Source organism: Burkholderia sp. Ac-20353 (genome assembly GCF_017104785.1).
Lineage (GTDB): Bacteria > Pseudomonadota > Gammaproteobacteria > Burkholderiales > Burkholderiaceae > Burkholderia.
On sequence record NZ_JAAGPL010000051.1, the window covers coordinates 1 to 50,517 of the forward strand.

The 50,517-nt window shown below is 63.6% G+C and carries 38 protein-coding genes and 2 pseudogenes; 11 read left to right on the forward strand and 29 right to left on the reverse strand.

The features are described from left to right. A partial coding sequence (locus G3N94_RS16835; RefSeq protein ID WP_205793758.1) for a hypothetical protein occupies nucleotides 1–138 on the reverse strand: 138 nt, incomplete at its 3' end. Nucleotides 139–428: 290 nt separating this feature from the next. On the opposite strand from G3N94_RS16835, the gene G3N94_RS16840 reads away from it, so the two are divergent. From G3N94_RS16840 to G3N94_RS16860, 5 genes are all read left to right on the forward strand, one after another. Beyond that, nucleotides 429–1,673, forward strand: coding sequence for a TetR family transcriptional regulator (locus G3N94_RS16840; protein ID WP_205793689.1), 1,245 nt, complete (start codon nucleotides 429–431; stop codon nucleotides 1,671–1,673). A 273-nt stretch (nucleotides 1,674–1,946) separates the two neighbouring features. Further along, the gene (locus tag G3N94_RS16845; RefSeq protein WP_205793691.1) at nucleotides 1,947–2,879 is read left to right on the forward strand and encodes an SDR family NAD(P)-dependent oxidoreductase; all 933 of its coding nucleotides are present in this window, start codon (nucleotides 1,947–1,949) and stop codon (nucleotides 2,877–2,879) included. Continuing rightward, nucleotides 2,872–3,408 carry a MaoC family dehydratase gene (locus G3N94_RS16850; protein WP_205793693.1) on the forward strand — a complete coding sequence of 179 codons (537 nt, stop codon included), beginning with the start codon at nucleotides 2,872–2,874 and terminating at the stop codon, nucleotides 3,406–3,408. Before G3N94_RS16845 ends, G3N94_RS16850 begins: the two co-directional genes overlap by 8 nt. Nucleotides 3,409–3,518: 110 nt before the next feature. Next, entirely contained in the window at nucleotides 3,519–5,342 is a 1,824-nt protein-coding gene (locus G3N94_RS16855; RefSeq protein WP_205793695.1) for an acyl-CoA dehydrogenase, read from the forward strand. Between the two features lie 55 nt (nucleotides 5,343–5,397). Then, the gene (locus G3N94_RS16860; RefSeq protein ID WP_205793697.1) at nucleotides 5,398–6,582 is read left to right on the forward strand and encodes an acetyl-CoA C-acyltransferase; all 1,185 of its coding nucleotides are present in this window, start codon (nucleotides 5,398–5,400) and stop codon (nucleotides 6,580–6,582) included. Between the two features lie 15 nt (nucleotides 6,583–6,597). Here G3N94_RS16860 and G3N94_RS16865 read toward each other — a convergent pair whose 3' ends face one another. The 9 genes from G3N94_RS16865 to G3N94_RS16905 form a co-directional block, all read right to left on the reverse strand. Beyond that, nucleotides 6,598–7,029 (reverse strand): biopolymer transporter ExbD, encoded by a 432-nt coding sequence (locus tag G3N94_RS16865; RefSeq protein WP_205793699.1) that lies wholly within the window; start codon nucleotides 7,027–7,029, stop codon nucleotides 6,598–6,600. 16 nt (nucleotides 7,030–7,045) lie between these two features. Beyond that, the gene (locus G3N94_RS16870; protein ID WP_205793701.1) at nucleotides 7,046–7,471 is read right to left on the reverse strand and encodes a biopolymer transporter ExbD; all 426 of its coding nucleotides are present in this window, start codon (nucleotides 7,469–7,471) and stop codon (nucleotides 7,046–7,048) included. A gap of 12 nt (nucleotides 7,472–7,483) precedes the next feature. Continuing rightward, on the reverse strand, nucleotides 7,484–8,401 hold the full coding sequence (locus tag G3N94_RS16875; protein ID WP_205793703.1) for a MotA/TolQ/ExbB proton channel family protein: 918 nt from the start codon (nucleotides 8,399–8,401) through the stop codon (nucleotides 7,484–7,486). 68 nt (nucleotides 8,402–8,469) lie between these two features. After that, nucleotides 8,470–9,117 carry an energy transducer TonB gene (locus G3N94_RS16880; RefSeq protein ID WP_241021902.1) on the reverse strand — a complete coding sequence of 216 codons (648 nt, stop codon included), beginning with the start codon at nucleotides 9,115–9,117 and terminating at the stop codon, nucleotides 8,470–8,472. Nucleotides 9,118–9,175: 58 nt separating this feature from the next. Then, nucleotides 9,176–11,425, reverse strand: a complete 2,250-nt coding sequence (locus G3N94_RS16885) for a TonB-dependent receptor (protein WP_241021903.1) — start codon at nucleotides 11,423–11,425, stop codon at nucleotides 9,176–9,178. A 449-nt stretch (nucleotides 11,426–11,874) separates the two neighbouring features. Continuing rightward, nucleotides 11,875–13,224, reverse strand: coding sequence for an MFS transporter (locus tag G3N94_RS16890; RefSeq protein WP_205793709.1), 1,350 nt, complete (start codon nucleotides 13,222–13,224; stop codon nucleotides 11,875–11,877). 92 nt (nucleotides 13,225–13,316) lie between these two features. After that, a complete protein-coding gene (locus G3N94_RS16895; RefSeq protein ID WP_205793711.1) occupies nucleotides 13,317–14,792 on the reverse strand; it encodes a M81 family metallopeptidase in 1,476 nt (491 codons plus the stop codon). 44 nt (nucleotides 14,793–14,836) lie between these two features. Continuing rightward, nucleotides 14,837–16,084 carry an amidohydrolase family protein gene (locus tag G3N94_RS16900; protein WP_205793713.1) on the reverse strand — a complete coding sequence of 416 codons (1,248 nt, stop codon included), beginning with the start codon at nucleotides 16,082–16,084 and terminating at the stop codon, nucleotides 14,837–14,839. 108 nt (nucleotides 16,085–16,192) lie between these two features. After that, entirely contained in the window at nucleotides 16,193–17,641 is a 1,449-nt protein-coding gene (locus tag G3N94_RS16905; RefSeq protein ID WP_205793714.1) for a serine hydrolase domain-containing protein, read from the reverse strand. 329 nt (nucleotides 17,642–17,970) lie between these two features. On the opposite strand from G3N94_RS16905, the gene G3N94_RS16910 reads away from it, so the two are divergent. Then, the gene (locus G3N94_RS16910; protein WP_205793716.1) at nucleotides 17,971–19,149 is read left to right on the forward strand and encodes an alpha/beta hydrolase; all 1,179 of its coding nucleotides are present in this window, start codon (nucleotides 17,971–17,973) and stop codon (nucleotides 19,147–19,149) included. Between the two features lie 10 nt (nucleotides 19,150–19,159). Here G3N94_RS16910 and G3N94_RS16915 read toward each other — a convergent pair whose 3' ends face one another. Beyond that, nucleotides 19,160–20,224, reverse strand: a complete 1,065-nt coding sequence (locus tag G3N94_RS16915; RefSeq protein WP_205793718.1) for an AraC family transcriptional regulator — start codon at nucleotides 20,222–20,224, stop codon at nucleotides 19,160–19,162. 268 nt (nucleotides 20,225–20,492) lie between these two features. Between G3N94_RS16915 and G3N94_RS16920 the strand changes: the two are divergent. After that, a pseudogene (locus tag G3N94_RS16920) lies at nucleotides 20,493–20,657 on the forward strand (IS21 family transposase); the annotation flags it as partial. A gap of 457 nt (nucleotides 20,658–21,114) precedes the next feature. Here the strand turns inward: G3N94_RS16920 and G3N94_RS16925 are convergent. After that, a complete protein-coding gene (locus tag G3N94_RS16925) occupies nucleotides 21,115–22,209 on the reverse strand; it encodes a potassium channel family protein (protein ID WP_205793720.1) in 1,095 nt (364 codons plus the stop codon). Between the two features lie 75 nt (nucleotides 22,210–22,284). Next, nucleotides 22,285–23,613, reverse strand: a complete 1,329-nt coding sequence (locus G3N94_RS16930) for an FAD-binding oxidoreductase (RefSeq protein WP_205793722.1) — start codon at nucleotides 23,611–23,613, stop codon at nucleotides 22,285–22,287. A 232-nt stretch (nucleotides 23,614–23,845) separates the two neighbouring features. Here G3N94_RS16930 and G3N94_RS16935 point away from each other — a divergent pair, with 232 nt between their 5' ends. Both G3N94_RS16935 and G3N94_RS16940 read left to right on the forward strand, forming a co-directional pair. Then, entirely contained in the window at nucleotides 23,846–24,700 is an 855-nt protein-coding gene (locus G3N94_RS16935; RefSeq protein WP_205793723.1) for a helix-turn-helix domain-containing protein, read from the forward strand. 176 nt (nucleotides 24,701–24,876) lie between these two features. Continuing rightward, complete coding sequence (locus G3N94_RS16940; protein WP_205793725.1) at nucleotides 24,877–26,544, forward strand: ATP-binding domain-containing protein; 1,668 nt, start codon at nucleotides 24,877–24,879, stop codon at nucleotides 26,542–26,544. A 124-nt stretch (nucleotides 26,545–26,668) separates the two neighbouring features. On the opposite strand, the gene G3N94_RS16945 is transcribed toward G3N94_RS16940, so the two are convergent. The 5 genes from G3N94_RS16945 to G3N94_RS16965 form a co-directional block, all read right to left on the reverse strand. Further along, nucleotides 26,669–28,228 (reverse strand): methyl-accepting chemotaxis protein, encoded by a 1,560-nt coding sequence (locus tag G3N94_RS16945; protein WP_205793727.1) that lies wholly within the window; start codon nucleotides 28,226–28,228, stop codon nucleotides 26,669–26,671. 165 nt (nucleotides 28,229–28,393) lie between these two features. After that, nucleotides 28,394–29,368, reverse strand: coding sequence for a nitronate monooxygenase family protein (locus tag G3N94_RS16950; RefSeq protein WP_205793729.1), 975 nt, complete (start codon nucleotides 29,366–29,368; stop codon nucleotides 28,394–28,396). Nucleotides 29,369–29,480: 112 nt separating this feature from the next. Beyond that, entirely contained in the window at nucleotides 29,481–30,269 is a 789-nt protein-coding gene (locus G3N94_RS16955; RefSeq protein ID WP_205793731.1) for an enoyl-CoA hydratase-related protein, read from the reverse strand. Nucleotides 30,270–30,280: 11 nt separating this feature from the next. Beyond that, entirely contained in the window at nucleotides 30,281–31,048 is a 768-nt protein-coding gene (locus tag G3N94_RS16960) for a 3-hydroxyacyl-CoA dehydrogenase (protein WP_205793760.1), read from the reverse strand. A 17-nt stretch (nucleotides 31,049–31,065) separates the two neighbouring features. Continuing rightward, the gene (locus tag G3N94_RS16965; protein WP_205793733.1) at nucleotides 31,066–32,286 is read right to left on the reverse strand and encodes an acyl-CoA dehydrogenase family protein; all 1,221 of its coding nucleotides are present in this window, start codon (nucleotides 32,284–32,286) and stop codon (nucleotides 31,066–31,068) included. A 225-nt stretch (nucleotides 32,287–32,511) separates the two neighbouring features. On the opposite strand from G3N94_RS16965, the gene G3N94_RS16970 reads away from it, so the two are divergent. Beyond that, complete coding sequence (locus G3N94_RS16970; protein ID WP_205793735.1) at nucleotides 32,512–34,083, forward strand: AMP-binding protein; 1,572 nt, start codon at nucleotides 32,512–32,514, stop codon at nucleotides 34,081–34,083. Between the two features lie 63 nt (nucleotides 34,084–34,146). On the opposite strand, the gene G3N94_RS16975 is transcribed toward G3N94_RS16970, so the two are convergent. From G3N94_RS16975 to G3N94_RS43210, 10 genes and pseudogenes are all read right to left on the reverse strand, one after another. Further along, nucleotides 34,147–35,625 (reverse strand): aldehyde dehydrogenase family protein, encoded by a 1,479-nt coding sequence (locus G3N94_RS16975; protein ID WP_205793736.1) that lies wholly within the window; start codon nucleotides 35,623–35,625, stop codon nucleotides 34,147–34,149. Nucleotides 35,626–35,671: 46 nt separating this feature from the next. Continuing rightward, nucleotides 35,672–36,340: an OmpW family outer membrane protein gene (locus G3N94_RS16980; RefSeq protein ID WP_205793738.1), complete on the reverse strand. Its 669-nt coding sequence runs from the start codon at nucleotides 36,338–36,340 to the stop codon at nucleotides 35,672–35,674. Between the two features lie 162 nt (nucleotides 36,341–36,502). Beyond that, nucleotides 36,503–36,853 (reverse strand): hypothetical protein, encoded by a 351-nt coding sequence (locus G3N94_RS16985; RefSeq protein ID WP_205793740.1) that lies wholly within the window; start codon nucleotides 36,851–36,853, stop codon nucleotides 36,503–36,505. Between the two features lie 140 nt (nucleotides 36,854–36,993). Next, nucleotides 36,994–37,803 (reverse strand): SDR family oxidoreductase, encoded by an 810-nt coding sequence (locus G3N94_RS16990; RefSeq protein WP_205793742.1) that lies wholly within the window; start codon nucleotides 37,801–37,803, stop codon nucleotides 36,994–36,996. Between the two features lie 168 nt (nucleotides 37,804–37,971). Further along, a complete protein-coding gene (locus G3N94_RS42395) occupies nucleotides 37,972–39,300 on the reverse strand; it encodes a 3-hydroxyacyl-CoA dehydrogenase family protein (protein ID WP_346778704.1) in 1,329 nt (442 codons plus the stop codon). Nucleotides 39,301–39,585: 285 nt separating this feature from the next. Next, nucleotides 39,586–40,125: pseudogene (locus G3N94_RS42400) on the reverse strand (enoyl-CoA hydratase/isomerase family protein); the annotation flags it as partial. Nucleotides 40,126–40,159: 34 nt separating this feature from the next. Continuing rightward, nucleotides 40,160–41,368, reverse strand: coding sequence for an acetyl-CoA C-acetyltransferase (locus G3N94_RS17000; RefSeq protein ID WP_205793746.1), 1,209 nt, complete (start codon nucleotides 41,366–41,368; stop codon nucleotides 40,160–40,162). Nucleotides 41,369–41,449: 81 nt separating this feature from the next. Beyond that, nucleotides 41,450–42,541 carry a 2Fe-2S iron-sulfur cluster binding domain-containing protein gene (locus G3N94_RS17005; protein ID WP_205793748.1) on the reverse strand — a complete coding sequence of 364 codons (1,092 nt, stop codon included), beginning with the start codon at nucleotides 42,539–42,541 and terminating at the stop codon, nucleotides 41,450–41,452. A 31-nt stretch (nucleotides 42,542–42,572) separates the two neighbouring features. Beyond that, nucleotides 42,573–43,700, reverse strand: coding sequence for a fatty acid desaturase (locus G3N94_RS17010; protein WP_205793750.1), 1,128 nt, complete (start codon nucleotides 43,698–43,700; stop codon nucleotides 42,573–42,575). Nucleotides 43,701–43,830: 130 nt separating this feature from the next. Continuing rightward, nucleotides 43,831–46,686 (reverse strand): LuxR C-terminal-related transcriptional regulator, encoded by a 2,856-nt coding sequence (locus tag G3N94_RS43210; protein WP_205793752.1) that lies wholly within the window; start codon nucleotides 46,684–46,686, stop codon nucleotides 43,831–43,833. Nucleotides 46,687–47,012: 326 nt separating this feature from the next. Here G3N94_RS43210 and G3N94_RS17020 point away from each other — a divergent pair, with 326 nt between their 5' ends. Next, complete coding sequence (locus G3N94_RS17020) at nucleotides 47,013–48,527, forward strand: MDR family MFS transporter (protein ID WP_205793754.1); 1,515 nt, start codon at nucleotides 47,013–47,015, stop codon at nucleotides 48,525–48,527. A 78-nt stretch (nucleotides 48,528–48,605) separates the two neighbouring features. Here the strand turns inward: G3N94_RS17020 and G3N94_RS17025 are convergent. Continuing rightward, nucleotides 48,606–50,517: CocE/NonD family hydrolase (locus G3N94_RS17025; RefSeq protein ID WP_205793756.1), on the reverse strand; the 1,912-nt coding region annotated here is incomplete at its 5' end.

The following is a 50,517-nucleotide window of genomic DNA, read 5'->3' on the forward strand; positions in this document are numbered from 1 at the left end:
GTTCGCGCCTGTGCCTGCGCCGCTTTGCACGGCCACCGCAAACCCCAGCTTGATCAGTTTCTCGACCACGTCAGGCACGGTCGCTACGCGCCGCTCCTGAGTGGCTGTCTCCAGAGGAACGCCAATCCGTAATGTCATATCGTGATCTGTCAGTAGTGGCCGTCGCAACGAGTTCTGGCCTGCGTTTCAAGTTACCAACTTCCATCATGTACGAGCGTGCTCAGCGAGCAGCTGAGCACGCTCGTCACCGATTTCACAACCGGCCCGTCCTTCAACTGATACGAACTACGAAACATGGAGAGTGCCAGAGTCTTCCCGAAATTCATATCTTGAATCGATGCTCGACCCCGCATACGTCGGACGGAGCCCTCCCTGTGCCCGGACTTTTGGCAAAATGGCACATCTGTGAACCAGGACATTGACACCACATGCTTCCCAAAGCGGAATCTGGACGACAACCCAAGCAACACCGCTCGCACGTGACACGGGAGCGTATCGCCCACGCCACCATTGAACTGCTGGGCGAAATCGGCGAGGCGGGTCTGACGCATCGCGACGTCGCAGCACGCGCACAGGTCTCGCTTGCGACCACGACCTACCACTATGCATCGAAATTCGATCTGATCGAACATGCGTCTTCGGTACTCCTCGATGACTACGTGACCCGCTTTCGCGGCTTCGTCTCGCGGCAGGCAGCACTTACGTCGGGTCGCACCGCGTTCGATCGGTTTCTGGTCGACCTGTTACGCAATGCTGTCGGACGGGAGCGGCTGCGATCGATTGCCTGGTGCGAAATCATGCTCATTTCCGCTCGCAATGACAGCTCCCGAACGCTGGCGACCGCCTGGTATGCAAAGCTCAGGGAAATCTGGACCGATATTGCCGCGCTTCTCGGTGCAGACAGCGAGCCGCTTTCCGTCCAGGTAACGATCGACCAGATCATCGGCTTGCTGTTCATCATCCTGTCGCTGGGCCTGACCCCGGATGAGGTTTCAGCCTGTTTTTCAACCGGTCTGGACATACCCGCCACCGCACCGTCGCTCGATGCCTCCCCCGCGCCGGAAGAGGCCACCAAACGCAGCAAAGGCCGCGAGACCCGCGAGCATTTGCTGGATGCGGCCATCCGGCTGATGGCTTCGCACGGTGCCGGCGCCGTGACGGGGCGCTCCGTCGCGTCGAAAGCCGGCGTCGCCCCGGCCGTCCCGTCGTACTACTTCAAGCCCGTCAGTACGCTGATCCATGCGGCGCGCGAACGTCTCTACGAAGCCGCAAAGATGCGCTACCGTGAAAGCGCAAGCGGAATCGATCTCGCAACCGCATCGCTGGATCAAATTGCCGACCTGACCACGGCGACCCTTACCAGGGAGGTCACGCAGTTCAGCGACTTCAACCTGGCAACGCTTGCGGTCGAAGTGGAAGCCGCGCGACAGCCGACGCTCAGACCCATGGTCGGTCAATGGGTCAGCGACCGGAGCCGCGCCTGGCATCGGCTGCTCGCCAGGTTCAATGACGACGCTTCGACAGCAAACGGGCTCCTGATTGTCAGCCTCTTCACCGGCATGCAAATACGCTTGCTGGCAACGGGCGCAGGGGTCGCGGCACTCAGCGAGCTTCGACCCGCGTTCATGGTGGCGTTCGACATGCTGGGGTACGCAAGGCAGCCCGTCAAGTAAAATTGTACAAGTGATCGAAAAACAATTGACTCGGTTCAACCTGCCTCATATCATGGGATGACTGCTCCTTAATGATGAGTAGTTTTACGGCATTTGGCACACATCAAATTTGTACAAATGTCTACTTTTTGAACGGATCTGCAACACGGAATCGTCAGGACCATCTCGCGGATGGCGACTTCTTGCGGTGCCGCGATCAATCGCGCACCGCGCCCTGGATCCCGCCGCGCACGTTCACAGGCCACGACAAAACCATCACCAACGAGACAACCCATGAAAATTGACCTGACCAATCGCGTTGCGATCGTGACCGGCGCCGGTGCCGGTCTCGGGCGTGAGCATGCTCTGTTGCTTGCGCGTCTGGGCGCAAAAGTCGTTGTGAACGATCTGGGTAGCGATGTGAACGGTCGAGGCGGCTCCGCCACCGCCGCACAGAGAGTCGTTGATGAAATCGTCGCCGCCGGTGGCGAAGCGATTGCGAACAGCGCATCGGTGACCGATGCCGAACAGGTTCAGCAAATGGTCGATCAAGCTCTTTCGCAGTGGGGGCACGTCGACATTCTGGTGAACAATGCCGGCATCCTGCGAGACAAGAGCTTCAGCAAGATGACGCTCGATGACTTTCGTGCGGTGATCGAAGTTCACTTGATGGGATCGGTGAACTGCACCAAGGCCGTGTGGGACGTGATGCGAGAACAGCAGTATGGTCGCATCGTGATGACGACATCATCGTCGGGGCTGTATGGCAATTTCGGGCAATCGAACTACGGTGCCGCAAAGATGGCGCTGGTTGGCCTGATGCAAACCCTGGCCATCGAAGGCGAGCGCTACAACATTCGCGTGAACTGCCTTGCTCCAACGGCCGGCACACGCATGCTCGAGGGCTTGATGTCTGCCGACGTCCTCGACGCGCTGTCACCAGCCTCCGTCAGCCCTGGGGTCGCGCTACTTGCGAGCGAAGCGGCGCCTACCCGGATGGTGTTGTGCGCCGGCGCGGGCAGCTTCGAGGCGGCACATATCACGTTGACGCCTGGCATCCATCTCGGGACCGGCGAGCAAGTGCCTCACCAGCTTGCTCAACGTCTCGACGAAGTGGCAAACCGAAGCGGCGAGACTGTTCCGACGTCGGGCGTTGCCCAAGGCGATCTCGAATTGAAGAAGGCCCGCATCGTGGTTGCGAACGCCGAGGGGCATTCCCATGCATGACGCGTCCAGTACGACTTCAGGCAAGCCTGACGGCAATCCGGACGGCCGCACGACTGACAGCCATCACAATGCGGGCGCCCCGCTCACACTGTCCCAGCTATCGGCACTGATCGACAAAGAACTTGGCGAATCCGAATGGTTCGCCATTGATCAACCTTCGATCAATGCATTTGCCGACGTCACCGGTGATTGGCAGTCGATTCACGTTGACGAGGAGCTCGCGCGCGTGGGGCCGTTCGGCGGCACGATCGCGCACGGGTTTCTCACGCTTTCATTGCTTTCCGCGATGGCTTTCAACGTTCTCCCGACGCTCGACGGGCAACAGAATTCCGTCAATTATGGATTAAACAGCGTGCGTTTCATTACCCCGGTGCGCAGTGGGGAACGCGTTCGTGGACGCTTCACGTTGAAGCAGGTCACGCAGCGAAGCATCACGAGCATTCAGCTGACCATCGGTGTCGTCGTGGAAATCGAAGATCATCAAAAGCCCGCACTTGTGGCGGAGTGGCTGACACTGATCAACACGTAACATCCAGCGAATCTTCCGGGATCCATTGTCTTTATTTGTCTGGATTCCTGAATTATTCACCTGCTTCGCGACACTCGTGAAGGTCGCGGCACATTCATCAATTCGATTCCATGACTAGCGAACTCACCCTCTCCCGCCGCGACCTGGAGTTCATCCTTTTCGACTGGCTTCAAGTCGAATCGCTGGCTCGTCGCCCCCGGTTTGCCGGCCAGGACCGATTCGACTACACCTCCGTGCTGGATGTGTACGAATCCCTCGCCACCGACCTTTTCGCGCCGCATAACAAGAAGAACGACAGCAACGAGCCTTCATTCGATGGTGAACGCGTCACCATCAACCCGGAGGTGGGTGTCGCATTGCGCGCATTTGCAGACGCCGGTCTGGTCAGTGCCGCGTTCCCCGCCGAGTGGAACGGCATGAGCCTGCCGAACACCGTGGAGCGCGCCGGTATGGCCTACTTGCTTGCCGCAAACCCGGGAACGGCAGGCTACCCGTTCCTCACCATTGCCAACGCAAACCTGCTGATTGCGCACGGCGAACGGGAGCGCGTGGAGCCCTACGTCAAGGCCATGTCGGAAGGCCGATGTTTTGGCACGATGTGCCTGTCGGAGCCACAAGCCGGGTCGAGTCTTGCCGATATTCGCACGCGTGCGGTCCCCAGTGGCGATGGTCGCTACCGTCTGTTCGGCAACAAGATGTGGATCTCCGGTGGAGATCATGAGATTTCGGAGAACATCGTCCACCTGGTGCTGGCAAAAATCCCCGATGAGAACGGCCAGCTTCCTCCGGGGGTTCAGGGCATATCGCTGTTCACCGTTCCGCGCAAGTTGATCGGCGCAGACGGACTGCCTGGTGAGCGAAATGATGTCGTACTCGCCGGCATCAATCACAAGATGGGTTACCGCGGCACCGTGAACTGCGTGCTGAACTTCGGCGAGGGCCGCTTCCGTCCGGAAGGCGAAGCGGGTGCCATTGGTGAAATCGTTGGCGAGCCCGGCAAAGGGCTGGCCTACATGTTCCACATGATGAACGAGGCGCGCATCTCGGTCGGCCTCGGCGCCGCCGCGATTGGCTATACAGGCTATCTGCACGCGCTCGATTATGCGAAAACGCGCCTGCAGGGGCGGACACGTAGCGAACGATCGCCAACCTCTCCGCAGGCGCCGATCATTCGTCATGCCGATGTCCGGCGCATGCTGCTCGCGCAGAAGGCTTATGTGTCCGGGGCACTCGCGTTGTGTCTGTACGCGTCGCGTCTCAGCGACGATATCCACTCGCTCGAGGGCACCCACACCCGCGAAGAGGCGCAGTGCCTGCTCGATCTGCTCACACCCATTGTCAAGAGCTGGTCGTCCCAATGGGGTCTCGTCGCCAACGATCTCGCCATTCAGGTTCACGGCGGTTATGGGTACACGCGCGAGTACAACGTCGAGCAGTTCTATCGTGACAACCGGCTCAACCCGATACACGAAGGCACATTCGGCATTCAGGCGCTCGACCTGCTTGGCCGAAAGACACGTGTGAACGGAAGTGCGGCCATGACTGCTCTCGACAGGAAAATCTCCAGCACGGTGTCCAGAGCGCGGTCGACCGCCTCGCTGCAACGTCACGCCAGTACGCTCGAATGTGCGTGGGAGCGAATCCGAATCGTAACGAGCAAATTGCACCGGCTCGATGACCCTGAGCTCCAACTGGCGAATGCGGCCACCTATCTTGAAGCATTCGGCCATGTCGTCGTCGGCTGGCTTTGGCTCGATCAGGCGATCGTCGCGGACACGCTTGTGAACGGCCCGACCGGAAGCGACTTCCATCGCGGCAAGCTCGCTGCCTGCGACTACTTCTTCGGATGGGAAATGCCCAAAGTGGCCGGATGGCTTGCCGTGCTCAATCCGGTAGAGACAACCCCACTGAACATGCCGGAGCAGTGGTTCTGAACACTACGTTCCGATTCCATTCCATAGCTAGCACCCAATTTCCTGAGGACACACCATGACTGACGCCGTCATCGTTTCCACCGCACGCACGCCGATCGGCAAAGCGTACCGCGGGGCATTCAACGCAACGCACTCGCCCACCCTCATTGGCCACGCAATCCGGCATGCTGTCCTGCGCGCGGGCATCGAGCCCGATCGTATTGAAGATGCCGTGATCGGATCGGTGCTCAACGCCGGAACGGCCAGCCTCAACGTTGCCCGCAACGGTGTCCTGGCGGCTGGCTTGCCCAATTCGGTCGCCGCGCAAACGCTCGATCGGCAGTGTGCATCCGGTCTGATGGCAATCGCGACTGCCGCCAAACAGATCATGTACGACGGGATGGAGGTTGTCGTCGCTGGCGGCCAGGAAAACATCTCTGCCGTACAGACCCGTTATTTCGAGTGGATGCGCACCGAACAGGATCCCAACGTGCTGGCCGCGCAACCGTCCGCATACATGTCGATGCTCGAGACTGCCGAGTTCGTTTCCCGCAAGTACGGGATCTCCCGAGAAGTACAGGATCAGTACGCGCTCGAATCGCAGCGTCGCACGGCTGCCGCACAGGCGGAAGGTCGCTTCTCGGACGAGATCGTCCCGATCACCACGCAGATGCTGGTGGTCGACAAAGCCACCGGCCAAACGTCACCGAAGGAAATCACGCTCGCGCAGGATGAAGGGAATCGCCCCGGCACGACGCTCGAATCGCTCGGCGCCCTCGCGCCGGTAGTCGACGGCGGCGTCGTGACGGCCGGCAACGCGAGCCAGCTTTCGGATGGCGCCAGCGCCTGCGTCCTGATGAATGGAAAAACCGCACAGCAGCTCGGTGTGACGCCTCTTGGCATCTATCGTGGCATGACCGTCGTCGGCAACGCGCCCGAAGAGATGGGCATCGGCCCCATCTACGCGATCCCCAAGCTGCTGAAGCTTCACGGACTGAAGGTGGAAGATATCGGGCTGTGGGAGCTTAACGAGGCATTTGCCTGTCAGGTTCTGTACTGCCGCGACAAGCTTGGAATCGATCCGGCCAAATACAACGTCAACGGTGGCGCCATTTCGATCGGTCATCCGTACGGGATGACCGGTTCACGCCTGGTTGGCCACGCACTGATCGAAGGCAAACGGCGCGGTGTTCGCTACGTCGTTGTATCGATGTGCGTGGGTGGCGGAATGGGCGCAGCCGGCTTGTTCGAAGTGGCCTGACTCTCTACCGCATATCTACTGCATATACTGCTCGTTGCCGATCAGCCCGATCTTCGTTGCGCCCACGCGCTGCGCCGAAGCCATCACGGCGGCAACGTCCCGGTACGGCGTGCTCCGGTCGGGACGCAGATGGATTTCGGCCTGGAGCGGCTCGGCCGCCACTTGAGCGAGCCTCGCTTCGAGCGCGGCTTTGTCCGGCACGGCCGCACCGTTCCATGTGGTCACGCCATCGGCGCCGATATCGATCTGCACCACTTCCGGCTGCGTGATCTGCGGTGGCGGATTGCCCACCGGCAGGTTCATCTTGACCGAGTGCATCTGGATCGGAATAGTAATAATCAGCATGATCAGCAACACCAGCATCACGTCGATCAACGGCGTGGTATTGATGTCGACCATCACGTCCGGCTCGCCGCCGGAACCGCCCGACGATACGTTCATTCCCATGATCTGCTCCTCCCGGCTACCCGCCGCGCGCCGGCGGCTCAGTGATGAATGAGACCTTGTCGATACCGGCCCGCTCGCAGGCAGCGATCACGCGCCCGATAAACTCGTAGCGCGTGCTCTGATCGCCGCGCACATGCACTTCCGGTTGCGGCGTCTGAACCGACACGGCCTTCAAACGCGCCAGCAGCGCGGGTCCGTCAACCAGGCTCTCGCCCCAGAAGAAGTCGCCGTTGCGATTGACCGCGATCTCGATGCTCTTCGGCTGGGCCTGCAAGGGCTGCACGGTTTCTTTCGGCAAATCCAGCGGCACGGTGTGCGTCACCACCGGAATGGTGATCAGAAAGATGATCAGCAACACCAGCATCACGTCGACGAGCGGCGTGGTATTGATACTGGAAATGACTTCGTCGTCATCCTCGCCTTGCCTCACGTTCATCGCCATGGCCTGCTCCGCTCAGTCGACCAGCGATGCAACGCGCACACCGTTGCGCGCCGGCCGCTTGCCGCCGGCCAGCACCACCACGTGCAACTGCGCGCCAAAGGCCCGGACACGCTCCATCACCGCCTTGTTGCGACGCACGAGGAAGTTGTAGCCGAGCACGGCGGGAACCGCGACCGCGAGGCCGATGGCCGTCATGATCAGCGCCTCGCCCACCGGCCCGGCAACTTTGTCGATGGACGCCTGGCCCGCCACGCCGATTGCCGTCAGCGCGTGATAGATACCCCATACCGTGCCGAACAGGCCGACGAACGGTGCGGTCGAGCCAACCGTGCCAAGGAACGCAAGGCCGTCCTGCAGGCGGTTCGACACGCTGGTAATCGCGCGTTCGACCGACACGTCGATCCACGTATTGCGGTCGACCGCTTCGAGCAGCGCTTCGTCGTGGTGCTCGCCTGCCTCGATCGCCGTTTCGGCAATGAAGCGAAACGGCGACGTCGCCTCCAGTTGCTGTGTGCCCTCCACAAGCGACGGTGCGCTCCACAACTGCTCGTCGGCGCGTTTCGCGCGGCGGTTGGCGCGCATTTGCTCGAAGAACTTGGTAACCATGATGTACCAGCTGCCCATCGACATCACCACCAGAAGAATCAGCACGAAGCGCGCAACGAAATCGCCGCCCGCCCACAGCGCGCCCAGACCGTACGGATTAGCAACACTAGCCGAGGTGGCGGGCGCCGGCGGCGGAACCGGACGATCGACGGCCGGCGCCGCCGTTTGCGGCGTGGCCTTGGCCGCAGCCGACGCCGATAACGCCACGTTCGCCACGGCGGCGCTGGCCTGCGCATGCGCGGCGAGCGGAGCGCCGAGCGTGCTCACCGCGGCGGCGGTCATCATCATGCTGGCCGCGAGTGCGGCAATAGAATGCTTCTTCATGTCTACTCCATTGAACGATCAAAGTCCCTGCTCGAATCCACGATTGCGGATCCCGTCTGGCGCCCCGGTCAATTCAGATTGAACGAGAACGGAACCTGCACACGAACAGCCTGCTCCTGCGAAATGCAACTGAACCGCCTGACCGCGTTAAGCGCGGCGCGATCCAGAATAGGGTCGGCCGACTGCACGACCCGCTCATCCGAAATGTGGCCTTGCGCATCGACGACGAACTCGATCAGGACGTTGCCCGTGATGTTGTTTTCCAGCGCCTCGCGTGGATAGCGCAGCGAAGCGCGCACCTGATCGGAGTTCGGGCACACCACACCCACCTCATGGCTTGGCGCCTTCACCGCCACCGGAGCGGGCGGCGCCTGCACGACAGGCGCCGACACCACCGGCGCCGGCTGGTGCGCGATGGTTTGCTGCGCCGCCTGCACCGGCACTTCCGGCGGCGGCACGAACGGCCGCGGCGGCGGTGCAAGCTTGGGCGGCGTCAACTTGGCGACCGGCAGCGGCGGGGGCGGTGGCGGCGGTTTCACCGGGACGATGATCCGGGCCTCGATCGGATGTTGAATGACCTCCACCACCCGGGTGGCAAGACCGTTGAGCAGCGCGTAGATCACCACCACGTGCAACAGCAGCACGACCGCGATACCGCCAAAGCGGCGCACGGGACTGCCCTGCGGCTGCCCGAACTGGCGCGGCTGTCCCGCCATTCTTGTTTGCGATGCCAGATGGCCAGGCATATGTATTCCCCTCGAATCGGCTCGGGCGTTAGAACGGCGCGCTCAGTTGCACACCGATCGTGCGCGGCTGGATGACGGATGCCCAGACGGTTCCGCCCAACGGTACGTACGCCGTATTGGCGGACAGCAGACCATCGCGATTGAACAGGTTCCTGACGAACAGCGACAGGCTTGCGTACTTCAGGTCCACGCCGAACTGCAAATCCGTCACGGCGTAGGCCGGCAGGATGAAGTCAGGTGCGCCGGTCGCGCCGGCGAAGCTCGAATGGCGTTCGCCCACGAAGCGTTCGCTCACCGTTGCGGAGGCCGGATAAGGGCCCATCTGGAAACGCCGGGTCGCGGCCAGCGCCGCGGAAAACTTCGCCGTATTCGGCAGCAGATCGCCAGCCTTCGAGCCGACGCTCGGAGTGCCTTCGGTCAGATAGGCGTCGATTGCGGACAGCGAAGCCGTGAACGACCAGGCCGGTGTCGGACGAAATGCGCCTGACAGCTCCATGCCCTTGATGCGAGCGTCGCCTGCATTGATGAGTTGGGCGATGCCGTCGACTGCGCCGTACTGCTGAATATTGCGCCATTCGATGTCGTACGCGGAAAGCGCCACCGACAGGCGGTTGTCCAGCAGATCGGCCTTATAGCCGATTTCGTAGTTCCACAAGGTATCGGGCTGGTAGGTCGGATTGCCCGCAATCAGCTGCCCTGTCACGGCACTGACCGCCTTGCTGTTGGGGCCGCCGGGCCGATAGCCGCTCGCAATGCGCGCATACACATTGCTCGTTGGCGTCAGCTTGTAGCTGGCCGTAAACATGTAGGTCTTGCTCGTGTCGGCCGACGATCCCGGCGCGGAGAAAGGAACCGGCACCAGCAAGCCACCCGTGTCCTGACGAAAGTCCTGGCTGTTGTGAGCAATCCGCATCCCCGCGGTCAACGCAATGCGCGAGTTCAGGTTGTAGGTAAGGTCTCCGTATGCGGCTACCTCCTGGTAGCTTCCCGCATAACCGGCAGTCTCCAACTCGAAGGACGGCGCGCCGCCAAGGCCCGTTGCCCGGTACACCTGCATGGTGTTGCTGTGTTCATGGTCGTAATACAAGCCTGCAACCCATTCCAGCTTCTGGTTGCCCGGCGAGGTCAAGCGGAACTCCTGAGTCACCTTGTTAGTGCTGACGTTGGACGAAGCCGATACCGCGCTGACGTCGAACCCGCGGGCCGCGAGAATGGGACCGTAGAAGGGCGTGAAGTCGAGCTTGGAGGCAGTCCGAAGCGACTGGTACGCCGAGATCGAGTTAAAGCGCGCCCATCCAAAATCGTATTCGGCGTTGGCGGTATAGAACTGGTTGCTCTGGTGATACGGCTCGGGCGAATCGAGGTTCTTTGTCAGCGCGCCAAAGACCGGCTGGCCGTTCATTCCGTAGTCCACAAAATTCTGGCCGTCGCTATTGATGTTCTGCACGGTAGCGGTAAAGCGGAATGTGAGCTTGCGGGTGGGCGTCAGGAGCACCGACGCGCGCATTCCGGTCGTATCGTTTTCGTTGATGCGGCTTCCCGCATCCGCGCCTACGGCATCGATAAAGCCCGCGCTGTGGGTATTGAACGCGGATATCCGTACCGCGGCGACATCGGACTTCAGCGGCACATTCAGCACCGCGTTGGTCGTGTTGTTGAGTCCGCCGTGCCACGTCGACGAAAAAGTGGTTCCCACCTGTCCGGAGAAGTACTCTGTATCAGGCTGATTGGTGACGTATTTCAGCAGCCCACCCATCGCGCCCGCACCGTACAAGGTGCCTTGCGGCCCGAACAGGATCTCGATGTGGTTCAGATCGAGCAGCCCCATGTCGAATGCGAGTGCCGCGCCGCCCCCCGACACCGTGTTCGAACCCAAAGGTGTGTCGTCCACATACACGCCCACGGTCGGCCCGACATCGGTGCCCGCCGTCACGCCGCGCATCGAGATCGTGCCCTGACCCGGTCCACCCCCGCTGTTGAAACCAACGCCGGGCTCTGAAGACAGGTAGTCGCTCAGATTGGTCGCCCCTGACTTCTGCAGACTCTCGCTGGACAAGGTATCGACTTTCATCGGCACCTCGCGTGCCGGTTCACGACGCCGGTTAGCGGTCACCTCAACCGAATTGAGCGTGACGGCGTTTGACCCGCTGCGCTTGCCCGCAGCCGCGGCGGGTGCTTGCGCGGCGTTCGCCGCAGGCGATACGGTCTGCGTGTCGGTCCCTGGCGCGGAAGGCGCCGTCTGCGCCGCCACCTCCGCTGTCGTGAGGAACAATTTCATGACCGAGACGGCAACCAGCGTGCGTCCAAGAAAAATCGGTCCCGGTATGGCACGGCCCCTCTTGCTTCCCATCTGTATGTCCCCTTCCCTTCCGGTCGAAAAATGTGAATGTGCTTATTCATCTCCCGGACGACGCGATAGCCGGACTGCCGGCCAACTGCTCCTTCGCAAGCGCCCGCTCAACTGACACCAAGGTAAGCATCCAAATTGCGCGGCGCTTTTGCGGATCGCCGAAAAACATTGGCCACCGTCTTTGGATTTTTTGTGGTCCAGGGGAACGGCGCGCAGGCATGCCGCGGCCCAGGCCGCGAGCCCGTTTGGCAGGTTTTTACGGGGGATCGCGACAGACAAACGTGTCGCATTGCTGACGAAAGCGCGAATACCGGAGCGAAATCTCCGGTACGAGCGCAGCAGACGGGCAGTGTATGGATCGCCGCCGGGATGGCGTACTAAAGCGCCTGCGCGCGTGTTTCGCAACCCGGCTCGGGCCGGGTCCGGAAGGCGCGCAAAACGAGGCTAAGCAGAATCACGCTGGCCAACGCAGCGGGAATGCCGAGCCAGGCAATCCCCTTGATCAGCGCGTAGGCCGACCCATGCAGCGCGTCGGAAATCGTACCCACCGCGGGAACGGACACCGCCTGGAAGAAATACGTGATCAGGGATGAGGTCCCGATGACTCGCCCGCGCAAATGCGGCGGAGCGATATCCTGAAGCAGCGTAGGCGTGAGCGCGGCTCCGGCGATATACGCCGCGATGATGCCGATCATGCCGGCCAGCAACATCGCCGACGTCGTGACAAGCGACAGGCACAGAAGCAATATCGCCGCGAGCAGCGCCATCCAACGCCCGATCACCACAGGCAGCATTTGCCCATAGCGCGCCCGCAGGAACCGTGCGCCAAGCGCACTCGCCAACAGGCCGATCGCGGAGCCGCCGCCGACCGCAATGCCGCTATAGAGCCCGGATTTCGCCAGGTCCACGTGGAAATCGCGAATCAGCGAAACCGGAGCCCAGCCGAGAATGCCGCCCACATAGAAGGCCGACAAAGCGTAGCCCACCAGCAGACAGGTCAGCATGGTCCCGGAACGCCGCCAGAACTGGGTCAGCGTTTCCGGCGGAGCATGCGCGGCGTGCGCCGTGGCGCCGCCGCGAGGCGGATGGCCAACCAGCGCGAACAGTCCCGCAATGACGGGGCCAGGAACCGCGACAATAAAAAACGCCAGCCGCCATGGCTCAATCGACAACGTGTGCGCCAGCGGCGCGGCCAGACTGAAGATAGCGCCGGCACCGGCAATGCCGAGTCCCGCACCGAACAGCGCGACCGCAAAAAAGATCGTGTTCGCCGCGGTGCGAAGCCGCGGCGGAAACAGATCCGGAAGCAGGCTATAGACGACCGGGCCCAATCCGGCCTCGCCCACAGCAAGTGTCAGCGTGCAGAGAAACAGCATCCAGCCTTGCGTGACCAGACCACACATCGCCGTGCCGCCGCTCCACACCAGGATGCATATCACCAGCAGCCAGCGGCGGTCAAAGCGGTCCGCCAGCCATCCGAGCAAAGGTGACGCCACCGCGCTGAAAAGAATCGGACCGAATCCCACGATCACGCCAAGCCCGGTGTCGCTTAACTGGAAGTCCCGCTTCAAGGGCTCGACGGCCAGCGTCAGCATTTGCCGGTCGGTGATGCCGAGGATGGCAATCAGCGCGAGAATAACCAGCGCAAACCACGCGCGCGACATGGATGGCGACTGGACGGCTGGGCCGGCCCCGGCTGGGTGATTCGTCCCCTGACGATTTTTCATGCTCGGCTCACTTATGCTGGATCGTCCTCGAGACGGATTGCCGCCAGGTGGATCGGTTTCCCGGTTGCGCGGCTGGACACGGCTAGACACTGCTACAGGGCAGCCTCGTCGAACGGCCACATTGGCCGCGTCAACTTTGCGTAGTCCTGTGGTTTGAAATCGAGGTTCAACGAACCCGGCGTTTCGCAGTAGTACACCGCCCGGGCCAACGGTCCGAATAGCGCGAGGAAATGCTGGCTCGACTTCACCACCACGATGTCGCACTGTGTCAGGTCGACGCCAAGATCGGTGAAGCAACTGGTGCTGTAGGTCTGCTGCCGCGTCGAATTCACCACCACCAGAATGCCGTCGATATCCAGCAACACCGTGAGTCCGAGCGTCGCCCCGGGGAATTTGATCTGGTCGGCATGCTGCGACAAACCATCTGCCACGGCTACGACTTTCGCCACGACATCGAGCGGCTGCCCCGCGCGCGAACTGGTCTTGCCGCCCAGCCGCAGGCTCACCGTCGCCCCAACGCCCGCGTCGCGGGCAAAGGTCGCGGCGATCGGGTCCCAGATCATGCCGAGAGCGACGTTGCGCAAGCCCCGCTCAAGCAGGCCTTCAAGGATGAACGTCGAATCCGAACCTGCGCCGCCGCCGGGATTGTCGGCCACGTCGGCGATCACAAAGGGGCGTCCGGCTGTTTCCTGCGGCGCGGCCTCGATCTGGTCGAGAATGCCGGGCAGCGGCTGCCGCAGCGCAAACGTCTCATCGCGCACGGCGGCAAAGCGCTGCGCCAGTTCCCGCGCATGCAGGCGCGCCGCTTCGGGCGCGCCGTCGCTCACGATCAGCACGCCGGCGCAGGTATCGGCGATATCGGACCACGGAAAGCCATGAATCAGCGACACCGTCAGGATGCCATCGCGCCCCTCGCGGTCCATGGCGTCCTGGTTGACCTCGGCCATGCGGGGCTCCGTGGTATAGAACATGCCGAGCATCGGGATGCGCTCGAAATGCATCACCGGTCTGATTTCCTTGCGCACCGCGCGCTCGGCAAGGTTGATCAGATCGAGCGCGCGCTCTTCGAAATCGACATGGGGATAGTGCCGGCAGGCCAGCAGGATGTCGCAGTTCTCCGTCATCGCCGAAGTAACGTTGGCATGCAAATCGAGTTCGACGCCGATCACCACCTCAGGGCCGACGATCGCACGGGTCTTCGCCAGCAAATCGCCTTCGCAATCGTCGTACCCTTGGGCAATCTGCGCGCCATGCAGCAGATAGAGCACCATGTCGACCGGCTGCGCCGCTGACAGGCCGGCGAGAATTTCGTCGCGCAAACTCTCGTAGCCGGCCTTCGAGCACGGCGCACCAGGTTCGGCGAACGCAAAGAGCGACGCGCTGACTTCGTGACCGCGCGCCTGTGCTTCGCGCACGAAAGTGCCATAGGCGAGAAGGTCTTTGGCCTTTTCGTCGGGTATGCCATTCGCCGGCCGGTACAACGAAGTCCCCTCGAACGAATACCGGCTGGTCGGGATCGGCGAGAAGCTGTTGGTCTCGTGCACGAGCGCCGCAACAAAGATACGCATGGTCGTTCCTGATCGGTTAAAAATCGAATGTCGATAGCGCGCGGCTACAGCGCGCGCTTATGAAAGCGTCCCGCATGCATGATGACCGGCAGGCGCTCGCCGCCCTTGGCCAGCACCGAGATATCCGCCAATGGATTGCCGTCCACGACCAGCAGGTCGGCATGAGCGCCGGCGCGGATGCAGCCGAGGCGGCCCTCCTGGTTGAGCAACTGCGCGTTCACCGTGCAGGCCGAGCGGAGAATCTCGAGCGCCGGCAGCACCTGCGCGCGCAGCGCGAACTCGCCGGACTGGAGCTCGTTCATGCTGCCCATCAGATCGGTGCCGAAGCCCATCTTGACGCCCGCCCGATGCATGATCTGCAGCCCCGTCATCGCCGCCGCGATAACCCGCTCCAGCTTGGCGAAATTGGCCTCTGGAAGACCCAGCAGCTTGCCCCGCTCGTGCAACGCGTACTGGACCGCCATGGTCGGCACCACGAATGCGCCGCGCTCGGCCACGAGTGCGGCGGTTGCCTCGTCGATCATCGTGGCGTGCTCGATCGAGCGCACGCCGAGCTCGACGCAACGGCGAATCGCAGCCGTGGGGTGACAATGTGCAGCGACGTATTTGCCCGCGCGAACGGCCTCGTCCACCGCCGCGCGGACTTCGTCATCCGCGTACTGGCAATACTCGATCGGATCGGTGGGAGACATCACACCACCGGAAGCCATGATCTTGATGTGCGAAGCACCGCGTCTGAGTTCCTCGCGAACCGCCTTGCGCATTGCGTCGACGCCATCGACAATCACCGCGAGCGCGTCCATGTGGCACGCGCAACCGCACATCGCGTCGGCCGCATTCAGATCGTGATCGCCCGGCCGCATGTCGCCGTGACCGCCGGTTTGACTGATCACGCGCCCGCCGTAGAACAGCCTCGGCCCTTGCAGCAGCCCTTCCTGCAAGGCGGTGGCGAGCCCGACGTCGCCACCGCCCACGTCGCGCAGCGTGGTGAAGCCACGGTCCAGACAGCCGCGCAGGAAATTCGTCGCACGGTGCGCCAGGTAGGTGCCCGGCCGCTTGACCAGTCTGGCGATGTCGAGACCCGCGCCATAGACATGAACATGCGCATCGATCAAACCCGGCATCAGCACCTGGCCGGCGCAATCGATCACGTCGGTGTCGCCTGAAACAGTCAACGGGGACGCCGAGACTTCCTGAATCGAATCGTTGACGACCAGCACGTCGCAATTATTGAGCAACGTGCTCGACCAACCGTCGAATACGTTAGCATGACGAAATAGTGTTTTTGCCATAAAGATAGATGGTTTGAAGTCGCTCGACGGTTAGCGTGGCCGCTTGGCTTGACCAGATAACCGGCGGACTGCCCGCAAGCGCCTGACAGCGAGGCATTGCCAGTCGCGTCAAGCCGAACCGCGCATATAGCGCAACCGTGTCTGCACCGCATCAGGACGGCTGCCATTTCCGCTAAAGGAAATCAGCCCCAGCCGGCCGCTGATACCGCATAACTGCGCGTCATTCGCGCCCGCCGGCGCGAACAGACCATCGGCAACAGGGACCAGATCGAGGACGAACGTCGAACCGCCGTCGAAAGCGAACCGGGTATCGGCCTTGTCGAACGCTTCCCCGGTGCTCGGCCAGACCATGGTCCGATGAAACTCTTCGTCCATGTGCGCCCAGAAGGCTCGCGCCGAGAGCCGGTCGTCCTGCGCGTCGATCTGCAGGCACAGGGGAAAGTGGCGATAGGTGCCTGCGTAGCGCGACGGGAGATCGCTCAATGGCGCGCGGACGAACGGGCTAACGGCCTCGTGGCCCAGATGCGCCAGAACCGTCAGCAATACCCGATCGTGCAGGGCATTCGCGCCCGGGCCCGTGCCGGCGCTCACTACAACCAGATCGAGCTCCGGACAAACCGCGAAGCTGCTGGTCGTGCCAAGCGTCGTGCCGCCGTGCCAGAACACGGTCACGCCGCTGACCGGCACCTTCCACCAGCCCAAGCCGATCGGCGGAACGTTCGGCGTCTTCATGTCGAACGTCACCGTCTGCATGGCGGCGATCAGCTCGGACGACAAGACCCGTTGGCCTTCGATCGAGCGGCCGCCGGCAAGATGCGCGCGTCCGTACGCGAGCAGGTCCTTAACGGTGGAAATCGGCGTGGAGCCGGCTCCGGCCAGCGAAGCCGGCAACATGAACGAATGGCTGGCCTGCAGCCTGCCGCTCGCGGCATGAGCAAACGCGCCCACCGCGTGATGATGCAGAACCGCCTGCTCGACCGAGGTACACGACTGAAGCATCCCGCAGGGGTGAAACAGTTCTTCTTCGAGCGCCTTGTTGAAGTGCTTGCCCGACAGCACTTCGATCAGCCGCGCGGCGACCACGAAACCGGCGTTCGAGTAGTGAATCGCGTCCCCGGCTGCAAACAGCGTTCCGAAGCCGGACAGACGCGCCACATAGTCTCTCGTCGCAGCGGGCCCGTATTCGGCCATCGGGCTGAAGCTATCCGCGTCGATGCCATTGGTGTGATTGAGAAGCTGCCGCACGCTCAGACGCTCCGCGGCGCCGGACTCGCACAGCCGGAACTCCGGCAGATGCGCGACCACCCGATCGTCGAGGCTGATCTTGCCGGCCTCGACATAGCGCAGCAGCAGATGGGTGGTCAGCACCTTGGTCACCGAGCCGATCTGGAAACGCGTATCGACGGTCATCGGCGCGCCGGTGTTCAGGTTCGCGATGCCGCGCGCCAGTTCGATCTGTTGACCCTGGTGGTGAACTCCGGCGACATAGCCCGCCACGGCAGCGCCCTCCACCGCTTTCTCGAGCAATTCGTCAAGCCGGTCCTTCAGGATTTGCATAGCCATTTTCCTTGGGTAAAGACAGGACGTCGCCGTCCGCGGTGCCAGCGGTATATCCCGGCGGCACCCTGTCAATGTAATGGCGTTTGCGAAATGATCCTTTTGCCGTCGGCCAAAGCGCTTTCGCATGCGTCCACCGTTGCCCCTCGCTGGCAAGGCCGAACACCTGACTCCGGAAATCCGCGATAGTCTCCCGGCTGCGCGCAAAAGCACAATGCCACCGGAACCGCTATGTTCTCAAACCTGTGGCGGGTCGATGAGACGACTCATTGCTACGGCCGTTGATGCACTTCATCGCCCGGATCACCCTATAGAACAGAGGAGTTTAAATGCGGAAATTGATCCCGTCGTTCCTAAGCCGTGACTGGGCAGGCCTGCCCATTGCGCTCGTGATCGGGCTTGCGGGCGGCGCTTGCCTCCATGCCGGCTGGCAGCGGTCCGGCTATGGGTTGCTGGGCGTGGGTATCGTGCTGGCGATCGGCTCGCTCTATCACCTGGCCTACATGGCCCGGGTTCGCGCCGCCTGCCCGCCTCCCGGCAAGCTGATCGACATTGGCGGCTACCGTCTGCACGTGCTCGCCGAAGGCAAGGCCACGACACTCCCCACGGTCGTCTGGATGCCCGGCGTTCATGCGGGCGGGCTGGCGCTGCATCACTTGCACCGCGCGCTGCGTGAACAGACCCGCTCGATCCTGATCGATCGGGCCGGGACCGGTTGGAGCGATGCCGGCCCGTTTCCGCGCAGTACCGCGCAAGAAGCGGACGAAGTGATTTCGGCGCTGCTGCGCTCGGGCGAGACGGGCCCGTACGTCCTCGTCGGCCATTCGTTCGGCGGCCTGCTGGTGGCCAACATCGCCCGCCGGCGTCCCGAACTGGCGTGCGGCCTGGTGCTGCTGGACGCGACGCATTTCGACTTCTTCAATTACGCGCCGCCGCAAATCCGCCCGACTATCATGACGACACTCGGGAATCTCAACGGGATGCTGCACCTGTTCGGTTTGCACGCCGACGCCTTCGAGGTGCTGGGACGCCTGAAGTCCGACGTCAGGCAGACGCTCGATCTGATAAAGCGGCACCTGGGCGAAGCCACTTCGATGGGTTTCAAGAAAATCGAATTGAGCTCGCGCCCGGGTTTCAGTTCCGCTTCGATCCTGTCTGAACTAAGCATCGAGGGTTGCGCGCGAGCGGGCTTCGATGCGCTAGTCCACGACGGCGAATTGGGCGCGTTGCCGGTCTTCGTGGTGACACCGCAGGACGCCTCCGAAATGCGGCCGGCGGACCGGGCCGCCGCACTCAAGCTGCGCAGGAGCACGGGGCTGGACGAAGCGGGGTTCGAACGATACATGGAAATGGTCACCGCGGTTCGCAGGCGCTACCTGGCCACCTCGTCCCGTTCGGAACACGTCTTTGCGCCGGCCGGCGCCGGGCATAATTTCCCCTACGAATCTCCGGAGTTCGTCGCGCAGGTGGTAAGCAGAATGTTGCACACCGCTGCCCGCGCCAGCTGAACGACCGGTCTCAGCCGGCCGTCGGCAACTTGCCGGCTGCTCCGCGCGAACGCAGCGCCCGCGGCGACACGCCAAACCGTTTCTGGATCGCGACGGAAAAGCTGCTGGGGTGGTTATAGCCGACCGCGTAGGCCACGTCCGTGATCGGCACACCCGGCTCGCTCAGCAAGCGCAGTGCGTGCTGCATGCGCAGTTCATGCGTGTACTCGTAGACGCTCTTGCCGAGCAGCGCGCGGAACCCGGCACACAGACTGCTGCGGCTCAGGCCGACCTGGCGCGACAACGTATCGAGCGGCGGCGGCGAGATGAAGTGCTCCTGCAGGATGACCTGCGCCTTGCATACCGCGCGCCGCGTCATCCGGCTCAAATCGCCACGGAGTGCATCGTCGTCTGCGTTGCCGGCGAAACCATGCAAGGATTCGATTGCGCGGGCAACGATCTCCAGGCTTCTCGCATGGAGATAAATCGAGCGGCTGCGTCCGTCGAGCGAGCAATCGGAGACGTCTCTCAGGCACTCCAGCAGATCCGGCGGAATGGGCGCCGAATGAATGAAACTTTCGCGCAGCGTGCCCTCGGCGAAGTGCCGCATGGGAGCGGGCAGGCTCGCCTCCGCGCCGGCATAGAGCGCACGCAGGGAATTCAGGTGCACATAGATGTTCGTCACCTCGTGACGCCCCTGCTCGACCACCTCGCCCGGCGGCATGCCATCAGGCTCGGCCACCATGGTAAGCGAAGGACCCTCGAGGTTCACTTGCCGGCCGGCGACTGTGTAAGACCCCATGCCACGGCGGCCTAAGCGTATGCGCAAGGTATTGCGCCCGCTGGTGCGCCTGCGGACCACGCGTGCGAAGTTGACGTCGACGGAGGCCATCCAGCAGGCCGGCGATTGCGCATGAAACTCCGTCCACCCGTCTGCATAAGCGTTCGTATACTCGACCCGATAGTGATGACCGCTGCCGATCTGCTGAATCGCGGCGCACGGAAAATCCGGTACGGAAACATCACCGGGCGGAATCATCAAATCGTTACTCAACGTGTCGTAGTCGAGGTACGGCGAATATAGATTCTGCAGCATGGATGCAGGACTCCGGTAGCGGCCTCCCGCCCGTCCAGGGAGGCAGACTCAGGGTTCGCGTTGTCGTCAGAAACCTCCTTTTATATCAAGACAGAAGTTCCGTCAGGAAGATGTGTTTACCCGTGCGGCAAACCGGCAAATCACGCTTTCGATATGCGTGAATCAACGTGATCCGGCTGCGTTGCGGGAATCAGATATCCCAAAGCAGCAAGGCTGCTGCATGGCACATACAGTTGTTCGGATTCGCTGGTTCGGCAGCCTGTGCGACGCGCTGGAGTTCATTGGCGGCGTGCCGGAGCTGCTGGTGCCCGACAACCCAAAGGCGCTGATCGCGCGGCCCGACCGTTACGAACCCGGACTGGGCACGACCACGCAGGACTTCGTGAACCACTACGGCACTGCGATGCTGCCGGCGCGTCCGCGCAAACCGCAGGCCAAATAGTAAAACCGGCCCTGGTAACAGCAATTCGATACCATCGGAAAGGGCCACGAACCTTGACCAAAACCTGGCCAAGTTAAGCAGAAATAGTCCCCAAAAGGACGGGAAGTTCAGCTCGTTAATGGAAGGCCACCACCGCAAGCCGTTGATTTAACTTAACTTTAATTTCCACCGGCTTACGGCGAACAGGAATCGAGATCAGTTTGGCTGCAGGTTTCTCGGCAATAGCAGCCAGCTTCAGTCAACTGCGACACAGCAGAATCCTCAGATAGTACGCAACACGCGGCTGGCATCAATTGCACTCGAACTGCCCTTCTGGCATGGACTGATCTGGATCCACATTGACGCAAATCACCTACATGGCGCCTACACGTCTGGAAAAAATGAAATTCCAAGCAAGCACATAGATACAAACACCTGAAAAATAAGCGTCTTTATAGACATGCAACCATCACACATCCGGATCCGGAATCCGCGCCGACTGAATCACGACCAACGTGTCGCCGGCCTCGATCCGGCACGGCGGATCTTCATAGAACGAATGAATCTTCCCGCAGCGATCGAGCCCGACGACGATCGCGCCCGGCAGCAGGTTCGTCATGCAGCCGATCTCGTGCTTCTGCGCCCGCCGCTCGAGCAGCGTCGCGCGGCCGCGGGTCGACAGCATGTCGTTGACGAACGGCACGATGTAGCGGCTGTGCACCGCGTCCGCGAGCAGCAGCGCGCCGATCTTCGTCGACGACACGATCACGTCCGCGCCCGCCTGGCGCAGCTGCCGCTGATACAGATTCTCCTGGATGCGCACGACGATCTTGGTATCGGGCGCGATGCTGCGCACCGACAGCGTCAGCAGGATCGCGGTCGGATCGTCAGTCACCGAGATGATCACCGCCTTCGCCGCGCGCACCTGCGCCTGCTGCAGCAGGTCCTCGTGCGCGGGATCGCCGAGCAGCCCCGTCACGCCGAGCGAGGTCGCCGCCTCGAGCGCCTGCTGCTGCGCATCGATCACGATCACCGTCGCCGGATCGACGCCGCTCTCGAGCAGCTCGCGCACGGCGATCGAACCGGAGAGACCGTAGCCACATACGACGATGTGATCGGTCAGTTGCTTTTGCAGGCGTTTCATGCGGAATTCCTCGACCACGCGCTGGATCACGAACTGATATGCCGTGCCCAGGAAGATGAACCAGATGCCGATGCGGATCGGCACGATGAAGAACGCATCGATCAGGCGCGCCCGCGCGGTGACGGGCACGATGTCGCCGTAGCCGACCGTCGCGACCGTGACCATCGTGAAATAGACAAGGTCGGCGATGTTCATCGGCGTGCTCTTCGTCGAATCGCGCAGCCCGTCGCGGTCGAGGTACAGCACGAAGAACGCGAGCGCGCACAGGAACACGACAACGCACATCCGGAACAGCAGCGTGCGCCGTGGCGACGTCGCGGGACGCGTGAACAGTGTGCGCGTGCGCGGCGCCTGCCACGGATTGCGGGCGCGCCGCAGACGGGAACGCAATGACCGGCGTTGTGCGGATGGCGAGGCCAACGGGGGATTCTCCTGAAGGATGCGGACTCGATTCTACGATGGGGGCGCGTGCAACGGGCGCATGCCCGGCGCGCGTCACAGCATGCTGCGCGGACGCACCATCGTCCCGTCGGCGAAGCGCGCCGCACGGAACGCGGACAGGTCGAGCGACGGCGCGCCGGTGTCGATCCATTCGGCGAGCAGCCGGCCGACGATCGGCCCCATTGCGAAACCGTGACCGCAAAAGCCCGTCGCGATCGCGAGCCCCGACGGTGTGCCGGGCGCGTCGATCACGGGGATGCCGTCGGGCAGCACGTCGATCAGCCCGGCCCACGCCTCGACGATCTGCGCATCCTTCAGCGCGGGAAAGATCGCCTTCAGCTTCGCGAGCGCGCGCGGCGCATGCGCGCGATTCGGCTGCGGCTGCGGATCGCGCGGCTCGATCGGCCCGGGCCCACCATCGATGCGCGCGAGCACGTCGCGCCACGCCGCACCGTTCAGGTGCAGCCGGAATTTCTCGCGCTGCGACCAGAACTCCGGCCAGAACAGGCTCAGCCCGCGCAGATGGCCGAGCGTCAGGTCGACGTCGGCCTGCATGTCGTCGGCGAGGTTGATTGCGCCGCTCTTGCGCTGGCGGATCCCGAGGCCGTGGCCCCAGATCGTCGATGCAGACACGGGCGGCAACACGTTGGTGCGCATGCAGGTGCCGCGCACCGCCTGCTGCGGCAGCCGGATGCCGACGCCGTCTAGCAGGCGATAACTCGTCGCGCCAGCCGCACAGATCACGCGCGACGTGCGGATCGTGCCGCGCTCGGTGACGACGCCGACCACCGCGCCGCCGGCCGTCTCGATCGCCGTCACGCCGCAGCCTTCGAAGAAGCGCGCGCCTGCTTCCGTCGCGCGCGCGGCGAACGCGGCGGCGACGCGCCGCGGCTCGGCCTGCCCGTCGCTCGCCGTATAGAGTCCGCCCAGCGCCGGCGCGGCGAGTCCGTTCACGTGCTCGTCGATCTGCGCGCGCGTCAGCGTGCGCGTGTCGAGCCCGTGCTCGCGTGCGACATTCAGCCACGCCTGGAACGACGCCCAGTCGGTTTCGTTATCCGCGATATACAGACAGCCGCCCTGACGCCATTCGAGATCGAAACCGAGAGCCTGCTCTAATCCCTCCCAGATCCGGATGCCGGCCATCATCAGTGGCACTTCGGGTGACTCGCGCCCCTGCTGGCGCACGAAGCCCCATGCGCGCGTGGACTGCTGCCCGGCGAGCCGCGACTTGTCGAGCACGACGGCCTTCAGGCCGCGCAGGCCCAGGTAGTACGCGGCTGCGCAACCCATGATGCCGGCGCCCGCGATCACGACGTCCGCGTCGGCGGGAAACGCCGCTTCGACGCGAGTCAGCGTGTCGTAAAGCGGATAAGTTGTCGTCATTGTTTCTTGTTAGTGAGTAATGACCGGAACGCGCGCCGATACACGGTTACGTTGCGAAACACCTTTCACACAATCGCATGTTTTACTACGAGGAACCGATGCCATTTTGCGGTAAAGTTATCTTTTCCGCGCGTGGCCGGTCGGCTCGCCATTGGACGTCACCGAGATCGTCCGCCGATTACGCCGCAAGGCGTCGTTCTGAACGTCATTCGACCCGATCCGCTCCCGTAGCATGACCATTGAAGCAATAACCACGGATTCCCTCGCGGTCGCCGAGCGCGTGCGCGAGCTGATGACCCGCAACGGCATCGGCAAGCGTCAGCAGACCACCGAGCTGTGTCGCATCCTCGACCTCAGTTTTTCCCAGGGCCACCGCAAGCTGCGCGGCAGCAGCCCGTGGACGCTCGCGCAGATCAAGAAAGTCGCCGAAGCGTACGGCGAGCCCGCCGCGCAGCTGTTCGGCGCACAGACGCTCGACCCCGGCATGGTGGGTGCGTATTCGCAGGAAGCCGTGCTGTACGCGGGTGTCGCCGAGATTCCATGCACCGCGTGGATCGGCGCGCCGCTCGAGGCCGGCGCGCGGCCCGAATTCGTCGCGTATGAACAGCACGGCCGCTGGCGCGTGCTGCGCCATACGGGCGTGCTGTACCAGAACGCGTACGACGTGCACAAGATCGAGATCTATCCGCGCCGCGCCGAAAGCGACAAGCTGGTGGTCGCGGTGATCGACCCCGACCGCGTCAGCGCAACCGAACTGTGCCGCTATCTCGAGCGGCAGGGCTTCGCGACGGCCGCGTTCGACGGCCTGACCGCATTCGTCGACGCGCTGCAGGGGCAAGCCTTCGACGCAGTCGTCACCGAATGGCTGTTCGACGACTGCACGGCCGCCACCGCGATCAAGGCGGTGCGCACGTCCGACAATCCGGGCGCGCCGATCTTCGTGCTGACGGGCGACCTGCTCACCGGCCGCGCAAGCGAAGCCGACATCAGCGAAGTGATCCGCGCGTTCGACGTCGTCTGCTACGAAAAACCCGCGCGCATGGCGATTCTCAGCGCGGATCTCGCGAAACGCGTCGCGCGCAGCTGAACGCCGCCGCGCGCCGGCTGAATGGCTGAATGGCCGGTTGGCTGGATAGCCGAATAGGCGAATAGGCGAATAGGCGAATAGCTAGCGCACGCTGCGGCGCCACGGCCGCGAACAGGTTCCTCAGTACAATAGCCGCACCTGTTCACGCCCACCCGGCATCCGCCGCGACCGACGACATGGCCCGCCTGATCCCCGACGACTGGAAAAGCCTCGCCGCCACCGGCGCGGCCGAACGCGAACGCGAAACGCTGGCGGCGCTCGAACACGCGCTGCCGGACGACTACACCGTGTATCACGGCGTCCACTGGACGCGCGCCGAGCACGGCTTCTCCGTGTTCGGCGAAGCGGCTTTCGTGGTGGTCAGCCCGGCCGGGCGCATCCTGCTGATCGAGCAGAAAGCCGGCTTCCTGCGCGAAACGCCGAAGGGACTCGTGAAGGTCTACCTGCAGACCGAGCGCAACGTATCGATCCAGCTTGCACGCACGCAGGAAACGCTGCACCGGCGCCTGACCGCCGCGCTCGGTGCGGGCATGTACGGTGTCGACGCGCTGCTCTACTGTCCCGACTACACGATTCGCCAGGCCGCCATCGCGGGCGTCGCGCCTGAGCGCATCGTCGACGCAACACGCAAGGCGCAGCTCGCACAGGTGATCCAGCAACTGCTGCCGGCCGACGAGCCGCGCGTCGCGAACGCGCCGAAGATCCACCATTTCCTCGCCGACGAGCTCGCGCTGACACCCGATACGAGCGCACTCGTCGGGCAAGCCGGCACGCTCGTCACGCGGCTGTCCGGCGGCCTCGCCGCGTGGGCGCGCCAGCTCGAGTTCACGCCGTTCCGGCTGCGCGTCACGGGCACCGCGGGCTCCGGCAAGACGCAGCTCGCGGTGCAGGCGATGCGCGACGCGATCGCCGCCGGCCGGCGCGTGCTCTACGTGTGCTTCAACCGGCCGCTCGCCGACTATATCGCGCGCATCGCACCGCCCGGCGCGAAGATCGCGAACTACCACCAGCTGTGCGACTGGGTCGCGCGCGACGGCGGCTACACGCCGGACTTCCAGGCACCCGACGCGTTCGAACGGCTCGACGCGCACTTCGCGGCAACGCCGGTGCCGGACCGTTGGCGCTTCGATGTCCTGATCGTCGACGAAGGGCAGGATTTTCATGCGCCGTGGGCCGCGGCGCTGGAGCGCCTGCTCGCGCCGGACGGCGCGTGGTGGTGGCTCGAGGATCCGCTGCAGAACCTGTACATGCGCGAGCCGGTCGCACTGCCGGGCTGGGTCACGCTGAAGGCGCTCACCAACTATCGCAGCCCGCGCGACCTGCTCGAATTCGTGCGGGACATCGTCGGCCGCGTCGAGCCGCTGGCCGCCGAGCTGCGCTCGGGCAGCCCGTTCGACGGTTCGGATCCCGCCGTATCGGCGTATGGCGAAGACGGCACGTCGGGCGCCGCGCTCGCCGACGCGTGCATCGACGCGACCAAGCGCGCGATCACGCACGCGCTGTCGCTCGGGTTCCGCAAGCAGGATATCGCGGTGCTGTCGTACCGCGGACGCGAAGGCTCGGTGCTCGCGCCGCTCGACCAGCTCGGCCCGCACCGGATCAAAAGCTTCACCGGCAAGTACGATCTGTTCGGCAATCCCGAGTACCGCGAAGGCGACGTGCTGCTCGACTCGATCTATCGCTTCAAGGGCCAGTCGGCGCCGTGCGTGATCCTCACCGAAGTCGATTTCGATGTGCTCGACGCGCGCGCGGCACGCAAGCTGTTCGTCGGCGCGACGCGCGCGACGATGAACCTGCTGCTCGTCGCGTCGTCACGTGCGGCTGTGCAACTGACGGCCGCCTAGCGTACCCTCAGGCACCGTCAAGCACCCTCAAGGACCTTCAGCTACGCCCAGCCACGGCCGGGCGTGCGGCTGATCAGGCTCTCGTCGGCCCCGGTCGGCCCGGGCCGGCTCCCGTCCACCCGCGTCAGGCGACGCGGAACGCGCCCACCGCGCGGCGCAGCCCGTCGGCCTGCTCCTCGAGCGACGCGGCCGCGGCGGCCGCCTCCTCGACGAGCGCCGCGTTCTGCTGCGACACCTGATCCATCTGCGACACCGCGCGGTTCACCTGCTCGATGCCGTCGCGCTGCTCGTTCGATGCCGCCGCGATCTCGGACATGATGCTCGTCACGCGCGTGATCGCCTGCTGGATGTCCTGCATCGTCGTGCCGGCGACGCCGACGAGCCGCGTGCCGTTCGCGACGCGCTCGACCGATTCGCCGATCAGCGTGCGGATCTCCTTCGCCGCCGACGCCGAGCGCTGCGCCAGCGTGCGCACTTCGCCCGCGACCACCGCGAAGCCGCGGCCCTGCTCGCCGGCGCGCGCCGCCTCGACCGCCGCGTTCAGCGCGAGGATGTTGGTCTGGAACGCAATGCCCTCGATCGTGCCGATGATGTCGGCGACCTTCTGCGAGCTCTGGTCGATCTCGTTCATCGTGCCGATCACTTCGCCGACGACCGTCGCGCCTTTCGACGCGATGTCGGACGCGCTGTCCGCGCAGGCCTGCGCTTCGACCGCGTTGTCGGCGTTCTGCTTCACCGTCGCGGTGAGCTGCTCCATGCTCGCGGCCGTCTGCTGGAGCGCGGCCGCCTGCTCCTCGGTACGCTGCGACAGGTCGGTGTTGCCGGCCGCGATCTGGTGCGTCGCGGTGACGATCGCTTCGGAGCCGTGCGTGACCTGGCGCACGGTGTCGGCGAGGCTGCGCTGCATCCCCGTCACGCCCGTGACCAGTTCGGCCATCTCGTCGTGCGACGACCAGCGCACTTCCGACGTCAGATCGCCGTCGGACAGCCGTTGGAAATGCGTGAGCAGCCGCGACAGCGGCTGCGTGATCGCAAAGTGCAGGCCGATCGCGCAGCCGAGGCACGCGGCGAGGCCGCACGCGATGCCGGCGATCGCGCCCGCGCGCAGCCAGCTGTAATAGGTCTGCGCGGTGTCGTAGACGTCCTTGCCGCGCGCCGCCTGGAAATCGTCGAGCGCGTTGGTCGCCTGCGTAAGCGCGACCGACAACGGCGGCGCGACCGTCATCAGCAGCCGGTCGGCCTCGTCGCGGCGGCCGCCCCGGATCGCGTCGATCATCGGCTTCAGCGCCTGGCCGACCAGCGCCTGCCGCGCGGCGTCCATCCGGCCGGCGAGCGTGCTTTCGTCGCCGTCGTGCGGCAGCGCCGCGTAGACGCGCCACGTGGCGTCCGCCTTCGCGAGGTAGCCCTCCGCCTTCGAGACGGTGTCCTGCACGTCGGCCGACTCGGGGTGCAGCATCGCGCGGTCGAGCGTCGTGCGCACGATCATCAGGTTCAGGCTCGTCGCGGCGAGCGCGCCCTTCGCGACCAGCTGGCGCGTAGACGCCTCTTCGAGCGCGCGATTCGAGCTCTGCATGCCCGCGAGGCCGATCAGCCCCGAGACGACGAGCAGGCCCGCGACGAGGCCGAGCGTGGAAAAGATCCGGGTTCGGATCGAGAAACGGGAAAACAGGGCGTTCAGGTTCATGACGGCACGTGTGCGGTAAGAAACGCCGCGGCAGATCGGCACACGGCATCCGGGATTACGGTTTGCCTGCAGAAAACTTGAGTCCGGCTCCGCTTTTTCCGTGATGCAGGTCAAATTCGGGGCCGTCCCGCGGACGGTCCCAATGCCCTGTTACGGTGCAAAAATCTATGCGTCGCAAAATTTGCGGCCGCGCTCCAACTCCCGACGGCACTCGGCCACGATACGTTCGAGCAACTCCGCGCAGGTAGGAATGTCGCGGATCAGGCCGACCACCTGGCTGGCCCAAACGAGCCCGCCATCCACCTCACCGCTTTCGAGTGCCGCACGCCCTCGCGCACCGGCGACCAGCGGCTGAATATCCTTGAACTCGCATCCGCCGGGGCGCCGTTCGAGCGCAACGACCTCGTTCGAAATTGCGTTCTTCAGCACCCGGCCGGAGTTATGAAGCGTCCGGAAAATGAGCTGCGTGTCTCGTTCGCTCGCTGCGACCAGCGCTTCCTTGATTTGCCGATGAATCGGCGCCTCTTCCGTCGCACAGAAGCGCGTTCCCATGTTGACGCCCTCGGCGCCAAGCATCAGCGCCGCAGCCAGGCCACGACCATCGGCGATTCCGCCCGACGCGATCAACGGAACTTTCACTTGATCCGCTGCCGCCGCGAACAGGACGAAGCCGCCGACGTCATCCTCGCCAGGATGGCCGGCACATTCGAATCCGTCGATGGAAATCGCGTCGACGCCATTGCGCTCCGCGGAGAGCGCATGCCGCACCGACGTACATTTATGAACGATCCTCACGCCAGCCGCCTTGGCCTTATCGATAAACGTCTTCGGATTGTTGCCGGCGGTTTCCAGGACTTTCACGCCGCTGTCGATCGCCGCGTCCAGATAAGCCTCGTATGGCGGAGGGCTGGATGACGGCAAGATTGTCAGGTTCACCCCGAACGGCTTGTCGGTCATCTCGTGACAGCGTCGGATCTCGGCCGCGAGTGCCTCGGGTGACGGCTGGGTCAGGCTCGTCAGCACGCCGAGTCCGCCGGCATTCGATACCGCCGATGCAAGTTCGGCGCGCCCGACCCATTGCATGCCGCCCTGGATGATCGGATAACGAATTCCCAACAATTCGGTCACTCTGGTCTTCATATCGGTCCTGCCTGCTCAAAAATTTCCGGGTTCATCGTTCCGGTCAACATCCGGCCGCCGCCGGCACCTGGTGCGTGGGATTGCCCCACTCGAATCGGGCCGCTCGGCACACCTATCGTCCGGAAAAGACGGCCTTGCGCTTGCCGAAGAAGGCGGCGTTCGCCTCCTGAAAATCGTCGGTCTCGACACTTTCCCTGAAGCCATCCCGTTCGGCATCGAGGTGCGTAGCGAAATCGTGCTCAAACGAACCGCGCATCAACCGCTTGATACGGCCATATGCAAGCGTTGGCCCTGCCGCCAGCTTGCGTGCAAACGCGTACGTCTCATCGACGAGTTTCTCGTCCTGCACGACCCTGTTGACGATGCCGAGACGCAACGCCTCCGCCGAGTCGAATGTTTCCGACAGCAGTGCGATTTCCATTGCGCGACGCAAACCGACCATTCGAGGCAGGCTCCACGAACCGGATACATCGCAACTTGCAGCCACGTTTGCATACGCAAGATTGAAGCGCGCTCCGTCGGCCGCGATCACGAAATCGCACGCGAGCGAAAGGCTCAAACTGCCCCCCGCAACTGCGCCATGAACACCGGCGATCACGGGCGCATCCAGCGCGGCGAGCACTTTGATGCCCTCGTGCATGCATCTGATGAGTTCCTCCGCCGCTGCCGTGCCACCATCCCGCAGCGCGGCCAAATCACCACCGACTCCGAATGCCTTTCCTTCGCCACGGATCACCACTGCCCTGACACCACGATCCGCCGCCACCGCCTCACATGCTTCGAGAAACGCGGCCGCAGTCGAAACGTCCAGTGCGTTCATCGCTTCTGCGCGGTTGAATACGATGCTTGCCACGGCGCCGTCGCGCATCAGCACGACTCGCGCTTTTTCATCAACGTTCATATCCCGCCTCTTTACTTCGCTGCCATCCGGATCGCACCATCGAGCCGGATAACTTCACCGTTGAGCATCGGATTCTCGATAACGGCCTGCGCGAGCAGCGCAAATTCGCTCGGGCGACCGAGGCGCGATGGAAATGGCACCTGGGCGCCAAGCGATGCCTGCACATTGGAAGGCAGGCCCATCAGCATCGGCGTTTCGAAAATGCCCGGCGCAATGGTCATCACGCGGATGCCATACACGGCGAGTTCGCGCGCAATGGGCAGCGTCATGCCGACAATGCCCGCCTTCGATGCCGAGTAAGCAGCCTGTCCGATTTGTCCATCGAATGCGGCGACCGACGCAGTACAGATTGCGATGCCTCGTTCGCCGTCCTCACCCGGCTCATTGTTCTTCATCGCAACGGCCGCGACGCGAATCAGGTTGAAGGTGCCGACCAGATTGATCTCGACGGCACGGACAAAGCTCGACAGTGCGTGCGGCCCGTTCTTCCCGAGCACTTTCTCGCCGGGCGCAATACCCGCGCAGCAGATGACGCCGTGCAGACCGCCGAACTCGCCGACGGATTGCGCTACCGCGTGCTGCACCGATGCTTCGTCAGTCACGTCGGTCCGCACGAAACGGGCACCGCTGCCCAGCTCGGCGACGAGCGCGTCGCCCGCCTCGCTGTTGAGGTCCGCGAGGACGGCGCGCCCCCCGTGAGCGAGGATCATGCGTGCGGTTGCCGCGCCCAGGCCGCTGGCGCCGCCGCTGATCAAGAAGGTTTTACCGTGGATGTTCATGTGATGTCTCCTGGCCGTCAGCCCGTGTAAGTGCGTCCGAAAATGTTGCGCGCGATGACCCATTTCTGGATCTCGTTGGCGCCCTCGTAGATCTCGCCGATCTTCGCGTCGCGGTAGATCGATTCCAGCGGCATCAGCTCGGCCGTTGCCGAAAGCTCGCGCACAAAGCCGTATGCACCGCACACCTGGATCGCATCGCGCGCGACGTCCACGGCCAGCCGGCTGCCGGTAACCTTGGCCATCGCCGCCTCTATCTCTGCGCTCTCTTCCATGTCGTAGCGGTAGCCCGCCTTCTGATAGAGCGCGCGTGCCTGCTCGATACCGATTGCGTGATCGGCAAACTGGTATTGCCAGTGCTGCATTTTTGCCAGCTCCTGCCCGAACACCTTGCGCCGACACATGTAATCTGCCGCGTAATCGAACGCTGCTTGCGCCATCCCGACGCCAATCGCGCCGATTCCCATCCGACCGAGCTCGAGTACGCCCAAGGCGACCCGGAGGCCCGAGTTTTCCTCATCGATAACGTGATCGTCCGGAACGAAGACGTTGTCGAACACCACATCCGCCGTCAGCTGCGCGTGATTCCCCATCTTGAGATCGGGTCGCCCCACCGAGACTCCGGCGGCGCGCATGTCGGCCAATAGCATCGTCAGCCCGTCGCCGGTACGGCACAGGACGAGGATCCAGTCCGCCACCACCGAGTTGGTGATCCAGCGTTTGCGACCGGTAATGCGCCAGCCGTCGGCGACCTTCGTTGCGACTGTTTGCATCGAGCGCACCGACAAATCGCTGCTGGTCTCGGGCTCGCTTGTGGCAAAGGAGCCGACGAATTCGCCCCGGATCAACGCCGGCAGGAACCTTTTGCGCACCGGTTCCTGTGACTTCTCCAGTGTCTTGCCGACGAGAATCGCTTGACCGTCATACAACGCCGATGCCAGCCCCCGCGCGTAGTAGCCGAGCTCCTCGAGCACGGTAAGTGTCGCCAGGGTTGGAAACTCCAGTCCGCGTCCACCGACATCGGCCGGAAAGGGAATCGCATAAAGTCCAGCACGCGCCATAGCATTGAACATCGCCCACGGAAATGTCTCGCTGGATTCGGTCGTGGTGTTGAGCTGGTGTGCAACCGGACGAATGACATCGTGGGCGAACTCTCGCACCTCGCTGCGGATGCGAAGCGTTTCAGCGGGCAACCACGTGTCGTGGAACAACGTATCCGCTCTACGAACTGGCGGGATCATCTGGTGTCTCCTGACTAAGTGAAAATCACTCTTCGATCCGAAGCGCACAAGTGCCGCGTACAACGGAGAACCACACTTGAAGAGTTGTTTTCCACTACGTTAGAGAATCGCCGACAAACCCTCCCCATACTTTGGTGTTGTCCGAGGGCGGAGCAGCAAGCGGATCCTTTGTACTGACACATGTCGGATCTACGCCGACATCACAACATTCCCAAGGAGACGAACATGCCCCGTACGATGATCGATCAGTTGTCGGCCGCTGCGCAGCGCGCGCCAGACCAGCCATTCTGCTTCTATGAAAACCGTGTAACGACGTTCGGTGAATTGTGGACGCGGTCGCGGCGCTTCGCCGGCGCGCTGAAGGAAATGGGTATTCCGCAAGGTCAACGGGTCGCCTATCTGGGCAAGAACACGGACCGTCTGCTGGAGGTCATCTTTGGTGCCGCGATCGCCAGAAACACGTGTGTCGTGCTGAACTGGCGGCTTGCACTCCCGGAACTGCGAGAGATTCTCGTCGATAGCGGCGCGACCATCGTTTGTGCCGATTTCGAATTCGTCGAGCACGCGCGTCGGTTAGCCGACCAGATCGATGCCGTGACGCGCATCGTGTCCATCGACCTTCCTGCGCGGCCGGATGACGCGCGCGTCATCGATTACGACGCACTGGTCGACAGCGCACCCGTCCTCTCTCCCGATGGCATCGATGCGGACGACGACTTTCTGCAGCTCTATACGAGCGGCACAACTGGCAAGCCCAAGGGTGTGCCGCAAACGCACGCGATGCACCTGTCGCAGCTCGAGCAATGGGAATCGCGAATCGGGCCGTTCCCGGCAGGCGACCGGTTTCTCGTCTTCATGCCGCTCTTTCACGCGGCCGGCATTACGTATCCGTTGTTCGCGATCAGTTACGGAACCCAGGTGGAAATTCACCGGGCTGCCGTACCCGAAAAGATCATTGAAGCGCTCGCCTCCGGGCGCATATCGTCGATGGTCGCGGTGCCCACCGTTCTCTCGATGCTCGTACCCAAGCTGACGCCCGGTGCATTTCCGGCGCTGAAGAGAGTGCACTATGGTGCGTCGGGCATTAGCCGGGAACTGCTTCAAAAGATGATGGACGTTCTCGGTTGCGACCTGGTGCAGATCTACGCCGCAACTGAAACGACGGCCGCGTTGACCATGCTCACGGCCGACGATCACCGCCGCGCCAACGGTGCGCTATGGTCGTCGGTCGGCAAGCCTGCAGACAGCGTGCAACTGAAGATCGGCGCAATCGAAGACGGCCGGACCCAAGCGCCGGGCCAGGTCGGCGAAATTCTTGTCAGATCGAACTCGGTACTGCGCGGCTATTGGCGTAACGAAGCCGCCACTCGCGAAGCCCTGCGCGACGGTTGGTATCACACGGGCGACCTCGGCTATCTCGATGAGGACGGGTATTGCCATATCGTCGACCGCTTCAAGGACATGATCATTTCGGGCGGCGAAAATGTGTACTCATCCGAGGTCGAGAACGTGCTTGCGCAGTTCCCCGAGTTCGCCGAATACGCGGTCGTCGGCACGCCCGATCCGCAGTGGGGTGAGCTCGTCACGGCGTGCGTGACGTATCGTCCCGGCATCGCTCCATTGACGCTGGAGGAACTTCAGTCGCGCGCACGCAACCTGCTCGCCGGCTACAAGGTCCCACGTCGACTCGAAGTCTTTTCCGCCCTCCCGCGCAATCCGATGGGCAAGCTCCAGAAGCACGCGTTGCGCAACGTGATCCGCGAACGCATGGCGCTACCGGCGGTGCGCGGCTTGTAACCTCACCCGAAACCGGTCGGCCGCACCCATGCGACCGACCGTGCGTAATGACAACTTGATCAGTTATGCGATCTTCACGATGACCGACTTGGTCTCGAGGTAATGCTCGAACACCTGCTCGCCGTTTTCGCGCCCCCATCCCGACTGCTTGAAGCCTCCGAACGGGATGGCCGGATCCGGCGAGAGTTGCGTGTTGACCCACACCGTCCCCGCATCGATGCGCTGCGCGAGCCGATGTGCTGCCGACAGGTCACGCGTGTAGATGTGTGCGGCAAGGCCGTATTCGCTGTCGTTGGCGAGTGACGCGAGCTCGTCCAGGTCGTCATAAGGCGTTGCCGTCAGAACCGGGCCAAAGATTTCTTCACGATAGGCCGGATTGTCCGGATCGCTGGTTTTCAGGATCGTCGGCTCGACAAAGTAACCTTCGCGCGCGACGCGCGCGCCCCCCAGCACGACCTCGGCGCCAGCCTGAACCCCCGCCTGGATGCGGCCAAGGATGCTATCGAGCTGGCGCCGGCTCACGACCGGCCCGAGCAGTGTTTCCGGATCGCTGCCCGCTCCGACCTTGAAACTCTTTGCTACCTTCGACATGCCGTCGAGGATCCGGTCGATCGATTGACGCGGTGCAAACAACCGCGTACCGGCAAAACAGATCTGCCCCGAGTTGAAGAACACCGCCTGCGCCGCGCCGGGCACTGCCGTCTCGAGATCCGCGTCGGGCAAGATGATCGTCGGGGATTTCCCTCCCAACTCGAGTGTCAGTCGTTTCAGATCATGCGCAGCACTGCCGATCAGGCGCTTGCCGGTAGCGGTCGAGCCGGTGAAGCTGACTTTCGCCACGCCGGGATGCTCGACAAGCGCTTGTCCGGTTCGGCCGTCACCGAGAATGACATTGAACACGCCGGGGGAGAATCCTGCCTCGTGCACCAGCTGCGCCAACCGCAATGCCGAATAAGGCGTGGCTTCCGCAGGCTTCAGCACGACGGTGCAGCCTGCAGCGAGCGCAGGCGCAATCTTCCATACCGCGAGAACCAGCGGGTAATTCCACGGCACGATGGCTGCAACGACACCCACCGGCTGGCGAATCGTATATGCGTGGTGCGATCCCGCGGGTTGCAACGCCGGCGCGACGGACTTGCCGCCGAGCTTCGAAGGCCAGCCGGCCATATAGCGTAGCCACATCGCGGCGAGCGGCACGTCGACGGTGCTCGCGAATGCAATCGGCTTGCCGTTGTCGAGTGCCTCTATCGCCGCAAGCTCGGCGGCATTCGTTTCGATCAGCTCCGCGAGCCGGTGGATCAGCCGCTCGCGACCCAGTGGCGGCAGGTCGCGCCATGCCGGCGCGACGAATGCAGCCCGCGCAGCCTGGACGGCCTGATCCACGGCGGCTGCGGTGCTACAGGGTATGTCGCCAATCACTGCTTCGGTTGCGGGATCGTAGACCGGCAATCGCTCCGCAGCAGCGTCGTCGAGCCATTCCCCGCCGATGTAGTTGCGGCCGGTTGGAAGTTGTACGTATGAATTTGAACGCGGGAAACTCATGATCGGTATCTCCGTTGAGATGATTCGTTTGGGCGCAATCGTTGCATCAGAAACGGTAGCTGACACCCACGTGCGCGATGATCGGATCGAGCCGAATGTCGGCGTGAGTGGGCGCCCCGCCCAGCGCCGCAACCGAACCACTTGCGGACGTCTTGAGGAAGACCTTGCGCACGTCCGCAAACACCGACCACCGTTTGTTGATCGGCACATCGAAACCTGCCTCGAGAACCGCGCCCCACGCACTGTGCACCTTCAGGCCCGATACATCGCCATCACTGGTTTTGATCACCCACGTATAGTTGACGCCTGCGCCGACATAAGGCCGGAACGGCCCCCAGTTTCCCAGGCCGTACGTGAGCGTCAGGAGGGCTGGCGCATACGTGACCTTGCCAAGATTGCCGGTTAGCGGCGGCACAAAGTTCCTCAGCGATCCTTCTGCCGACAGCCTTGTGGTCGGAGGGACGCCAAATGCGAAACGCGCCGTCCAGTCAGGTGTGATCGAGTAACCGATCTCGATCCCGAACGAGCCGTTGTTTTGCACGCCGATGTCGGCGCCCGGAGCCTGCTGCCCGGCGAGCGTTGCATGCGTATGGCTATTGAAGAAGGCGCCCACCGGACCTGCACGAACAGTCCACGGAGAAGTCTGTGCCATCGCACTCGTGCTCGACACGAGCGTGACGGCGGCAAGAAATGAAATTGGGGAAGCGATTCGCATCGGGTTGTCTCCGCTCTGAATAGTTTTAAGCGCACCACATATGGCGCAACTCAATATTCGTTACCCGATTTTTTTCTCGCACACGACCTAAGTATGGGTCGCCGGCCCAACCATCCGAACGCGAACGTTGCGCAACACGGGCCGGCGTCTGCGCGTTGATGTTCAGAAATTCGATGCGGCATACAACATCGCAATCCCGGCAATGCCGATCCCGCCATGGAGCAGCACCACCCAGAATGGCGCCTTCGACCGAAACAGCGTACGCAACAGCACCAATCCGCCGCTAAAGCCAGCGAGCAATAGCCCGAATGCCCACCATGCACGCGCCGTCGTTGCGGCTTCCCCGTGCAGATTCATCCCGAACAACGCGGCGAGTGCAGCCAGTCCCGCGAGGCCATGCGTGTTTCGGAGCCAGAGCGGCACCCGTCGCCCGCTCAGCTTTCGCAACGCCATCAGTATCCCGCCACACCCAACTGCCCCGAACCCCGCCAGCAGCCATTGTTGAGCAATCAATTTTGTTCTCCTACGTTATGCCGACGCATGCGCTCGATCTCTCGGCCCATGCGTCATTGAATCGAAATCACGTCAGCGACTCCGTTGCGCGCCCCGGCCAGCGACCGACTCGTCAATCGGTTCGTGCTGGCCGTTCATCATCATACCGCCGTATAACCGCCGTCGACCGTGATTTCAGCGCCGGTGATCTGCTTCGACAAATCCGAGCACAGGAACAGAATCGCGTTTGCAACATCTTCCGGTTCGGTCAGGCGGCCATTCGGAATGAGACCGAGCACGAATGCCGTGGCCTGCTGGGCCGACGCAGCAAGCCCCTCGCTCAACAGCTCCTGAAGACCATTCGCAAGAAGCGGCGTATTGCCGGGCCCTGGATGGACCGAGTTGACACGTACGCCGCAACCCGCCCTCGCAAACTCGGCGGCCATCGACTTCGTCAGCACCGTGAGCCCGCCTTTCGTTGCCGAGTACGCGGCCTGGGCAACTGCCGCGACCTGCCCGAACACCGACGACACGTTGACGATCGACGCACCGCCATGTGCGTTCGCAGTGTGTTCGAGCAGCGGATAAGCGGTCTGGCTGCCGATCCAGACGCTTTCGAGGTTGATCGCGTGCAGTTGCCGCAACTCGGCGACGCTCGTGCGCAAGAACGGTTTCGTCAGCATCTTGCCCGCGTTGTTGACCAGACCGTCGAGCCGACCACCCGCGTGCTCGGCAACGGCATCGATGACGCGCCGCCAATCCGCCTCCGACGTCACGTCATGCGCATGGCTCCAGGCCTTTGCGCCGTGCGATGCACATTTGCTCGCGGTTTCCGCTGCACCGTCACGATCAACGTCGGTGGCCACCACCCATGCACCGGCCTTCGCGAGTTCTTCGCAGGTGCGGCGCCCGAATCCGCCAGCAGCACCCGTCACCAATACGACCTTGTCCTTCAGAATCAGATTGCTCATGTCTCACCTGTTGTTCTGAGCCGCAGCCGACAAGCGGCCGCGGCATTCATTCGCTGCAACACCGCAGCTCATCAATCACCTGCGTATTCCGCGCGTGCAGCCGTACCGCTCGTCGCGCCATTGAAACCTGCTGCACGTAGACCGACACAACGCATGCGTGGCCGGTCGTCACGCCGAATGGTGAAAGCGGAAACGCCAGCGCGCTCCGTCGATGAGGGCCGCGGGCGCCATGAAGCGAGGGCCGAACTCATCGACGAGTTCACCGCAACGCTTGACGAAGTGCTCGACGCCAATGTCATCGATTGCCGACGCCGGACCGCCCAGATAGCTCGGAAACGCCCAGCCGAGAATCGCGCCCAGGTCCATTTCAGCTGCATCGGTGACGACGTCGTCAGCCCAGCAGCGCGCGGCTTCCAGCAGCTGCGCATACAGCAGACGCTCGTTGAGCGCGCGTTGATGCGGCTGACTCGTCTCCGGCAACACATCGACGTGCGACCGGAGCAGTGTCAGATCGAGATGCTTCGGCCCTGCCTCCGGATAGGCGTAGAAGCCGGCGCCGCGCTTGCGCCCGTAACGCTTCGCGTCGACGAGCGCATCGATCAGGCCGTTGACACGCACATGACGATCATCCGCCCACGCACCCTCTTCCTTGCTGCGGAAGAAATGCGCGATGTGATGGAGTACATCCAGGCCGACTTCGTCGGCAAGTGCGAGCGGACCCACGGGCATGCCAAGCGCTACGCCGGCATTTTCGATGCGCACCGGATCGACACCATCGACAAGCAGTCGAATTCCCTCACGGATATACGCGTCGACGCAGCGCGTCGTGTAAAACCCGTAACCATCGCGGACGACAATCGGCGTCTTGCGAATCTGGCGGACGTAGTCGAGCGCACGCGCCAGTGTCTCGCGCGACGTCTTCGCGCCGACAATGACCTCGACGAGCGCCATGCGCGGAACCGGAGAAAAGAAATGCAGCCCGATGAAGTTCTCCGGTCGTTTGCTTCCGTCAGCGAGTCCGTCGATCGGCAATGCCGACGTGTTGGTCGCAAAAATCGCCCGGTCGCCAAGCACCGCTTCGGCCCGGGCGGTGACTTGCTGCTTGATTTCGACATCTTCGACGACAGCCTCGATCACCAGGTCGCAGCCGTCGAACGCGGCGTAGTCGGCCGCGGCCTCGATGCGCGAGAGCACCGTATCGCGCGCGTCGGCCGACAACTTTCCTCGCTCGACATCGGCCTGCAGCGACGCAGCGATCCCGGCGCGACCTGCGTCGGCAATCTCCGTGGTTCGGTCGAGCAGCACCACATCGATACCGGCCTGCGCCGATACCTGTGCGATTCCCGCTCCCATGAAACCCGAACCGAGAATGCCAAGCTTGCGCACACGTGATGCGGGAACGTCGGCCGGACGGCGCGCCAGCTTGTCGGCCGCCTGCCTGGCAAAGAACATCGTACGGATCAGATTTTGCGCGGGACGCCCCTGAACCAGCGTCACGAACAATTTCTGCTCGAGCTTGAGGCCCTTGTCGATCGGCAACTTCACACCCTCGTACACCGCGCTCAGGATCGCGTGGGGCGCCGGATAGTTGCCGCGTGAGCGGGCCTTGGCGGTCGCGTTAGCCGTTGCCCACGCAGCCGAGTTGGCCGGCGTGTACGAATCGCCGCCCGGGATACGGTATCCCTTGCGATCCCACGGCGCGACCGGATCGACCTTGCCGTCGCGCAGCGCCTGGCGCGCCGCATCCAGCAGCCTGTCTGCCGGCACGACGTCGTCGACGAGTCCGGTTTGCAGCGCAGCAGCCGCGCCCAGATCGCGGCCGTCGACGAGAAGCGGGAGGCTTTTCACGATGCCGATGAGACGCGGCAGCCGTTGCGTTCCGCCCGCACCGGGCAGCAAGCCGAGCGTGACCTCAGGCAGGCCGAATTTCGCAGACGGCGTGTCCGCAACCACGCGGTAATGCGTGGCCAGCAACAATTCGAGTCCACCGCCGAGCGCCATCCCGGGTGCCGCGCCGACGACCGGCTTGCCAGCCGTCTCGATATGCCGGAACAGGTCGCCGTACAGCGCGATTCGCCGCATTGCGGCGCCGGTATCGACGCCCGGTTCGACGAACCCAGCCATTTGCGCGAGATCGGCGCCCGCGAGAAAGCTCGACTTGCCGCTCGTGATGACAATGCCGTCGACCCCTTCATCGGCGATTGCCGCATCGAACGCGGTTCGCAATTCGGCAGCCAACTCCTGCGTCAAGACGTTCATCGACCGTTCGGGCATGTCGATGGCAAGAACGGCGATGCGCTCGCCAATAGTCGTAGTGATCATGATTTCTGCAATTGAGAAAAGTCGATAACGCGCGTCAGACGCGCTCGATGATCGTCGCCACACCCATACCGGCGCCGATGCACAGCGTTGCAAGCGCGGTAGAGCCGCCCGTGCGTTCCAGCTCGTCCAGTGCAGTGCCCAGGATGATTGCTCCGGTTGCGCCAAGCGGGTGTCCCATCGCAATGGCGCCGCCGTTGACGTTGACGCGCGCTTCGTCAATGCCGAACGCATCGATGAAACGAATCGGCACCGCTGCGAACGCTTCGTTGATTTCGTAAAGGTCGATATCCTTCGCGTTCATGCCGGCGCGCTTGAGCGCCTTCTGCGCCGCGAACGACGGTGCGGTCAGCATGATGGTCGGCTCCGAGCCGATTTCCGCGAACGCGCGAATTCGTGCGCGCGGCTTGAGGCCTGCTGCCTCACCTGCGTCGCGGCTGCCGAGCAGCATCGCGCAGGCGCCGTCGACGATCGCGGACGAATTACCCGCGTGGTGGCGATGCTCGATGCGCTCGACTTCGGGATAGCGGGCGATTGCCAGCGAATCGAAGCCCGCCTTCACGCCGAGATCGGCAAACGATGGCTTCAGCCCCGCGAGTGCCTCGACGGAACTTGATGCACGCACCATTTCGTCGTGTTCGAGCATGACGTCGCCAAGCACATCGCGCACCGGCGTGATCGATCGCGAAAAACGCCCTTCGGCCCATGCGCGCGCCGCTCGCTGGTGGCTACGAACGGCGAACCGATCGAGTTGCTCGCGGCCATAGCCCCATTTGCTCGCCATCAGGTCCGCGCTGATTCCCTGCGGGATGTAGTGCGTAGCGAACGCGATATGCGGATCGACGCTCCATGCGCCACCATCCGACAGGATCGGGACTCGCGACATCGCCTCGCAACCGCCCGCGATGACGAAGTCCGCAGCACCCGCGGCAACCTTGCCGGCGGCCATGTTGACGCTTTCGAGGCCCGATCCGCAAAAACGATTGACCTGCACACCGGCAACCTCCTCCGCGTACCCGGCCGCAAGCGCGGCCACGCGGGGCAGGCACTGGCCCTGCTCGCCCACCGGGCTGACGACACCGAAAATGATGTCGTCGACCAGCCGGGTATCGAGCGTGTTGCGCTCACGCAGGCTGCCAAGGACCGTGCCGGCAAGATGAACCGCGGTCGCCTCGTGCAGCGAACCATCCGGCTTGCCGCGTCCACGCGGTGTACGGACATGATCGTAGATATAAACAGTGGACATTTGAGTTCCTGTGAACGCGCGCGGCCCGCATTGCGGTTGCCGCGATGGATGATGGGAATTGCACGCCCCGACGAAGCGGAATCAGATTCCCGAAGGTTCGAATTTGTCGGCGTGAATGCGATCGGCATCCACGTTCAGTGTGCGCAGGCGCTTTTCGACCGCCTCGACCATCGGCAGCGCGCCGCACACGAATGCAGACAGTGAGCCGTAGTCGACGCCCAGATGCGCGTCGAGCACGGCCGTCACCAGCCCTCGTCGGCCTTGCCATGCACTGCCCGCCGGCTCATGCGACAGGACAGGAACAATCCGCACGCGCCCGGCACGGCCAATCTGTCCGAGTCGTTCGAGCCGGTCCAGTGTGAACAGGTCGGCGGCAGTACGTACACCGAAGATGATCGTGACGCGATGGTCCGGATACCGATTGAGGCGATCCTCGGCGATCGACAGGATCGGCGCGATACCCGTGCCACCGGCAATACACAGCGAGTCGCGTGGCGTGTCATCGATTCCCATCTGCCCGAACGGCCCTTCCAGCCAGATTCGAACGCCGCGGCGGTCTTTCGCTGCAAGCCATTCGGAGAAGCGTCCGCCCGGCAAGCGCTTGATCAGGAAGCCGACGTCGTCGCTGCCCGCTTCGCTCGCCGGCGCATCGTAGAACGAGAACGAGCGACGCACGAATGAACCCGACACGGCCAGCGCCGCGTACTGGCCCGCCTCGAATTTCACGGGCTGCTCCAGCTTGATTCGCAGATCGACGACCTCGCCGGGCAGCATGTTCCAGCCGCTTATCGTGCCGGGAATCGACTTCGGCAGCACAACTTCGTGATCGAGGAGATCGACGTCGATCGTCAGATCGGTTCGGACCTTGGCCTGGCACGCGAGGATGTAGCCGTCGTTCAGTTCCTCGTTGGTGAGCGGGGAAAGCGCAAAGTCCACGAGCGGGCTGATCCGGCCCGAGACGAGCCGCGTTTTACAGCGACCGCACGTGCCCACCCGGCAGTTGTGCGGGTAGTTGATTCCCTGCTCGAGGGCGGACATGAGCAGCAGGTCATTGCGGCCGACGTCGAACCCTTCCGCGCCATTGCTCAACGTAATGCGGCAACGCCGCGCCTGCGATTCGCCAGATGACGACAGCTTCGGGTCGAGCTCGACCACGACGGTTTCGTTAGACATGATATTTCCCGGTGATTTCGATCAACCGCGTTCAGATCACGGCCGCATAACGGGCTCGGGCTCGCGCAACTTCGGGGTACTCATTGAGCTCCTCCCACCCGGCGCGAATGTTCTCGGCCTCCGCGATCTCTCGTTCCTGGGGGCTCGCATAGTGCCGATCCCAGTCGCGCAGCAACGGCTTGACCATCCTGAACCAGAGCGGCGGAACGAACGCGAGCAACAGGCAGATCAGGAACTGCGGCTGCTTCGGGCCGTCACGGTCCGGCACCAGCTCGTAGAACGGGCGATATCCGTCTTCGTGATGCCCCCGGTGATTGGTAATTTCGAGTGCGAAGATTCGAATGAAAGGCGTGAGGTGATTCCAGGTCTGGTGCGCTTCAAAACGGCCGGGCTTGCCGGTGACGAGGCCATAGTGCTGGGTATAGTTGAAGATCTCGAGGAACATGCGCGGCCCGAGGAGGCACACCGCGACGACTGAAGCCGCGCCCGACCGGCCTCCGATTGCATACAGTACGGACACGAAACCGACCAGCAGCGCCACTCGATACACCCATGCATTGCGCGGATCCCACCACTGGCGGTTGCGCTTGGTCCACATGAGTTTTTCGAGGTGGTACGACTCGACGATCTGCCCGTAGAACGTGCGAACGAGGTGCGCGTAAAGCGCATCGCCGCGACGCGCATAGTCCGGATCGGCCGGCGTCACGGTGCGCACATGATGCGTGACCACGTGCGTGATCTCGCGCCACGGATCGAAGATCAGCACCATGCCGAGCCGTCCCCACCAGCGCATCAGCGTGTTTTCTCGGTGGAACATTTCGTGCAGCGACGGCGCGACCACGACGAACTGGATGAACATCATCGTCACGAATGCGCCGATCTTCTCGGACGTGCCGATGAAGTGGCCGGTACCGACAAGCCTCGCGTAAAAAAACACCAGGCCGAATCCGATACCCAGCTGGACTGCGATGATCGTGTCGTAGAGCCACGGAAAGCGGGTATCGCGAACGGAGTAGTCCGGATCGAGAAACCCGTCCAGAAACAGGAACGCGAACAGCACGCCCGCGCCCAGCCACGTGTAATTGCCGCCGAGCCAAAGCCCGTACGCCGTTACGGCCAGTAATGCAGAATTCAGTGTGTACTTCAGGTAATCAAGCATGACGTCCTCCATGTTTGTCCAAACGAGCGTCTGTGCGCTATGTCATCCAGTTTGGTCAAACGAGAGGGCGAGCAACCCAACCGTTAGTCGGGGAGTCGGCATGCTGCACTGCAATTGCAGCGCAGCCCCGTCACCTCGTGAGCAGGTTCAGCGAGCGTGCCCGCGCCAGCGCGGACGCCCGATTCTTGACGCCGAGCTTCGTATAGAGGTTGTACAGGTGCCACTTGACGGTCGCCACCGATAACGAAAGGCGATCAGCAATTTCCTGGTTGGACAGCCCCGCGTCGATCAAGCCGAGCAGTTCGAGTTCGCGCACGGTTGGCGTTTCTCCAACCATGCCATTGCTGTCGAGCGCCTGAATTTGTTCGAGAACCGGGTTGCCCGTCACCTTCAGCCCGGAGCAGAGGTCGGTGAAGAAACGGCGCTCCTCCTCGGTGACGAATGGCCAGTCCTTGGGCCGCGTATCGTTGACGAGCCCCGCGATCAGATCCATGCGGTCGCGAAATGGTCTGAGATACCGGCGCCGTGCCGCCAGCGATATCGCACGCGTCAGGTGACGTGCAGCCGCCACCGGGTCGTGCATGCAGTGGCTCAACAAAGCCTGGTTCAGCGCGAGCTCCACCAGGCGGCCGCTACGCCCTGCCGTCCGGGCCCTGACGGTTTCTTCGCCGATGAGCGCACCGGCCTGCTTGAACTTCCCGGATGCGATGAGCAGATCCGAAATGGTCGCGTCGATCAAGTCGCGCAAGCTTGCGTCATCGACAGCATGTTCGACCGATACCGACATGGTGTCGCCCGGCTGCCCGATGCCTAGCGTCGCAGCTTCGTGCAGCGCCTCGTCGATTCTCCCGAGCTGCAGCAGACGTCGCGTAATGAAACACGACAGCATCATGCTCAACCGCGCAGGGTAGACAGACGCAATTTTCCTGAGTGCCGGCAGACCGATGCTGTCACTATCCTGGCCGCTCCACATCTTCACGGCGGCATCGAGGCCATGGGCAGTCGTTTCGACGATCCCATGGGAAATCGCCTTGCGAAGCCCACGGTCGAGCAATTGCCCGGCCTCTTCGCGCAGATCCATCTCGATCGCGCACTTGGCAGCGAGCAACGCGATGGTGCTGCATATGCCCGCCGTGTTGCCGAGTTCCCTGCCGGCCTGCTGCAATGCCTCCGTCAATTCCGGATAGGCCGCGGCGTAGTCCCCTTCGCGCATCGGAATCAGCGCATTCACAGCGGCGACCCAAGCTTGTCCATACGCGCTATTCGATTGGGCAATGCTCGCGAACGCGATGCGAGTCAGATATCGCGCGTCAGCAAGACGGCATTCATTGACATCGTGGATGGCGCCCGCGCACGCGACCGTCGCAACGTCGAAAGGTGCGTCCAGCATGGTCGCCCCGTCGCGCTCGGCGACAGCCAGCCAACGCCGCGCATGCTCCGTTACCGTCGCCAGATGGTCCGTATAGACGTCGATGGCGAGATGAATGACGTCGATTCGCCGCGCAATGCGCGCGAGATCGGCACGATTCGCAGTACCCTCTTCCCCAGCCTGCTGCAATCGCTTCATCAACCTTGCAATTTCCTGTCTTGCGAGCTCGTAGCGTCGACCGAACACAAGCGCCCAAACGTACCAGCAATCGGTCTCCCAACCGCCGTGTTCACCAAGCGCATGCAATTGTTCTACCCACGCCAGATAACGATGCAGGTAGCCGAGATCCCTGACGAACACGGGAGCGCTGTATTCGAGAATCCCGGCGGCCATCGGCGCCTGGCTGGCAGCCAGCGCGTAATCGATGGCATCCGCGCAATGTTTCTGCCGCTCGCAGCACTTTGCCGCTCTCGCGAGGATTGCCCGGCGTTCATGCACGCTGATGCCTTGCGCGGCCTGGTTCATCAGGTACTCGCGAAACAGATTGTGAAGCCGGAAGCGTTGCCGGCCTTCGACCGGGATCAGAAACACGTTGTGCTTCCACAGATAGAGAAGATGATCCGCGGCGTCGGCGTCGCCGGTTGCCTCCTCCGCAAGCGACGCGTCGAAATCCCGAAGCAACGACAGCTTCAGCAGGAACGCTCGCAGCCCTGGATCGAAGCCCCTCAGCACCTGCGAGTTGAGCAAGGTGGCAAGGTCCTGATCCGCGCCGGAAAAGCCGGCCAGGGTCGTTTCCGGATCCGGTGACGATTCCAGCAGGATCTGCATGAGCCGCACTGCCGCGGGCCAGCCTTCGGTGTGTCGGACGACGTTATCGATGGCCTTTCCGGACAGCTTCGCGCACAGCGCGTCGCCGAACATTTCGCGCACCCCGATTGCATCGAGCCCCAGGTCGGCCGTGCCTAATTCCACCACCAGACCTTCCAGCTTGCAGCGGACCATTTCCACCGGCAGTGCCTCGCTGCTCGACAACACGAGGCGAAACCAGGATGGCGTGCGAAAGACCAGGCCGGCCAACAGGTCGGTGAGCGCAGGATCCTCGCAATAGTTCACGTTATCGATAAACAACGTGACAGGCACGGGCAGGTGATGCATTCGGCGGACGATCCGATCGATCCGGTCGTCCGGCGGCACATTGCCTTCATGCATCAACTGCAGCGCATCGAACACGCTGTGCTCGCTGCTCGATGCGTCGAGTCGCGCTTCCAGATATCGCAGCAGGCGGTCGATCGTCGTATCACGATCGTCATGCGAAAACCACCAGCATGCCTTCTGCGAGCGCATGCCTTCGTAGTAGTGCACGCTGAGCAACACCGTCTTGCCGTATCCGATCGGCGCGACAACCGAGAGGAGTTTCGGCGACTTGTCCCGCTGCTCATGCAGCGCTCGCAAAGCGCCGGTGCGCGCGATCGGAAACAGGAACACCGGTGGCTCGCCGCACGCAGCATCCGGGTCGCCCAGCCGAACCGTGTCGCCGGGCGCGCATGGCATCGCGTCCAGCCGGGTCCGGCCCGCGATTTCGATCTCGTTGTCTGTCGATGGTGCTCCGGTGCGCACAGGCCGCTCGACGAGCCCCCCGGCGGCCCGATTCGAGCCGGATCGCAGTCTCCCCACCACTTGTTCTCCTCCCCACCGATGTTCGCGCCCGGCCGCAGCGCAGTCTCCAGCGCATTCTTCTTTCTTCTCGCCACTGTCATGGTGTCACACAACGACCGCACGAAACCCATACTTTCGTATTGGAACAGCCCTGCCGACTGACTTGTCCGGCGCGCGGTTACTACGCCCTGTTACGGTTGCAACAATTTGAGGCTCGGCAGAAATTGACCAGGCAACTTTGTCGTTTTATATTTCCGGACAATTCCCTGCCACGGCAGATATCAACCATGTCAACCGAAACCCTTCCGCATCCGCCTGCCGCCGACACCGCGCGCCGTGACGCCCCCGTCGGACTGATCATCGCGGCGCTGCTGCTCGTGATGCTGCTGTCCGCGCTCGACCAGACGATCGTGTCCACCGCGCTGCCGACGATCGTCGGCGAGCTCGGCGGGCTCGACCAGCTGTCGTGGGTCGTGACCGCCTACCTGCTGTCGTCCACCGTCGTGCTGCCGCTGTATGGCAAGCTCGGCGACCTGTACGGCCGCAAGATCGTGCTGCAGGCGGCAATCGTGCTGTTCCTCGCCGGCTCGGTGCTGTGCGGACTCGCGCAGGACATGACGCAACTGATCCTGCTGCGCGCGCTGCAGGGGCTCGGCGGCGGCGGCCTGATGGTCGTCACGATGGCCGCGATCGGCGACCTGATCCCGCCCGACGAGCGCGGCCGCTACCAGGGGATGTTCGGCGGCGTGTACGGCCTCGCGACGATCATCGGGCCGCTGCTCGGCGGCTTCCTGGTCGAGCACCTGTCGTGGCGCTGGATCTTCTATATCAACCTGCCGCTCGGTTTCGTCGCGCTCGCGGTGCTCGGCATCGCGTTCAAGCCGCACACCGCGCACGTGAAGCACCGGATCGACTATATGGGCGCCGCGTTCCTCGCAACCGCCCTCACCTGCATCATCCTGTTCACGAGCGAAGGCGGCTCGCTGCTGCCGTGGTCGTCGCCGCAGCTGTGGATGACGCTCACGCTCGGGCTCGTCGCGATCGGCGGGTTCGTCTACGAGGAGCGGCTCGCCGCGGAACCGATCATGCCGCTCGAGCTGTTCCGCCACCGCACGTTCGTGCTGTGCAGCCTGATCGGCTTCGTCGTCGGCATCGCGCTGTTCGGCTCGGTCACGTTCATTCCGCTGTACCTGCAGGTCGTGAAGGGCTCGACGCCGTCGCAGGCCGGAATGCAGCTGCTGCCGATGATGGGCGGGATGCTCGCGATGTCGGTGGCAAGCGGCCGCCTGATCTCGCGATTCGGCAAGTACCGCGTGTTCCCGATCGCGGGGACGCTGGTCGGCGGCATCGCGATGGCGCTGCTGTCGACGCTGTCGCTCGACACGCCGCTCGCCACGATGTACGGCTATATGGCGCTGCTCGGCATCGGGCTCGGCATGGTGATGCCGGTGCTCGTGCTCGCGGTGCAGAACACGGTCGAGTTCCGCCATATGGGCGTCGCGACGTCGGGCACGACGCTGTTCCGCTCGATCGGCGGCTCGCTCGGCGTCGCCGCGTTCGGCGCGCTGTTCTCGAACGGGCTGCAGTCGCGGCTCGCGAGCACGCTGCCGGCCGGCGCCGAACTGCCGCCGTCGCTCGGCCCCACCACCGTGCACCTGTTGCCGGACGCGGTACGCGATGCGTATCTGCACGCGTTCTCGGGGTCGCTGCACGTCGTGTATCTCGCGGCGGCGTCGGTGATCGCGATCGCGTTCGTGCTCGCATGGTTCGTCGAGGATACGCCGCTGCGCAAGCGCGGGTGAACGTGCTGGCGGGCGGCGGTCCGTCGGCCACCGCCCGCCGCCGCCCGTCATCGCCACGATATCCGACTGAACGCCCCGTCAGCCCAGCACCGACGCCGGCACGAGCGGCAACACCACCTTCGACGGATGCTGCGCGTCGCTGAACACCGACAGCACGCCGACCAGCGACCGCGCGAGCGTCGGCAGCGGCGGCACGCCCTGCGGCAGGTTGCTTGCGCCGACCGACACGCGCAGCCGATGGCCGCGCGCGATCAGCGCGCTCGTCGGAAAGACCTCGACCGGCACCTGCATCGGCACGCCTGGCCACACGGGCTGCACCGATGCGGGCGTGAACGGATGCCACGGCTGGATCGTCAGGCCGTTCACCGTGCGTGAGCGCGTCGCGTCGACCGCCCGCAGCGATGCGGTCTGCAGGCCGTCGGTCAGCGGCGTCGCCGTGCCGTCGGGGGCAACGTCGTCGACCCGCACCGACACGCCGGCATCGAGCGCCGTCGTCGCGACCCACACGTCGGCCTCGATCGGCCCGTTCACGTACATGTCGGCGGCGAGCGGCGCGGTCTCGAAGCGGACATCGGCGGCTTCGGCCAGGTTGTCGTCCGTCTGGCACGGCAGCGGCACGTAGCCCGTCAGGCCGGCCGTCCACTGGTCGAGGCTCAGCGAGCACGCGCCGCCAAGCGGCGTCTGCAGCACGCGATTCACCGTTTCGCCGGCCGCCGGCAGCGCCGTGCTCAGGCTGCGGTCGCCATGCAGGTACCACGCGGCCGCCTGCACGCGCGGATGCGGCCAGTCGGTCGCGCTCGCGTAGTGCCCGAGCCCCGTCACGTACTGCGTGACGTTCGGCAACGCGTCGGCGCCAACCGAGAGGCCCTTCACGTACTGGTCGAACCACTGCAGCTCGATGTGATCGAGCACGGGCACGCCGTCGGCCGGCAGGCCCGCGCCGAGCCCCGCCTGCAGGTGCGTCCACGGCCCGATCAGCAGCTTCGCGTTGGCGTGCGTCTTGATCGTCTCGTAGGTCAGCGGCTCGCTGCGCTGGAACAGGTCGTGCAGCCCGCCGACGACGAAGGTCGGCACGTCGATCCGGCCGTCGACCTCGAGCGGCGAACGCGTGGCCCAGAATGCGCCGTCGTATGCGATCGACGGATCGCCGAGCACCGCCTTCAGGATCGTCGGCAACTGGAACGTCGTCACCGCGCTGACCAGATGCGCGAGCACGGCCGGCAGGCCGGTCGCCGGATCGGTGACGAGCGCGGGATCGGTCAGGCCGAGCGTCGACACGAGGCCGAACCAGAACGGGATGAACGTCAGGTTGGTCTGGCCGCCGGTGAACACGATGTCGCGGTAGCCATCGCCGATCGGCACGACCGGGAACGCGGCCTTCACGGCCGGATGCCGCTGCGCGGCCGTGAGCACCGACGTGATCCCGAGGTACGACACGCCATATACGCCGATCGCGCCGTTGCTCCACGGCTGCTGCGTGACCCAGTCGACGACGTGGCCGTAGTCGGACTGTTCGGTTGCGCCGAACGCCTCCCAGCTCCCGCCCGACTGCCCGGTGCCGCGCACGTCGACGACGACCGTCGCATAGCCGTGCCTGACGATATACGGATCGGCGCCGCCGAGCGTCGCACCGATCGCGCCGCCCTCGAGCCTGGCATCGCCGCCGTTGTACGAGGTCTGCACGAGCACCGTCGGGAAGTGCCCGGCGACCGGATGGCCGGCGCTGTCGGCTGGCAGCGTCACGTACGCGGCGAGGCGCGTGCCGTCGGGCATTGCGATCGTCTGCAGCGGAGCCGTATACGTGTTCGGATAGGCTGCCGGCGGGTCGTAGTCGACCCACTTCGCGCCGGCGTTCGTGGTGATCGACGTGCCGGGCACGCTTGCCGACGCACGCGTGCCGAGCGTCGTCCATGATGCCGGCGATGCGCTCGCGGCGTCGCGTGTCGCCTGTGCCGACGCGGCGGCGCTCGCGCCGGCGGACGGCGTGCCG

Bases quoted from the DNA above. Each gene is read 5' to 3' on its own strand.
- G3N94_RS16840 (WP_205793689.1), top strand. From the start codon at position 429: ATGCTTCCCAAAGCGGAATCTGGACGACAACCCAAGCAACACCGCTCG.
- G3N94_RS16845 (WP_205793691.1), top strand. From the start codon at position 1,947: ATGAAAATTGACCTGACCAATCGCGTTGCGATCGTGACCGGCGCCGGT.
- G3N94_RS16850 (WP_205793693.1), top strand. From the start codon at position 2,872: ATGCATGACGCGTCCAGTACGACTTCAGGCAAGCCTGACGGCAATCCG.
- G3N94_RS16855 (WP_205793695.1), top strand. From the start codon at position 3,519: ATGACTAGCGAACTCACCCTCTCCCGCCGCGACCTGGAGTTCATCCTT.
- G3N94_RS16860 (WP_205793697.1), top strand. From the start codon at position 5,398: ATGACTGACGCCGTCATCGTTTCCACCGCACGCACGCCGATCGGCAAA.
- G3N94_RS16865 (WP_205793699.1), bottom strand. From the start codon at position 7,029: ATGGGAATGAACGTATCGTCGGGCGGTTCCGGCGGCGAGCCGGACGTG.
- G3N94_RS16870 (WP_205793701.1), bottom strand. From the start codon at position 7,471: ATGGCGATGAACGTGAGGCAAGGCGAGGATGACGACGAAGTCATTTCC.
- G3N94_RS16875 (WP_205793703.1), bottom strand. From the start codon at position 8,401: ATGAAGAAGCATTCTATTGCCGCACTCGCGGCCAGCATGATGATGACC.
- G3N94_RS16880 (WP_241021902.1), bottom strand. From the start codon at position 9,117: ATGGCGGGACAGCCGCGCCAGTTCGGGCAGCCGCAGGGCAGTCCCGTG.
- G3N94_RS16885 (WP_241021903.1), bottom strand. From the start codon at position 11,425: ATGAAATTGTTCCTCACGACAGCGGAGGTGGCGGCGCAGACGGCGCCT.
- G3N94_RS16890 (WP_205793709.1), bottom strand. From the start codon at position 13,224: ATGAAAAATCGTCAGGGGACGAATCACCCAGCCGGGGCCGGCCCAGCC.
- G3N94_RS16895 (WP_205793711.1), bottom strand. From the start codon at position 14,792: ATGCGTATCTTTGTTGCGGCGCTCGTGCACGAGACCAACAGCTTCTCG.
- G3N94_RS16900 (WP_205793713.1), bottom strand. From the start codon at position 16,084: ATGGCAAAAACACTATTTCGTCATGCTAACGTATTCGACGGTTGGTCG.
- G3N94_RS16905 (WP_205793714.1), bottom strand. From the start codon at position 17,641: ATGCAAATCCTGAAGGACCGGCTTGACGAATTGCTCGAGAAAGCGGTG.
- G3N94_RS16910 (WP_205793716.1), top strand. From the start codon at position 17,971: ATGCGGAAATTGATCCCGTCGTTCCTAAGCCGTGACTGGGCAGGCCTG.
- G3N94_RS16915 (WP_205793718.1), bottom strand. From the start codon at position 20,224: ATGCTGCAGAATCTATATTCGCCGTACCTCGACTACGACACGTTGAGT.
- G3N94_RS16930 (WP_205793722.1), bottom strand. From the start codon at position 23,613: ATGACGACAACTTATCCGCTTTACGACACGCTGACTCGCGTCGAAGCG.
- G3N94_RS16935 (WP_205793723.1), top strand. From the start codon at position 23,846: ATGACCATTGAAGCAATAACCACGGATTCCCTCGCGGTCGCCGAGCGC.
- G3N94_RS16940 (WP_205793725.1), top strand. From the start codon at position 24,877: ATGGCCCGCCTGATCCCCGACGACTGGAAAAGCCTCGCCGCCACCGGC.
- G3N94_RS16945 (WP_205793727.1), bottom strand. From the start codon at position 28,228: ATGAACCTGAACGCCCTGTTTTCCCGTTTCTCGATCCGAACCCGGATC.
- G3N94_RS16950 (WP_205793729.1), bottom strand. From the start codon at position 29,368: ATGAAGACCAGAGTGACCGAATTGTTGGGAATTCGTTATCCGATCATC.
- G3N94_RS16955 (WP_205793731.1), bottom strand. From the start codon at position 30,269: ATGAACGTTGATGAAAAAGCGCGAGTCGTGCTGATGCGCGACGGCGCC.
- G3N94_RS16960 (WP_205793760.1), bottom strand. From the start codon at position 31,048: ATGAACATCCACGGTAAAACCTTCTTGATCAGCGGCGGCGCCAGCGGC.
- G3N94_RS16965 (WP_205793733.1), bottom strand. From the start codon at position 32,286: ATGATCCCGCCAGTTCGTAGAGCGGATACGTTGTTCCACGACACGTGG.
- G3N94_RS16970 (WP_205793735.1), top strand. From the start codon at position 32,512: ATGCCCCGTACGATGATCGATCAGTTGTCGGCCGCTGCGCAGCGCGCG.
- G3N94_RS16975 (WP_205793736.1), bottom strand. From the start codon at position 35,625: ATGAGTTTCCCGCGTTCAAATTCATACGTACAACTTCCAACCGGCCGC.
- G3N94_RS16980 (WP_205793738.1), bottom strand. From the start codon at position 36,340: ATGCGAATCGCTTCCCCAATTTCATTTCTTGCCGCCGTCACGCTCGTG.
- G3N94_RS16990 (WP_205793742.1), bottom strand. From the start codon at position 37,803: ATGAGCAATCTGATTCTGAAGGACAAGGTCGTATTGGTGACGGGTGCT.
- G3N94_RS17000 (WP_205793746.1), bottom strand. From the start codon at position 41,368: ATGTCCACTGTTTATATCTACGATCATGTCCGTACACCGCGTGGACGC.
- G3N94_RS17005 (WP_205793748.1), bottom strand. From the start codon at position 42,541: ATGTCTAACGAAACCGTCGTGGTCGAGCTCGACCCGAAGCTGTCGTCA.
- G3N94_RS17010 (WP_205793750.1), bottom strand. From the start codon at position 43,700: ATGCTTGATTACCTGAAGTACACACTGAATTCTGCATTACTGGCCGTA.
- G3N94_RS17020 (WP_205793754.1), top strand. From the start codon at position 47,013: ATGTCAACCGAAACCCTTCCGCATCCGCCTGCCGCCGACACCGCGCGC.